General features: G+C 70.8%; 36 protein-coding genes (1 of these 36 running past the window's edge). 30 read left to right on the top strand and 6 right to left on the bottom strand.

The annotated features are described in order from the left end of the window. Positions 1-238 (bottom strand): hypothetical protein (locus tag ACSFBM_RS33115; RefSeq protein WP_435488178.1); only part of this gene is annotated, 238 nt, incomplete at its 3' end. Between the two features lie 401 nt (positions 239-639). On the opposite strand from ACSFBM_RS33115, the gene ACSFBM_RS33120 reads away from it, so the two are divergent. Genes ACSFBM_RS33120 through ACSFBM_RS33130 form a run of 3 tightly spaced genes read left to right on the top strand, consistent with a single transcriptional unit; the run spans position 640 to position 10,029 of the window. Next, positions 640-2,712, top strand: a complete 2,073-nt coding sequence (locus tag ACSFBM_RS33120) for a CHAT domain-containing protein (RefSeq protein WP_435488179.1) — start codon at positions 640-642, stop codon at positions 2,710-2,712. Between the two features lie 37 nt (positions 2,713-2,749). Next, the gene (locus ACSFBM_RS33125) at positions 2,750-4,465 is read left to right on the top strand and encodes a ShlB/FhaC/HecB family hemolysin secretion/activation protein (protein ID WP_435488180.1); all 1,716 of its coding nucleotides are present in this window, start codon (positions 2,750-2,752) and stop codon (positions 4,463-4,465) included. A gap of 2 nt (positions 4,466-4,467) precedes the next feature. Then, a complete protein-coding gene (locus tag ACSFBM_RS33130; RefSeq protein WP_435488181.1) occupies positions 4,468-10,029 on the top strand; it encodes a two-partner secretion domain-containing protein in 5,562 nt (1,853 codons plus the stop codon). A 10-nt stretch (positions 10,030-10,039) separates the two neighbouring features. Here ACSFBM_RS33130 and ACSFBM_RS33135 read toward each other — a convergent pair whose 3' ends face one another. Beyond that, the gene (locus ACSFBM_RS33135; protein WP_435488182.1) at positions 10,040-10,906 is read right to left on the bottom strand and encodes a glycosyltransferase family 25 protein; all 867 of its coding nucleotides are present in this window, start codon (positions 10,904-10,906) and stop codon (positions 10,040-10,042) included. Between the two features lie 80 nt (positions 10,907-10,986). Here ACSFBM_RS33135 and ACSFBM_RS33140 point away from each other — a divergent pair, with 80 nt between their 5' ends. Next, on the top strand, positions 10,987-12,810 hold the full coding sequence (locus tag ACSFBM_RS33140) for a glycosyltransferase family 2 protein (protein WP_435488183.1): 1,824 nt from the start codon (positions 10,987-10,989) through the stop codon (positions 12,808-12,810). Here the strand turns inward: ACSFBM_RS33140 and ACSFBM_RS33145 are convergent. From ACSFBM_RS33145 to ACSFBM_RS33160, 4 genes are all read right to left on the bottom strand, one after another. Next, positions 12,759-13,562 (bottom strand): hypothetical protein, encoded by an 804-nt coding sequence (locus ACSFBM_RS33145; RefSeq protein WP_435488184.1) that lies wholly within the window; start codon positions 13,560-13,562, stop codon positions 12,759-12,761. The genes ACSFBM_RS33140 and ACSFBM_RS33145 overlap by 52 nt on opposite strands. 33 nt (positions 13,563-13,595) lie before the next feature. After that, positions 13,596-15,560: a hybrid sensor histidine kinase/response regulator gene (locus ACSFBM_RS33150; protein WP_435488185.1), complete on the bottom strand. Its 1,965-nt coding sequence runs from the start codon at positions 15,558-15,560 to the stop codon at positions 13,596-13,598. Continuing rightward, complete coding sequence (locus ACSFBM_RS33155; RefSeq protein ID WP_435488186.1) at positions 15,557-16,624, bottom strand: ABC transporter substrate binding protein; 1,068 nt, start codon at positions 16,622-16,624, stop codon at positions 15,557-15,559. Before ACSFBM_RS33155 ends, ACSFBM_RS33150 begins: the two co-directional genes overlap by 4 nt. A 154-nt stretch (positions 16,625-16,778) precedes the next feature. Then, a complete protein-coding gene (locus tag ACSFBM_RS33160) occupies positions 16,779-18,692 on the bottom strand; it encodes an ATP-binding response regulator (protein ID WP_435488187.1) in 1,914 nt (637 codons plus the stop codon). Between the two features lie 161 nt (positions 18,693-18,853). On the opposite strand from ACSFBM_RS33160, the gene phnD (ACSFBM_RS33165) reads away from it, so the two are divergent. From phnD (ACSFBM_RS33165) to ACSFBM_RS33290, 26 genes are all read left to right on the top strand, one after another. Further along, complete coding sequence (gene phnD / locus ACSFBM_RS33165) at positions 18,854-19,903, top strand: phosphate/phosphite/phosphonate ABC transporter substrate-binding protein (protein ID WP_435488188.1); 1,050 nt, start codon at positions 18,854-18,856, stop codon at positions 19,901-19,903. Further along, on the top strand, positions 19,900-20,976 hold the full coding sequence (phnD, locus tag ACSFBM_RS33170; RefSeq protein ID WP_435488189.1) for a phosphate/phosphite/phosphonate ABC transporter substrate-binding protein: 1,077 nt from the start codon (positions 19,900-19,902) through the stop codon (positions 20,974-20,976). The genes phnD (ACSFBM_RS33165) and phnD (ACSFBM_RS33170) overlap by 4 nt, the downstream gene beginning before the upstream one ends. Positions 20,977-21,105: 129 nt before the next feature. Beyond that, positions 21,106-22,437, top strand: a complete 1,332-nt coding sequence (tssK, locus tag ACSFBM_RS33175; protein ID WP_435488190.1) for a type VI secretion system baseplate subunit TssK — start codon at positions 21,106-21,108, stop codon at positions 22,435-22,437. Positions 22,438-22,558: 121 nt separating this feature from the next. Next, positions 22,559-23,890 carry a DotU family type VI secretion system protein gene (locus tag ACSFBM_RS33180; protein ID WP_435488191.1) on the top strand — a complete coding sequence of 444 codons (1,332 nt, stop codon included), beginning with the start codon at positions 22,559-22,561 and terminating at the stop codon, positions 23,888-23,890. Then, positions 23,887-27,489, top strand: a complete 3,603-nt coding sequence (gene tssM / locus ACSFBM_RS33185; RefSeq protein WP_435488192.1) for a type VI secretion system membrane subunit TssM — start codon at positions 23,887-23,889, stop codon at positions 27,487-27,489. Before ACSFBM_RS33180 ends, tssM begins: the two co-directional genes overlap by 4 nt. Further along, positions 27,486-28,136 carry a type VI secretion system-associated protein TagF gene (gene tagF, locus ACSFBM_RS33190; RefSeq protein WP_435488193.1) on the top strand — a complete coding sequence of 217 codons (651 nt, stop codon included), beginning with the start codon at positions 27,486-27,488 and terminating at the stop codon, positions 28,134-28,136. The genes tssM and tagF overlap by 4 nt, the downstream gene beginning before the upstream one ends. Before the next feature lie 663 nt (positions 28,137-28,799). Continuing rightward, on the top strand, positions 28,800-30,737 hold the full coding sequence (locus ACSFBM_RS33195) for a protein kinase domain-containing protein (protein WP_435488194.1): 1,938 nt from the start codon (positions 28,800-28,802) through the stop codon (positions 30,735-30,737). A gap of 57 nt (positions 30,738-30,794) precedes the next feature. Beyond that, positions 30,795-32,381: a murein transglycosylase A gene (mltA, locus tag ACSFBM_RS33200; protein WP_435488195.1), complete on the top strand. Its 1,587-nt coding sequence runs from the start codon at positions 30,795-30,797 to the stop codon at positions 32,379-32,381. A gap of 23 nt (positions 32,382-32,404) precedes the next feature. Continuing rightward, the gene (locus ACSFBM_RS33205; protein ID WP_435437768.1) at positions 32,405-33,154 is read left to right on the top strand and encodes a hypothetical protein; all 750 of its coding nucleotides are present in this window, start codon (positions 32,405-32,407) and stop codon (positions 33,152-33,154) included. Between the two features lie 28 nt (positions 33,155-33,182). After that, positions 33,183-34,328: a hypothetical protein gene (locus ACSFBM_RS33210; protein WP_435488196.1), complete on the top strand. Its 1,146-nt coding sequence runs from the start codon at positions 33,183-33,185 to the stop codon at positions 34,326-34,328. A 269-nt stretch (positions 34,329-34,597) separates the two neighbouring features. After that, positions 34,598-36,571, top strand: coding sequence for a caspase family protein (locus ACSFBM_RS33215; protein WP_435488197.1), 1,974 nt, complete (start codon positions 34,598-34,600; stop codon positions 36,569-36,571). A gap of 51 nt (positions 36,572-36,622) precedes the next feature. Further along, positions 36,623-37,180, top strand: a complete 558-nt coding sequence (locus ACSFBM_RS33220) for a type VI secretion system tube protein Hcp (RefSeq protein WP_435488198.1) — start codon at positions 36,623-36,625, stop codon at positions 37,178-37,180. Between the two features lie 32 nt (positions 37,181-37,212). Beyond that, positions 37,213-38,049, top strand: coding sequence for a type VI secretion system accessory protein TagJ (locus ACSFBM_RS33225; protein WP_435437772.1), 837 nt, complete (start codon positions 37,213-37,215; stop codon positions 38,047-38,049). Continuing rightward, on the top strand, positions 38,042-38,557 hold the full coding sequence (gene tssE / locus ACSFBM_RS33230; protein WP_435437773.1) for a type VI secretion system baseplate subunit TssE: 516 nt from the start codon (positions 38,042-38,044) through the stop codon (positions 38,555-38,557). Before ACSFBM_RS33225 ends, tssE begins: the two co-directional genes overlap by 8 nt. A gap of 7 nt (positions 38,558-38,564) precedes the next feature. Then, positions 38,565-40,457: a type VI secretion system baseplate subunit TssF gene (tssF, locus tag ACSFBM_RS33235; RefSeq protein WP_435488199.1), complete on the top strand. Its 1,893-nt coding sequence runs from the start codon at positions 38,565-38,567 to the stop codon at positions 40,455-40,457. Beyond that, positions 40,454-41,572, top strand: coding sequence for a type VI secretion system baseplate subunit TssG (gene tssG / locus ACSFBM_RS33240; RefSeq protein ID WP_435488200.1), 1,119 nt, complete (start codon positions 40,454-40,456; stop codon positions 41,570-41,572). The genes tssF and tssG overlap by 4 nt, the downstream gene beginning before the upstream one ends. 72 nt (positions 41,573-41,644) lie before the next feature. Beyond that, positions 41,645-44,371, top strand: a complete 2,727-nt coding sequence (gene tssH, locus ACSFBM_RS33245; RefSeq protein WP_435488201.1) for a type VI secretion system ATPase TssH — start codon at positions 41,645-41,647, stop codon at positions 44,369-44,371. Between the two features lie 350 nt (positions 44,372-44,721). After that, complete coding sequence (locus tag ACSFBM_RS33250) at positions 44,722-47,787, top strand: type VI secretion system Vgr family protein (protein WP_435488202.1); 3,066 nt, start codon at positions 44,722-44,724, stop codon at positions 47,785-47,787. Positions 47,788-47,811: 24 nt separating this feature from the next. Continuing rightward, positions 47,812-50,406, top strand: coding sequence for a DUF2169 family type VI secretion system accessory protein (locus ACSFBM_RS33255; RefSeq protein ID WP_435488203.1), 2,595 nt, complete (start codon positions 47,812-47,814; stop codon positions 50,404-50,406). After that, entirely contained in the window at positions 50,403-51,455 is a 1,053-nt protein-coding gene (locus tag ACSFBM_RS33260) for a pentapeptide repeat-containing protein (protein WP_435488204.1), read from the top strand. Before ACSFBM_RS33255 ends, ACSFBM_RS33260 begins: the two co-directional genes overlap by 4 nt. A 38-nt stretch (positions 51,456-51,493) precedes the next feature. After that, on the top strand, positions 51,494-52,126 hold the full coding sequence (locus ACSFBM_RS33265; protein WP_435488205.1) for a DUF3540 domain-containing protein: 633 nt from the start codon (positions 51,494-51,496) through the stop codon (positions 52,124-52,126). 19 nt (positions 52,127-52,145) lie between these two features. Next, entirely contained in the window at positions 52,146-52,541 is a 396-nt protein-coding gene (locus ACSFBM_RS33270) for a DUF4150 domain-containing protein (protein ID WP_435437781.1), read from the top strand. Positions 52,542-52,605: 64 nt separating this feature from the next. Further along, positions 52,606-54,984 carry a type VI secretion system Vgr family protein gene (locus tag ACSFBM_RS33275; protein ID WP_435488206.1) on the top strand — a complete coding sequence of 793 codons (2,379 nt, stop codon included), beginning with the start codon at positions 52,606-52,608 and terminating at the stop codon, positions 54,982-54,984. Between the two features lie 19 nt (positions 54,985-55,003). Beyond that, positions 55,004-55,504: a DUF6484 domain-containing protein gene (locus ACSFBM_RS33280; RefSeq protein WP_435488207.1), complete on the top strand. Its 501-nt coding sequence runs from the start codon at positions 55,004-55,006 to the stop codon at positions 55,502-55,504. A 13-nt stretch (positions 55,505-55,517) separates the two neighbouring features. Further along, positions 55,518-56,642, top strand: a complete 1,125-nt coding sequence (locus ACSFBM_RS33285; RefSeq protein ID WP_435488208.1) for a DUF2169 family type VI secretion system accessory protein — start codon at positions 55,518-55,520, stop codon at positions 56,640-56,642. Continuing rightward, on the top strand, positions 56,639-57,671 hold the 5' portion of the coding sequence (locus tag ACSFBM_RS33290; RefSeq protein WP_435488209.1) for a hypothetical protein. Its footprint extends 26 nt past the window's final position; the window shows 1,033 of its 1,059 coding nt (coding positions 1-1,033); it begins with the start codon at positions 56,639-56,641; the stop codon falls past the right edge of the window. Before ACSFBM_RS33285 ends, ACSFBM_RS33290 begins: the two co-directional genes overlap by 4 nt.

The raw sequence follows: 57,671 nt of genomic DNA on the forward strand, positions 1-57,671 counted from the left end.
ACTGGCCCGCACCATCGAGCTGGACCGAACAGCAGATCTCGCGGCCGATGAATCCATCGAGATCGAAATCCATCGCGCCACTGGCGCCGAGGTTCAGCGCATCAGGGGTCTTGAGCAATAGCTCGTAATCGAACAATGAGTTCAAGCCCTCGCGCCCTGACAAGCGAACGGGCTCCAGCGCAGGCTGTTCAAGAAAAAGAGGGATCGCGCTGGCGCGAACAGTGAGCGTGCGGGGCATCGGCGTCTTCCGTGACAGGAGAAGAAGCCGCGCAGTTTGCGAGAACCCATCCACTCACACTGCTAACAATGGTCACCCCGCCCAGGAATCGGCCTGTCCCTGCGAATTCAACGCGCAATGTGTGACGTATTGGACATTGACAAGTCAACTCTCCGATCCGGGTCGTAGTCCTTTTGCGCTAGACCTTCTTGCGAATAGCCGCCGCAGGAACCCCCTCCTAGACTTTCCCCACGAGGCCTGAACGGCGCGCACTTCTGCGACGCCGGCGGCCCGCCTCCGGCGGGCACACATGGGCCATGTGCGGGGGTCCAATGGTTTGGTTTTCGAGATGGGGATGTGCGCGCCCGGCGCTTCGCCGTGCGCGTGTCGCTGGCGAACTGGGTCTTGCGTTCCTGCTGGCCATGGGCTTCGGCCCGTGGGCCTGGGCGCAGCAGCAGCCTTCGGCGCAGGCCGTGTCGAACGCCGAGGCCGCAGGCAACCGCATGGAGCAGGCCCGGCTCGACGACACCGACAACCTGCTGGCACTGACCAGCCAGGGCGCCGTGCTGTACGGCGAGGACGCGGTCAAGCTCTCGGGCTACCAGTACTGCAGCCAGGCGGTCGCACTGGCCGAGGCCGGCGAGTTTCGCCAGAGCGTGCGTGCCGCCAGCAAGGCGCTGCACCTGGCCGGCGCCACCAACGACCCCAACCTGCTGGCCATGGCCAACCGGGACCTGGCCATCGTCTACAGCTACTCCGGCCAGCTCGAGAAGGCCGAGGAGTTCGCGCGCGAAGCGCTGCGCCACCCGGCCCGCGACCCGAAGCTGGTGGTCGGCCCGGTGCAGAAGGTGATCGGCGACGTGCGCACGCGCCGCGGCGATTTCGCGGGCGCCGTGCTCAGCTACGACGAGGCGCTGGCCAACAGCTCGGCGCGCTACGCACCGCTGGTGCAGGCCTCGCTGGTCAACGCGTTGATCGAGTCGGGCGATCCGGTGCGCGCACGGCAGGTGCTCGGCACCATGGCGCAGCCCAAGGATGCCCCCCTCACCGCCTTGCTCGACCGCACCCGCGCACGCCTGCTGCTGGCCGAGGACAAGCCGGGCGAGGCGCGCGACATGTACCGCGCGCTCACCGCGCGCCAGGTCGGCGCCGACACCGAGTACTACCGCCTCTGGGCCTGGGACGGCGTGGCGCGCAGCGAACTCGCACTGGGCCAGAAGCAGGCCGCTGCCGAGGCCGTGGGCCGTGCGCTGGGCGACGTCGACAAGGTGCGTGCCAAGTTCCGCAGCGAAGAATTCAAGATGGGCCTGTTCTCCGACCTGCAGTCGGTGTTCGAGCGCGGCGTGGCCATCTACAGCGACGCGGGCGATGCGCGCCAGGCCTTCGAGGTGAGCGAGCACAGCCGTTCGCGCGCGCTGCTCGACGCGGTGCGCGGCCGCGCGAAGATCAGCGAGCAGGCCGCCACCACCATCGACCTTGCCGCGCTGCAGCGCACGCTGGCGCCCGACGAGCGCGTGGTGCAGTTCCACGCGCTGCCCGACCGCCTGGTGGTGTGGATCGTGAGCCCGGACGGCATCGCCGAGAAGACGGTGGCGGTGAAGCGCGACGACCTCACCGAGCTGGTCGAGACCTTCCGCAACTCCATCGTGCGCGGGCGCCGCACGGCCATCGCCAACGCCGACAAGCTGGGCGCCGCGCTGCTCGGCCCGCTCGGCCTGGTGCCGGGGCAGCGGCTGATCGTAGTGCCGCACGGCCCGCTGCACTACCTGCCGTTCCAGGCGCTGCGGCTGGACGGCCGCTACATCATCGAGACGCACCCGGTGGCCGTGGCGCCGTCGATCAGCATCGCGGTGCAGCTGGCGCAGCGCACGCCGCGCGTGAACGCCGCGCTGGTGGCTTTCGGCAATCCGCGCATCGAGGACAAGTACGACCTGCCCGGCGCCGAGACCGAGGTGAAGCAGCTCGCGCAGCTGTTCCCGCGCAACACGGTGTACATGGGCGCGGCCGCCACCAAGACCCAGTTCCGCGACGTGGCCGCGCGCTCGCCGCTGATGCACGTGGCGGCGCATGCGGAGGCCGACGCGGTCGATCCGCTGTACTCGCGCATCCTGCTGGCCAACGAGGGCGGCAAGCAGAACTTCCTCGAAGCCCACGAGATCCTCGGCCTGCCGATGGACGGCACCGCGCTGGTGACGCTGTCGGCCTGCGAGTCGGGCCTGGGGCGCATCGCGCAGGGCGACGAGGTGCTGGGTTTCACGCGCTCGTTCCTCTCGGCCGGCAGCTCCAGCCTGATCGCGTCGCTGTGGCCGGTGTCGGACGACGCAACGGCGGTGCTGATGAGCACGCTCTATGGCGAGCTGGCCAAGGGCCGCGACATCCAGAAGGCCATGCAGGCCGGGCAACTCGCCGTGTTGAAGGACCCCAAGATGTCACACCCCTTCTTCTGGGCGCCGTTCAACCTGATCGGCAACTGGCGCCTCACCGTGGGGAGCTGACCACATGTTGCCCGCCCCCCGAAAAAGAAGAACTGCCATGGTCACCGACATGCGCTTCAGCCAACGGTCCACGCCGATCGCCCTCGCAGTCACCGTTCTGGTGGGCGCCACGCTGCTGGTCGCCGCCCAGCGCACGCACGCGGGCGACACGACCGAACTGCTGACCACGCAAGACCCGTGCGGCACCTGCGGCCGGCCGCTCGCGCAGGCCACCGGTGCCGTGGCGCCGCAGAGCCTGCCCGCACCGCCGCGCCCCGCAGGCACCTCGTTCACGCTCAACGACCTGCGGCTCAACGGCGTGAAGGCGCTGAGCAACGAAGAGCTGCAGTCCATCACCGCCCCCTACATCGGCCGCGACGTCACGCTCGGCGATCTCGAAGCGCTGGCCAAGGCCATCACCGCGCGCTACAAGGAGCGCGGCTACTTTCTCGCGCAGGCCGTGCTGCCCGTGCAGACCGTGCGCGACGGCATCGTCGAGATCAGCGTCATCGAAGGCCGGCTGGGCAAGGTCGATGTCGTGGTCGCGCCCGATGCGCCGATCAGCGAGGCGCGCGTGCGCGGCTTTCTTGCACCGCTGCAACCCGGCGAGGCCGTAAACGCTCCGGCCTACGAGCGCGCCATGCTGCTGCTGTCCGACCAGCCCGGTGTCAAGGTGTCGTCAGGCCTGCAGGAAGGCGGGCAAACCGGCACCACCGACCTGTCGGTCGAGGTGGCCGCCGCACCGCGCTGGGCCTTCACCGGCGAGGCCGACAACCACGGCACCAAGGAGTCGGGCCGCTACCGCCTGGGCGGCACCGCGCGCTGGCTCAGCCCGTTCGGCATCGGCGACAACCTCGACGCGCGCGTGATGGTCTCCAACAACAACGCGCTGCAGTTCGGCCGCGTGTCCTACGAGGCGCCCATCGGCACCAGCGGGCTGCGCGCCGGCGTGGGCCTGGCGCGCGTCAGCTACGAGCTGGGCGGGCAGTTCGCCGACCTGGAGGCGCAGGGCCGCGCCAACGTGTTCGATGTGTCGCTCAACTACCCGCTGATCCGGCAACGCCAGCAGAACCTCTTCCTGCGCCTGAGCGCCGACAGCAAGGACCTGAACGACGAGATCCGCACGTTCGACTTCAACTCGAAGAAGCGCGTGCGCGGCCTCGGCCTGGGCTGGACCTGGGAGCGGCGCGACGACGTGCTCGGCGGCGGCTACTGGGCGAGCTCGGGCACGCTGTACCACGGCTCGCTGTCCATCCGCGACCCGCAGAGCCTGGCGGACGACCAGGCCTTCGGCGGGCGCCACACCGAGGGCGGCTTCAGCAAGCTGAGCTTTCAGTTGTCGCGCCTGCAGGCCATCGTGCCGCAGCATTCGCTGTACCTGTCCGTCGGCGGCCAGTGGGCCAGCAAGAACCTCGACGCGTCGGAGAAGCTCGCGCTTGGCGGCGCGCGCGCGGTGCGCGCCTACCCCTCGGGCGAACTGCTGGCCGACCAGGGCCTGATCGGCACCGTCGAATGGCGCTGGTCGGTGAACGAAGAGCTCACGCCCTTCGTCTTCTACGACGCGGCGCGCGGCAAGCTGGCGCGCCGCCCCTCGCCGTCGGACGGCGAGAACTCCCGCAGCCTGCGCGGCTACGGCATCGGCATGAGCTGGTCGCGCCCCGGCAATTTCTCGATCAATGCGACCCTGGCATGGCGCGACGGCACGCCGCGGGCGCAGACCGATGGCGGCAGCCGCGGCCCGCGGCTGTACGTCCAGCTTCAAAAGGCGTTCTGACCATGAAGCCACGCACACGCTCATCCCGCCATCCGCTGCACCAGCCGCCGCACCACCCGCTGTGCCTGACGCTGCGCCCGCTGGCCTTCTCGCTGGCCTGCATGGGCATGGCACCCGCGCTGGCGCAGGCCATCCTGCCGAGCTACCAGCCGGGCATGTTCGCCACGCAGGGCATGGTGACGGTCAACTCCGTCACCACTGCCTCGCCGCGCGGCGGCCAGGCGCTCGGCATCACGCAGGGCTCGCTGCGGGCGATCATCGACTGGAACAGCTTTTCCATCGGCGCGAAGGACGCGGTCAACATCCAGCAGGCCCTGGGCCCGTCGAGCATCCTGCTGAACCGCGTGACCGGCAACGACCTCTCGACCATCGCGGGCCAGCTCACCGCCAACGGCCGCGTGTTCCTCATCAACCCGAATGGCGTGCTGTTCAGCCAGGGGGCGAGCGTCAACGTGGGCGGCCTGCTGGCCTCGACGCTGGCAATGACCACGAGCGACGCGAACTTCCTCGAGGGCAAGACCAGCCTGGCCTTCGAGCGCGCCAACGCCGACACCACCACGGTGCGCAACCTTGGCGACATCACGGCGAGCGGCGGACCGGTGGTGCTGATGGGCGCGGGCGTGAGCAACGAAGCCACCGGCACCATCACCGCCGACGGCCAGACCGTGGCGCTGGCCTCGGGGCGCAAGATCACGCTGGACATCGGGGGCGACGGCCTCACCAGCCTCCACATCCTGGCGGACTCGATGGCCACCAAGGCCGCGGTGGCCAACAGCGGCACGCTGCAGGCCAACGGCGGGCGCGTGGTGCTGGTGGGGCAGTCGACCACGGTGGGCGACCTGGTGGTGAACCAGAGCGGCACCGTGCGCGCCAATTCGCTGGGCATGAAGAACGGCGAGATCGTGCTGAGCGCAGGCAGCGACAACGAAGTGCGCGTCGGCGGCACGCTGGAAGCCATGTCCACCGGTGCCGTGGCAGGCGGCCGCATCGCGGTGAGCGCGGGCAACGTGCGCGTGGAAAACGCCACGCTCGACGCCAGCGGCGAGGCCGGCGGCGGGACGGTGCAGCTCGCGGCCCTCACAGGCCTGTCGGTGGCGCCGAGCGCCACGCTGCGCGCCGACGGCAGCGCCGGCAATGCCGCGGGCGGCGAGATCCGCATCGAAGCCGCCAACTACGCGGCGCTGCCGGGCGTGGGCAACGAGGTGCCACCGGCCACCGTGCTGGGCCTGCACCTGTCGGGCGAGTTGTCGGCACAGGGCTCGGGCAGCGGCAAGGGCGGGACCATCCTCACCAGTGCGAATGCGGTCGAGGTCGGCAGCGACCTCTCGGTGTCCGCGGCAGGCGGCACCAACGGCGGCGCCAACGGGCAGTGGACCTTGCAATCCGAAAAGCAGATCCTCGTCACGCCCGCAGCGCCGGCGTACGACGCGGGCGCCTACCCGAGCGCAGGCGGCGCGGCCACCAGCCAGGTCAGCGACACGGCCGTCGGCGGCGCGCTCGGCCGTTCGACCGACGTGGTGCTCAGCAGCAACGCGCGCAACGCCGAAGGCGGCCAGGAAGCGCTGGGCGTGGTGTTCGACACGGCGGCCCAGGTGGTGAAGAACGAGGGCGGCAACGCCTCGCTGCGCGTCGATTCGGCCACCGGCATCGCCATGTCCGAGCGCTCGGCGATCCGGTCGAACGCCGGCGCCCTGAATGTCGATTTCAACGCCGACGCGTTCGGTGCGCCGCTGCCGGCCGGAGACATGCCGATTGCGAGCCTGTCCGGCCTGCACATCGCACCGATCGTGCTGACCGACGCGACCATCGAGACCCGCGGCGGCAACGTGCGCTTCTACGGCCAGAGCGATGCGCAGAACGGGCGCGCCATCGGCTACACCGACGACACCTACAGCGGCGTGCAGTTCGAGAGCGCAGGCGTGCAGGTGACGGGCGGGCGCATCTCGACCTGCGAAGCAGGCGCCACCAGCTGCACGCTGGGCGGCACCATCAGCATGCGCGGGCAGGGCGGGACCGTGGTGTCCAGCTCGACCTATTCCGGCAGCACCGGCGTGTTGCTTGCGGGCACCGAGGTGCTCAGCGGCAGCGGCGGCATCACGATCGACGGCGTCGGCGGGCTGGGCGGCACGGGCGTGGCCATCGCCCAGTCGTTCAACGACGGCATCCCGGGAGCGCGCAGCCGCATCGCATCGGCCAGCGCGGACGTGACCGTGCGCGGCGCCACCCGCGGATGGACCGATGCCGACGAGGTCGCACGCTGGTCGTCGCGCGCCGCGCCGGTCGGCGTCGCGGTGAGCGGCACCGACATCGCCACCGGCGGCAACGTGCGCATCGAGGGCCAGGGCGCCGACCTGGGCGCGCTGCTGGCCAACGACGCGTTCCGCAAGCTGTCGGCCTCGTCCACCATCGATGCCTCGCACGGCGTGACCGTGGGCGATTCGAGCATCGCGGCGGGGCAGGGACGGCGCATCGACATCGTCGGCACCACCGGCAGCGCCGGCGTGGTGTTCGACTTCAACGGCGATCCGCTGCCCCAGCCGGGCGGCATCGACGAAGGCCTCACGCCTGCGGCCGTGTGGATCCGCGCGAGCGGCGCCGGCCAGGGCCTGCGCGCGGAAGGCGGGCAGATCGCGGTGAACGGCGGCACCGGCGACGTGCTGCTGCAGCGCGGCACGCAGGCCGACGCCTTGCTGAGCACGGCGAGCGACAAGGTGGCGGGTGGCGCCATCACCGTCACCGGCCGCAACATCTACGCAGGCGGGCTTGCCGATGCAACCGGCACGCTCGCCGATGCGCGCGGCGTGGGCGCCGGCGGCGACGTGCGCTTCGTGGCATCGACGCGCACGAGCGACAGCACGGGCGGCATGCTGGCGGTGGCGCCGGGGCTGTCCGTGCTGGCGGACAGTGCTTCCGCCACCGGCAACGGCGGCAGCATCCGCCTGCTGGCGGACAACAGCCTGCGCGCGCACGGCACGCTGTCGGCGCGTGGCGGTGCGGCGGGCGGCAACGGCGGCTTTGTCGAGACCTCGGGCGGCAACCTGGACCTGACCGGCATCCGCGTCGACGCGGGTGCGCCGGCGGGCACCGCCGGCACCTGGCTCGTGGATCCCTTCGCGGTGGCCATCGTGAACGGCACAGGTGGCGGCACGCTGCCGACCAACCCCTTCGACGCGCTGGCGAACTCGACCATCCAGGACGGCGACATCAACGCCGCGCTCAACGGCGGCTCGAGCGTGAAGATCACCACAGGCACCGGCGGCGCCGGCGCGGGCAGCATCACGCTGGCCAACGACGTGCTCATCGACTACACCGCGGCCGCCGGCCCGCTGAGCTTCGAGCTCGACGCGGGCAACAGCATCCAGGCCAACGGCGTGGGCACGACGATCCGCTCGTCGGGCGCGGGCGGGCCGCTCAGCGTGGTGTTCAACGCGGGCGTCAACCCCGACGGCACGCCTTCTGCGTCCACCGGCAGCATCACGTACAACGGCAGCATCGACACGCGCGGGGGCAGCGTCACGATGACCGCGCGCGGCGACGGCACGCCGACCAGCGGGCAGATCGGCATGAACGGCGCGCAGGTGCAGACCGGCGGTGGCGCCGTCACCCTTTTCAGCGGTCAGGCGGGCGCGCCCACGGGCTACGTCACGCTGTTCGATTCGCAGATCGACACGCGCGTGGGCCAGAGCGACGCCGGCGCGGGCGGGGCGGTGCAGATCGCGGGCGGCAACGTCACGCTGGCGGGCGTGCAGATCGCGAGTTCCACCGGCGCCATCGACATCCGCGGCAGCTCGGCGGACTGGAACAGCGGCGTGGTCATCACCGGCGGGCGCGCGCGCTCGGCACTGTCGACGACCAGCGGCAACGTGACGGTGCAGGGCGTGGCGCGGCGCCAGCCCTCGTCAACCTTTGCCGGCTCGCACGGCGTGCTGGTGAACGGCGGCAGCACCATCACGACCGGCAGCGGCAACATTGCGCTGCGCGGCTACAACTTCAACAACGACGCCACCGCGCCCGCCGTGGGCGGCGACAGCGGCGTGCGGCTGGAGAACGGCGCGCAGCTCGTCACCACCGGTGGCGGCGGCATCGAGATCACCGGCCGTTCGCAGAACGGCGGCACGGGCGTCGCCATCGAGGCCGGCGGTTCGCCCACCGCGCCGGGCGCGCAGCCGGTGGTGCAGGGCAGCGGCAACGTGGTGCTGCGGGCAGTGAACGACGGCAGTACCGACGCCATCGTGATCGGTGCGCCGGTGAGCGCGGCCGGTGTCATCGACCTGCGCCCGGGCGGCATGGACGGCAACTTCGCGGTGTCCGACGCCACCGCCACGCCCATCGTCCTCGGCGGCGCGGGCACGGGCGGCTTCTCGGTGTCGGGCGCCGAGTTCGCCCGGCTCGGCGCGCCCACCATCGTGGCGGGCAGCAACACGCATGCGGCGGACATCACCGTGGCCGGGGCGCTGTCCACGCCGGGGGCGTTGACGCTGCAGAACGATGGGGGCGGCAACATCGCGGTCAACGGCGCGATCAATGCGTCGCAGGTGGGGCTGCTGTCGGCCGGCAACATTGCGCAATCGGCGGCGGGCGCCATCACCGCCAACCGCCTGCTCGCGCGCTCGCTCAAGGGCGATGTCGACCTGCGCAACCCGGCGAACGACGTGGCCACCGTGGCAGGCGGCGCCGCGGGCGGCTTCGGCTACGTGGACGCCAACGCGGTCACCCTCGGCGCCTTGAGCGTCACCGGCTTCGACGCGGCCACCAACCAGGCCGCGCCCAGCGGCGTGGCGTCGATGGCGGCCGGCACGGTGTTCGTGCGCACGCTGGCGGACGACCTCACGCTGGGCACGGCGGTGGTGGCCGGCACGGGCACCGACCTGGTGGCGGCGGCGCGCTTCCAGAACCCGGGCAGCTTCGCCATCGGCGGCGGCGCGTGGCGCATCTGGGCCGACACCTGGGTGGGCGAGACGCGCGGCGGCCTCGCCGGCACCGGCACGCTGCCCAACCTGTACCACTGCGCCTACCTGGGCCTGTGCACGGTGACGGTGCCGGCGGGGGGCAACCACTTCATCTACGCGCAGCAACCGACCGCCACCGTGACCATCGACAACGCCGCGCGGCCCCAGGGCACGCCGAACCCGAGCTTCACGTACAGCGTGAGCGGGCTGATATTGGGCGACAGCGCGTCCAGCTTCAGCGGCGCGCCGGGCACCAGCGCCAACATCGGCAGCCCGCCGGGCAACTACCCGATCGACGGCGCCTTCGCTTCGGCCGCAGGCTATGCGGTGAAGGTGGTGCCGGGCGACCTGCGCGTGGATGCGGGCCCTGCCGTGCCGCTGTTCCAGCGTCCCGAGCTGCCCTCGGTGGACGTGGTGCGCGAGATGCCTTCGACCTACCTCTACGACCGCAACATTGGCCAGGCGCCGATCTGCCTGGCGACAGGTCCGCTGGACGGCGACCGCGCCTCGCAAGCCGGCGACGTGCTGGCGCGCGAGTGGTCGCGCGTGCGTTCCCGGCCCAACCTGCTGAGCTGCGTCAACACCGAGCGGCGCAACGGCTGCTCGGACTTCTGAGCCGGCGGGCTCACGCCTCCGGCCGCGCCGCGATGACGAACAACTGCGCCATCAGGTCGGCCAGCAGCCGCAGTTGCGGGTCTGGCGTCAGCGGCGCATGGCGGTAGGCGGCCACGTGGGCCTCGAGCCCGTCGATCGGGCCGGCGAAGAACAGGCGCCGCAGCGCGCCGCCCAGCGCGTCGTTCTCCGCGGCGCGCGGCCGGTCGCCGATGGTGCTTTGCGCATGGCTTTCGAGCGCAGGCGTGGCCAGGAACGGCGCCAACACCGCCGCGCGGATGCGCTCGCCGTGCACCAGCGCGTTGAGCGTCATGTCGAAGGCCAGGGCCGGGCCCGCGGCCAGTGCTTCGCGCAGCAGCGCGGGCAGCGTGCGCAGGCCCTTCGGCGTCACCAGGTAGGCCACCGCGCCCCAGTTGTAGAGGCCCCGCGCGTCCAGCACCTCGATGCCGCCGATGGCGTCGCGCGGCGCCGCCGCATCGTGGGGACCGTGCTTGCGCAGGGCCTGCCAGAGCGCCAGCAGCCCGGGTGCGGCAATGCTGGGCAGGCATTCGAGGAACACCAGGTCGAAGCCTTCGAGCTGCGCCAGCGCCTCTTCCTGGCCCAGCAGGGACGGCAGCGCGCGGCTCAGCAGCGCGTCGTCCTCGAGCACCAGAAAGAAGCGCCCCGCCGGCGCGCTTTCGACGGCCCGGACGTGCGAGGCGAAGCAGGCGTGTTCGCCCGGGCTCACTCCCGCGTCGGGCAGGGCCGCCGAAGCGGGCAGGCCGCGCGTGTCGATCGCCTCGAAGCGGGCGATGCCCGTCAGGCCGAGCGTGCGCAACTGCGACTCCATGGTGGCGCGGCGCGCGGTGCTGTCTTGCAGATTGATGAAGCAACCGTTCATGATGGCGTGATGACACAGGTCCGTGGGGCATTCTCTCCCGGCAGGAGCGCCGGCAGTGGCCGTTTGCAGCGGGGCGCGGCATGACGGCGGGCGGCGGCGCGAGGCCGTGGCTGAGCGTCGTGATGCCGTTCTATCGCAAGCTGGCGGAGTTCGAGCGCGTCGTGGCGCTCAATGCGCCGAGCTGGTCGCGCGCCGGCATCGAGGTGGTCGTTGCGCTGGACGACAACGCCGAAGAGAGCGGCCTGCAGCGCGTGCTCGCGCGCTTTCCCGCGGTGTGCTGGACGCTGGTGGTCAACGACCGGCCGCACCCGTGGCGCCCGCCCAGCTGTGCGATCAACGTGGGCGTGCGGCACAGCGCGGGCCGCTTCGTGTTCGTCCATTCGCCCGAGTCGGCCTACGTGGGCGACGCGCCGGCCATCGCGCTGCATGCGGCCATGGCCGGCGAGCGCGGCGTGGCAATAGGCCGCGTGGGCTTTGCGCGCTTCGGTGCGCTGCAAGAAGCGCAGGGAGCGGGCCAGGACATGGCCGCGCCGTTGCGCACCCTGTTTGCACACGCGGTGCCCGATGCGCTGTACCTGCGCACCTTCTACGGTTCGCTGTGCTGCGCGCGCGAGGCCTTCGATGCGGTCGGCGGCTACGACGAGTCGTTGGCCGAATGGGGCGGCGACGACGACAACTTTCGCGTGCGCCTGGAAATGGCGGGGTGGCAGCTGAAGGCCTGCGCGGAACTGAAGCTGCTGCACCTGTCGTTCGACGCGCGCGACGGCGGCGAGCTGTTCGACCTGGACAACGACTGGGCGCGGTGCACGCCGCAGGCCGCGCGTGCCAATGGGGACGCCACGGGCGACTGGGGCCGCGACTTCGCGCGCATTGCCCGCAAGGACACGCCGGCGCCGCATCACCCGCACCAACCGCACCATCCGCCCGACTTCGCGCCGCAAGCGGAGCCGGGTTGGCTGCGCCCCGCGCCGGTGTTCGCGATGGGCTCGCGCCTGCAGTGCGAGATCTGCGCGCGCATGGTCCACCACGAGCCCGCGCCCCCTTTCCATTGCCCGCGTTGCAGCGCCGTGCCGCGCGAGCGCCTGACCGCGCGCCCGCGCATCGTGTGCGTGATGCAACTGCACAACGAGGCGCGGCTGCTCGAGGGATGCCTTGGGCACCTGCGCGCGCACGTCGACGGTTTCGTGCTGCTGGACGACGGCTCGACCGACGGCACCGCGCACATCGCGCAACGCGAGCCGAAGCTGCTCGAACTGCTGTCGAACCCGCGCGCCGCAATGCCGGGTGAACCGCACGTGTGGAACGAGCCCGAGAACCGCCGCCGCCTGCTCGAATGCGCCCGCGCGCACGGCGCCGGCTGGGTGCTGGCGTGCGATGCGGACGAGCGCTACGAGACGCTCTTTCTCGACAACCTGCACGCCATCGTCGATTCGCTGTCCGAGGCGCAGCTGTCCTGCCTGTCGCTCGCGATGCGCGAGCTCTGGGACGCGCCGGACCGCTTCCGGGTCGACGGCCCGTGGGGGCGCAAGTCGCGCGCCTGCCTGTTCCGTCTTCCGCAGCAGATCGGCTTCGAGCAGGCGCCCGCGCTGCACGGGCCGTGGTACCCCGACGCGGTGGCGCGCCACGGCGTGATGTACCGCAGCTACTACCGGCTCTACCACCTGAAGATGATCCGGCGCGAAGACCGCCTCGCGCGGCGAGACCTGTACCGCCGCCTCGACCCGCAAGGCCGTTTCCAGGCCGGGGGCTACGACTACCTGGCCGAGGAAGGCCCGGCGCTGCGGCTCGCCGCCGTGGCTGGCGAGCGCGGCTACGACATGGCGAGCCTGCCGCAAGACCTGGCGGCGCTGCTTCAGGCCGGCCCTGCGGCCGCCGCCAGCGAGCGCGCAAAGTCGCCGCGGTAGGTGCGCGTGCCGGTGTGCGTGAGGCGCGAGCGCGTGTCGACGAACACCTGCCCGCCGATCGACTGCCAGCGCCGGCAGAAGGCGAAGTCTTCGCTCAGGTAGCGGCCGTTGCCGGGTTCGGCCCAGACGTCGAAGAAGCGGTGGTGCGCCCGCGAGGCAGCGGCCGCGTCGTCCATGTGGTCCGGCGTGTAGCGCAGTTCGGGCATGGCCTGCGCGAGCCGGGTGAACACGCCGCGTTCGATCAGCATGAAGCCGGTGGGCGCGTCCAGCACTTCGGCAAAGCCGTCGGCATCCACACGCCGGGCCGCCTGTGCCGCACCGGGGCCTGCCAGGTTCACGGGGAACACGGCGTGGCGGGCCTCGAAGTCTTCGCGCGTGCTGCCCGCGGGCAGCGGCTGCGCGAGTCCCTCGCGCGGCCAGCCGTCACTCTTGTGCGGATACACGCCGGCCACCACCGCGCGGTTTGCCAGCAGCAGGCGCAGCGCGGCCTCCGGCTCGAAACCGATGTCGGCGTCGATCCAGAACAGGTGCGTCCAGCGCTCGTCGGCCATGAACTCCGCCACCAGCCGGTTGCGCGCGCGCGGGATCAGGCTGTCGCCGTCCAGAAAGCGCGTCTGCATCGCAAAGCCGTGTCGCCACGCGAGGTTGACCAGCCCGAGCAGGCTGCGCACGTAGTCGCTGGTGACGGTGCCGGTGTAGCTGGGCGTGGCAACGAAGGGGCGGATGTCTTTCAGGGCGGCAGGGTCGAGCATCGTGTGGTGTCCCGCAATCGGTGAGGGTGCCGCTCAGGCCACGTGCGCGTGCCGCCGCGTGGTGAGCAGTGCGCGCAGCTTGGCCGGTGCCACCGGCTTGGTCAACAGCATCACGCCGCCGTGGCGCAGGCGCTGCAGCACCTCGGGCCCGGTGGCGCCCGACACCAGCACGGCGAGCGCGTCGGGCTGCAGGCGCTTGGCAGCGTCGATCACGTCGACACCGTCGCCTTCGCCGGCCAGCTGCAGGTCGCACAGCACCGCGTCGTAGGGCATGTCGGCGGTGCCCAGGCGTGCGATGGCTTCCGCGCCGGTGGTCACGCATTCGACCTGGCAGCCCCATTGCGCCAGCAGCGTGCGGCTGCCGTCGAGGATGGCGGGGTCGTCGTCCACCACCAGGCAGCGCAGGCCCGCCAGCGGCGCCGACGCCAGCGACGGCGGTTCGGGCGGCGCCACGTCGGCGGCGCGCGCCGCGGGCAGCGTGAAGGCGAAGGTGCTGCCGGCCTGCAGCGCCGAGCGCACGGTGATGCGCGTGCCCAGCAGCGCGGCGATGCGCGCGCAGATGGCCAGCCCCAGCCCGAAGCCGCGGCGCCGGTCGCGCTCGGTGTTGGCCACCTGGTAGAACTCTTCGAAGATGCGGCCCTGGTGGATGGGCGCGATGCCCACGCCGTTGTCGCGCACCTCGATGCGCACTTCGTCCTGCGGACGCTCCGGGGGGCGCGCGGCGGCGCGCCGCGCGGCCACCAGCACCGTGCCGCCTTCGGGTGCGTGGCGCAGCGCATTGGCCACCAGGTTGCCGACGATGCGCTGCAGCATGGCCGCGTCGGTGCGCACGGCCAGGCCGCGGTCGCTCCAGCGCAGCCGCACGCGGGCTTCCGCGGCGGTGGCGGCGTGCTGCGCGTCGAGCTGGTCGAACAGCGCGGCCAGCGACACCTTGGCGATCGAGGGCGTGAGCACCTGCGCGTCGAGCCGCGAGATCTCGAGCAGGTCGTCCAGCAGCACGCCCATGAACTCGGTGCTCTCCTGCAGGCGCAGCACGGCCGGGCGCTGCGCGGGCGAGGCGCCCGGCAGCAGGCCGTCGATGAACAGGCCCATGGCATGCAGCGGCTGGCGCAGGTCGTGGCTGGCGGCGGCCAGGAAGCGTGCGCGCGACAGCGCGGCCTGCTCTGCCTCGGCCATGCGTTGCAGCGCGACGGCGGTGGCCTCGCGCACGCGCTCCTCGCTGATCCGGCGGTTGCTTTGCAGGCGCTCGGCCAGGCGGTCGATGTCGTGCGCGAGCGTCGCGACCTCGTGCGTGCCGGGCGTGCCGCCTTCCACCACACCGCAGCGCACCTCGAAGTGGCCCGACTCCAGCGCCGCCACGGTGCGCGACACGCGCCGCAGCGGCCGCGCCACCGTGCGCGCCATGTGGCGCACCGAAGCCCATGCCGCCAACAGCGCGACCAGTGCGATGCCGATGCCCGCGAACAGCGAGCGGCTGCGCTCGCGCGTGTAGGCCGTGGTGTCGCGAAAAGTCTGCACCAGGCCGATGGGCGCGTCACCCGCCGCGGTGGAGCCCGCGGGCGCGAAGGCGCTGGCGCGCGAAGCCTCGCGCAGCGTGACCGGCGAGGTGAACATGCGCAGCTGTGCGAGCGACGTGGTCCTGGGCCCGGCCGTGACGTACACGCCGGCGCTGTTGCTGATTTCCACCCGCATCACCTGCCCGCCGCGCAGCGCGGCGTTGGCCACGTTCTGCAGCGCCGGCAGGTCGCCCGCATAGAGGCTCAGGTCGGACATGGCCGCCACCTGGCGCGCCACGGCCTGGCCTTCGGCGTCGAACGCGGCTTCGAGGGTCTGCAGGCGGTTGTGCGTGAACCAGCCGGTGAGCGCCAGCGCCACCGCGGCGCACGGCACCACGCCCAGGCGGAACAGGTCGTGCTGCAGGTTGCCGCGCACCACCAGCGTGTGGGCGCCGGCGGTCCCTGCGGGCACCGGGCCTTCGGTGAGCGGGGGGGTGCTCATCGCGGGGCCGCAAGCCGCTCGGTCAGTTCCCGTTCCTCCGGCAGGCGCAGGCCGAGTCCGCGTGCCACGGTGGCATTGACGCGCACGGTGGCGGGCGTCGCCGCTTCCACCAACGGCGCGTTGTTGTTGCTGCTGCTGCCGGCCGCGCTCGCCACTTTCTGGCCCAGCAGCCGCGCCTGCTGGGCGAGCTGCGACGGCGTGGAGACCGCCGCGGCGAGTCCGCCCGAGCGCACCATTCCCTCGCTCGCGCCGAACACCGGCAGGCCCGCGCCCGCGCCCGCGCGCAGTACCGACAGCGTGGCCGCCTGGTTGTCGCCGATCAGGTCGGGCAGCACCATCAGCGCATCGCTTTGCGGCACCACCTGGCGCAAGGCGCTGGCCAGCGACTTCGCGTCCGGCGCGTACTCCACGCGCACGTCCCAGGCCGGGTTCGCGCCCTGCGCGGCGCGCTGCAGCTCGCGCACCAGCGGCTCCGACTCGGGCGTGGCCACCACGCCGATGCGGTGCTTCTGCGGCAGCACCGCGTTGATCAGCGCGAGCTGGTCGGCCATGGCCGGGTCGCGCAGCAGCACGCCCACGCGGCGGTCGCCGCGCCGCAGGGCCGGGCTGCTGGCCTTGAGGGTTTCGTAGTCGAGCCGGCTCAGCATCGCCAGCACCAGCGGTTCCTGGCCCGGCCGTTCGACGGCGGCGCGGGCGGCGGCGGGGCCCACCGCCATGGTGAGGGGCGCGTCGGCGGCGGCGCGCAGGCTGCGCGTGCGCACGCCGGCGTTGGCTGCGCGTTCGGTATCGGAGCCCGCGGTTTCCGTTGCAGGCTGCGGCTCGGCGCCGCCGGGGGACAGCCGCACCAGGTCGAACTTGCCGTCCGGTCCGTGGTCCGCGCGCAGCTGCTGCACGAACTCGGAAGACGCCGCGGCGTCGTCGCCCATCAGCACCGTGAGGCTGCTGGCCGAGGCGCAGGTGCCCAGGCAGGCCGCGCTCACGGCCAGTGCGGCCAGCACCGTGTGCACGGCGCGGCTCGGCCTTGCGGCAAAGGGCGACAGGACAGGGTTCAAGGCGACGGGCATGGACTGCTTTCGCAGCAAGGGGCGATGGTCCAATGTACGGACGGGCCCCGCATCGCGCGATAAGGCAGAGGGCTTATGTCAGGCCCCGCGAGGGCCTGCCCGCGTGATGAATTTCACAGCGCGGCAGCCGCACGGCCTATGTCCGACGGACTACCTACGCCCCTACCTTCACACCGGCAGGCAGGTCTGCACTCTGCGCGGCCGCCGCGCGCTGCGCCTGGATGGCCTGGCGCAGCACGCGCGGCGACACCGGCTTGTAGAGCACCGTGATGCCCGCGCTCGCCACTTCGCGCAGCCGGTCGGGCTTGGTCTCGCCCGTCACCAGCAGGCGCGCGGTGTCGGCGCCGATGCCGCGCGGATGGCGCTCCAGGGCCGCAATCACGTCCAGCCCGCTGTCGCCGCCCTGCAGCAGCAGGTCGCTGATGACCACCTCGGGCGGCTGCGCCCAGGCATCGGCCAGCGCCAGCGCCTCGGCGCGGGTCTGCGCGGCCAGCACCTCGGCGCCCCAGTTGGCCAGCACCACGCTCAGGCCTTCGAGGATGGTGCGCTCGTCGTCGATGATGAGGATGCGCACGTTCGCCAGGCTTTCTTCCTCCACCATGGCGGCCGCCGCCGGCGAGGCGCCCGGCGCAGGCAGCGCCGCCTGGGCCGCGCGCACCAGCACCCGCACGCAGGTGCCCTTTTGCAGGGTCGAGCTGAGTTCCACGCGCGTGTTCAGCAGTTGCGCCAGCCGCTGCACCGTGGCCAGGCCCAGGCCCATGCCGCGCGCCCCGCGCGCCGCCTGGCGGCCGGTGGGCTCCACCTGGTAGAACTCTTCGAACACCCGCGCCTGGTGCTGCCTGGCAATGCCCACCCCGGTGTCGGCCACGTCGATGCGCACGCCCTTGCCGCGGCGCCGCGCGCCGATCAGCACGCCGCCGTCGATGGTGTGGCGCAGCGAGTTCGACACCAGGTTGTTCAGGATGCGCGAGAGCATCACGTAGTCGCAGCGCACCCACACGTCGGTCTTGCGTACCACCAGCCGCAGGCCCTGCTGCTCGGCCACCGGGCGGAAGTTGCGGCTGATCTCGTCGAACAGCCGGTCCAGCGGAAAGTCGGTCCACTGCGGCTGCAGCACGCCGGCGTCGAGCTGTGACAGGTTGAGCAGCTCGGAGAACAGCCGGTCGAGCGAATCGACGCACTCGCGGATGTGGCCGATGCGCTGCAGCTTCACCGGGTCGGTCTCGCCGTTGGCCAGGCCGTCGGAGAACAGCGTGAGCGCATGCAGCGGCTGGCGCAGGTCGTGGCTGGCGGCCGCCAGCAGGCGGGTCTTGGCCTGGCTGGCCACTTCGAGCTGCGCGTTCTTGCGCGCCAGCTCGGCCGTGGCCTCGTTGATGCGGCTTTGCAGCAGGCCGCGGCTTTCCGCGAGCGCGCGTGCGGCCTGGTTGAAGCCGTGCTGCAGGTGGCGCACCTCGGACGTGCCCTCGATGGCCACGCTGGCGTCTTCGCCCGCGCCCAGGCGGTCGACCGCCTCGCCCAGCGCGCGAATGGGCTCGCTGATGCGCCGCGCCGCCCACCAGCCCGCCAGGCCCACCCCCACCAGGCTGATCGCCAGCACCAGCCCCACGTTGAGCCAGACCGAGCGCCGCGCGCCCTGCACGGCGGCCAGGCTCATCTCGACCATCACCTTGCCGTTGTGCAGGCCGTCTTCGCTCACGATGGGCACCACCACCTGCAGGCCCTCGCCGCGCGCGCGGTCCACCGTTTCGGAGTTGGCCACGATCTCGCCGTCTTCCGTCCAGATCTGCACCTGCTGCACATGCGGCTGGTAGGTGCCCGACTGGGCGGTGCGCTGCAGCGCGCGGCGGTCCATGCGCGCCAGCGGGGCCTGCGCCACCGTGGCCACCTGCATCGCCACCGTCTGCGCGTTGGCGCGCATCAGTTCGGTGAGGTTGCCCAGGTGCTGGCGCGTCAGCACGGCAATGGCCGCCAGCGTGGCCAGCGTGGCCGGCACCAGCGCCAGCAGGATCAGCTGCTGCGCGAAGGTGAGGCGGGCCAGGCCGCGCAGGACGCGGAAGTTCCAGTTCATGAGGGCAGTGCAGGCATGGGTGCCGAGCTTAGGGGGGTTCACCGTCACAGGGAAGACATGAAAACATCACCGAAGAAGTTTGCATTTGTTATCTAATTGCACCCGCATTGACTTTGCCCGGTCCCGGCAGCCGCCGGGCTTTTCTGTCTTCCGGTTCAAAAATGCAGCCTTTCGCGCGCCGCTTCACCGATGCCTTCCGTGCCCTGCGCACCTCGCGCAAGGCCGTGCTCGCGCTGGCGCTGTGGCTGGCTGTTCCGCTGTGGGCCGGCGCGCAGGCGGGTGCCGCCGACACCGCCGTGCGCTTCGGCATCCTCCCGCTCGGCGGCGCGTTCGAGTCGCGCAGCGACTGGGACCCGCTGCTGGCCGAGCTCAGCCGCGCCATCCGCCGCCCGGTGAGCGTGCTGTCGGTCAACTCGTACGAGGCGCTGGAGCAGGCCATCCAGCGCGACGAGGTCGACATGGCCTTCCTGTCGGGAAAGATGGCGCTCGACGCCGTGACCCAGCGCCGCATGAAAGTGGTGGCGCAGGTGGTGCGCCACGACGGCCTGCCCGGCTACCGCGCGCTGCTGCTGGCGCGCAAGACGCCGCCGCTGAACTCGCTCCAGGCCCTGCTGGCGCAGCCCGAGCGCTGGCGGCTGGCGCGCGGCGAGAAGCAGTCGGTGTCGGGCTTCATCGTGCCGCAGCTGCAGCTCTTTCTGCCGAACCACATCGCGATGGAGACGCGCTTCCAGAGCGAGATCGTCGGCACCCACCAGGCCACCGCGCTGGCCGTGGCCAACAACGAGGCCGACGTGGCCACCAACAACACCGCCGACTTCGAGCGCTTCAAGCTGCGCTTTCCGGCCGAGGCCGAGCGGCTGCAGGTGCTGTGGGAGTCGGAGCTGATTCCGCATGCGCAGATCGTGGTGCGGCGCGAGTACCCGCCCGAGCTGCGCCAGCGCCTGCAGGCCTTCCTGACCGGCTACGGCCGCGCCAAGGGCCCGCGCGGCGACGCCGAGCGCGTGGTGCTCAAGTCGCTGCACGACCTGGCCGGCTTCGTGGCGGCCGACAACAGCTCGCTGCAGCCCGCGGCCAAGCTGGCCTACCAGCTGGCCCGGCAGAACGCCATGACCGCGCAATGGGTGAACGACGCCGCGCGGGAGGCGCGCCTGCAGCGCATCGACAGCGGGTATGCGCAGCAGGTTGGCGTGCTGCAGGACGTGTCGCCTTGACGAAGCCCGCATGGCGCCGTTGCGCGGGGCTGCTGGTGCTTGCGGCCCTGTGGTGGGCCGTCATGTCGCCTGCCATGGCGCAGGGCGCGGCCCAGAAGCCCGAGAAGAGCGACACCCCTGGCAAGCCCGCCCCGGCCTCCACCCGGCTGATCCGCTTCGGCGTGCTGCCACTGGGCGGCACCGTCGAGTCGCGCGCGCTGTGGACGCCGCTCATGGCCGACATGAGCCGCGCCCTGGGCATTCCGGTGAACGCCTATTCGGTGCCGTCGTACGAGGAGCTCGACCGCGCCATCGGCCGCGACGAGATCGACATGGCCTTCCTGTCGGCCAAGATGGCGCTCGACGCCGTGATGCAGCGGCGCATGAAGGTGGTGGCGCAGATTGCGCGGCACCCCAGCGTGCCCGAGCACCGCGCCGTGCTGCTGGCGCGCAAGGCGGGCCCGCTGAACTCGCTCGAAGGCATGCTCGCGCAGCCCGAGAAATGGCGGCTCGCGCGCGGCGACAGCCGCTCGGTCACCGGCTTCATCGTGCCGCAGAGCCAGCTCTTCTTGCCGAACCACATCGAGATGGAGACGCGTTTTCGCAGCGAGTTCGTCGGCACGCACCAGGCCACCGCGCTGGCCGTGGCCAACGGCGACGCCGACGTGGCCACCAACAACACCACCGACCTGGAGCGCTTCCGCCAGCAGTTCCCGGTGGAGGCCGAGCGGCTGCAGGTGATCTGGCAGTCGGAGCCGCCGCCCGGCGCGCCGATGGTGGTGCGGCGCAACTACCCGCCCGAGTTTCAGGCGAAGCTGCAGAACTTCCTGACCGGGTACGGCAAGGCCAAGGGCGCGCGCGGCGACGCCGAGCGCGAGGTGCTGAAGAACCTGCGCGCGGCCTACGGCTACGTGGCGGCCGACGACAGCGCCCTGCTGCCGGAAGCGCGGCTGGAGCACCAGCTCGGCAAGCAGCGCGCCATGGCCGCGTCGTGGGTCAACGACGCGGCGCGCGAGCAGCGGCTGCAGCGCATCGAGAAGGTCTATGCGCAGCAGGTCGAGACCTTGCAGGCTTCGTCGGGCGCCGAGCGCTGAGCGTTTCCTATTCCCTTCGCCGTACCTCCAAACCCCCCCGCCTAGACCTTTAGGCGGATTTGCCTCCCGCCCCCCGCGCCGGAAACTTCGTGTTTCTTTTCAGGCACCCTTGCCGTTGACGGAGTGCGGATGAGTTGGCGAACCAAAGTGGTCTGGAGCGAGGGGATGCTGCTGCAGCCTCAGCACCTGCAGCAAAGCGAGCGTCATGGCGACCATGCGCGGCATGTGCTGTTGCGCTCGACCACCCCGTACGCCTGGGGCTTTGCCGAGCTCGAGATCGACACCGCCGCGCTCACGCTGGGCAAGCTCGCGCTGGTGCGCGCGGTCGGCATCTTCGGTGACGGCACGGTGTTCGACATGCCGGCGGTCGATCCGCTGCCCGAGCCCATCGACATTCCCCCTTCCATGCGCGACGAGGCCGTGGTGCTTGCGCTGCCGCTGCGCCGCGCCGGCGCGCGCGAGGCCGATGCGGAGGACTACGAAGAGCTGGTGCGCCACCGCGTGCTCGAGTCGGAGGTGCCCGACTCCAACACCGCCGGCGAGCGCACCGCGATGCTGCAGCTCGGCCAGCTCCACACGCGCCTGATGCGCGCCGGCGAAGCCACCGACGCCTGGACCACGCTGGGCGTGGTGCGCGTGGTCGAGCGCCGCGTCGACAACCAGGTGCAGCTGGAGCGAGGCATGCTGCCGCCGCTGCTCGACGTGGCGGGCCACGCGGTCATCCGCGCCTGGCTTGATGAACTGCTGGGCCTGCTGCGCCAGCGCGGCGAGGCGCTGGCCGGGCGCATGACGCAGGGCGGCACCGGCGGCGTGGCCGAGATCGCCGACTTCATGCTGCTGCAGGCCGTGAACCGCAACGAAGCCGTGTTCGCGCACCTGGCAAAGAGCGCGATGTTGCACCCGGAGCGCTTCTTCGCGCAGGCGTTGGCGCTGGCCGGCGACCTGTCGAGCTTTCGCGACTCGCGACGCGTGGCGCGCTTCGGCCCGTACATCCACGACGACCTTGCGCTGAGCTTTCGCCCGGTCATGGACGACCTGCGCCGCAGCCTGTCGATGGTGCTGGAGCAGTCGGCCATCCGTATCGAACTGCACGACCGCAAGCACGGCGTGCGCGTGGCGATGGTGACGGACGTGGAACTGCAGCGCAAGGCGACCTTCGTGCTCGCGGTGAACGCGAACATGCCCAGCGAGGCCCTGCGCGCGCGCTTTCCCACGCAGGTCAAGATCGGCCCGGTGGAGCGGATACGCGACCTTGTGAACCTGGCGCTGCCGGGCGTCACGCTCACGCCGATGCCGGTCGCGCCGCGCCAGATTCCGTTCCACACGGGTGCCAACTACTTCGAGCTCGAAACACGCAACAGCGACCTGTGGCGCCAGCTGGAGCAGTCGGGCGGCATCGCGATGCACATCGCGGGCGACTTCCCCGGCCTCGACCTCGCATTCTGGGCGATAAGAGCATGACCCCCAGTCTTCGCGCACTTCGTGTCGCTACGCCAACCCCCTTCCAGGGGGCAACACCAGCGGCCCGGCAAAGCCGGTTCCGCGGTGTTTCACGAACTGGTGCCCTCAGCGTGGAGCCATCATGAGCACACCTCCCGATCCCTTTGCGGCCTTCGAGTCCGAGCGCACGGTCATCAAGCCCAAGCCGCGCACGCCGGGCGGCATGCCGAGCGCACCGGCGAGCGCGCCGTTCTTCGGCGGTGCCGACCCGACGCCCGCCGCCGAGGTCGGCGAGCTCGGCCTGCTCAATCCGCTGGTCTCCGCCGCCGGCAAATTGCTGGTGCTGACGGCCAAGCTGCGCAACCTTGCGCAGCCGCCCAATGTGCCGGCGCTGCGAGCCTCCACCGCCGAAGCGGTCAACCAGTTCGACGCCGGCGCGCGCCGCGCCGGCGTGAGCAACGAATCGGTGCTGGCCGCGCGCTACGTGCTGTGCACCGCGCTCGACGAGGCGGTCGCCAACACCCCGTGGGGCGTGCAGGCCGGCTGGAACAAGCAGAGCCTGCTGGTGCAGTTCCACAACGAGACCTGGGGCGGCGAAAAGGTGTTCCAGCTGCTCGCCAAGCTCGCGCAGGACGTGCCCACGCACCGCCAGTTGCTGGAGCTGATCTACAGCGTGCTCGCGCTCGGCTTCGAAGGCCGCTACCGCGTGGTCGACAACGGCCGCGCGCAGCTCGACTCGGTGCGCCAGCGCCTGGCCGACCTGATCGCCAAAGACCGTCCCGCCGTGGAGCCCGAGCTCTCGCCGCACTGGCGCGGGCAGGGCGCGGGCACGGTGCGGCTGCGCGAGTCGCTGCCGCTGTGGGTTTTCGCGGCCGGCTTCGCGCTGCTGCTGGCGCTCGCATGGTTCGGCCTGCGGCTCACGCTGAACTACCGCTCCGACACGACCTATGCGGCGGTGTCCAGCCTGCGCGCGCCCAACCTGCAGATCGCGCCGCCCGCCCTGCCGGCGAAGACGCCGCGGCTGGCGCGTTTTCTCGAACCCGAGATCAAGCAGGGCCTGGTCACGGTGACCGACGAGGCCGACCGCAGCGTGGTGCGCCTGCGCGGCGACTCGTTCTTCGGCTCCGGCAGCGCCGAGCCCATGGCGCAGTCGCTGCCGGTGCTGCGCCGCATCGGCCAGGCGCTGGCCGAGGTGAAGGGCGAGGTGCTGATCACCGGGCACTCCGACAACCAGCCGATCCGCTCGCTGCGCTATCCCTCGAACTGGCACCTGTCGGCCGCGCGCGCCGACGCGGTGAAGGGCGCGCTCACCACCCTGGTCGACCCCGCGCGCATGCGTTCCGACGGCAAGGCCGACGCCGAGCCGGTGGCCGCCAACGACACGCCCGCCAACCGCGCGAAGAACCGCCGCGTCGACATCGTGCTGCTGAGCGAGCCCGACCGCGTTGCTGCCACCACCGGAGCGACGAAATGATCAAGAAAATCTTCGGCTTCCTGTTCAGCCCGTTGCTGCTGACACTGCTCGCGTTGCTCGTCGTCGCGGTGCTGGTGTGGTGGATCGGCCCGCTGGTGAAGATCGGCTCGCTCGCGCCGCTGGAGAGCGAAACCGTGCGCGCCGTCGTCATCGGCGTCATCGTGCTCATCGTGGTGCTGCGCGCGCTGTACCGCCGCTGGCGCGCGCGCCGTGCAAGCCAGCACCTGACAGACGGGCTCATGAAGGCGCCCGCCGCCAAGACCGGCGCTCCGGTCAACGGCGAGCAGCAGATCCTCGACACCCGCTTCAGCGAGGCCGTCGCCACGCTCAAGCAGATGCGCCTGCACGCCGCCGGCAAGAAGCCGGGCTGGCGCGACTGGATGTCGATCTCCGGCGGCAGCTACCTGTACGACCTGCCGTGGTACGTCTTCATCGGCGCGCCCGGCGCGGGCAAGACCACCGCGCTCGTCAACTCGGGCCTTTCGTTTCCGCTGGCCGAGAAGTTCGGCCCCGGCGCCATCCGCGGCGTGGGCGGCACGCGCAACTGCGACTGGTGGTTCACCGACGAGGCCGTGCTCATCGACACCGCGGGCCGCTACACCACGCAGGACAGCCACCAGTCGGAAGACAAGAGCGCGTGGGAAGGCTTCCTGGGCCTGCTGAAGAAGGCGCGCCCGCGCCGGCCGCTGAACGGCGTGTTCCTGACCGTGAGCGTGGCCGACCTGCTGAGTCAGGGCCCGGAGGCGCGCACCCAGCTCGCGGCCTCGATCCGCGCGCGCCTGCTCGAGCTCGACAGCAAGCTCACCACGCGCCTGCCGGTGTACGTGCTGGTCACCAAGAGCGATCTGCTCTACGGCTTCACCGACTACTTCGACGACCTCGGCAAGGAGCAGCGCGCGCAGGTCTTCGGCTTCACGCTGCCGGCCGACGAGAACGTGCAGCTGGAAGAAAAGGGCCTGTCCGAGGCCTTCCACCGCGAGTTCGCGCTGCTGCACAACCGCGTGAACGACGGTCTCATCGCGCGCATGCAGCGCGAGACCGACGGCACGCGGCGCGCGGCGATCTTCGGCTTTCCGGCCCAGTTCGGCTCCATCGGCTCGCTGCTGTCCGACCTGCTCGACCAGGTGTTCACCGGCTCGCGCTTCGCGCAGCCGCCGTGGGTGCGTGGCGTGTACTTCACCAGCGGCACGCAGGAGGGCAGCCCGATCGACCGCGTGATGGGCAGCCTGGCGCGCAGCTTCGGCATCGAGCGCGCGATGCTCGCACCGCAGAAGAGCAGCGGGCGCAGCTACTTTCTCACGTCGCTGCTGCGCGAGGTGGTGTTCCCCGAGCAGCGCCTGGCCGGCGCCGACGTGAAGCTGGAGCGCCGCCGCCACACGCTGCGCGTGGCCGGCGTCACCGCGATGACGCTGCTCACCGTCGGCCTGCTCGCGGCCTGGGGCTACAGCACGCTGCAGAACCTCAACTACCTGAAGTCGGTCGAGGCCCGCGTCGAGCCCGCGAAGCAGAACCTGGCCGCGCTGCCCGCGCGCGTGCAGAACCTGGTCGAGGTCGCACCCGTGCTGCAGAGCCTGCGCGACATCTGGAAGACGCCCGACAACCGCCAGGGCGACGAGCCGCTGTCGATGACGCTGGGCCTCTACCAGGGCGACAAGCTCGACGCCGCCGCCATGCTCACGCACCAGCGCGCGCTCAACGACGCCTTCCTGCCGCAGATCGCCAAGCGCATCGAGGACCAGTTGCGCACCGCGCAGAAGGACAACCTCGAGTTCACCTACGAGGCGCTCAAGAGTTACCTGATGCTCTACCAGCCCGAGCACTTCGACCCCGAGGCGCTCAAGGCCTGGATCACGCTGGACTGGTCGCGCAACCTCGACCGCGGCATTCCCGAGGACCAGCGCAAGGCGCTGGAAGACCAGCTCGACGTGCTCATCGCGCAGGGCCCGCCGCGCTCGCCGCTCAAGATGGACGAGAACCTGGTGCGCAGCGTGCGCGCCGTGCTCGCGAGCTACCCGCTGGAGCAGCGCGTGTTCAGCCGCTTGAAGCGCCAGCGCGCCACCAAGGACATTCCGGCCTTCAGCGTGGCCACGGCCACCGGTCCCTCGGGCCCGCTGGTGTTCGAGCGCATCAGCGGCAAGTCGCTGACCGAGGGCGTGCCGGGCATGTTCACCTACGACGGCTACCACAAGCGCTTCCAGAACGAGGTGACGGTGCTCACCGGCCTGCTGGCCAACGAAGACCCGTGGGTGCTGGGGCAAGACCGCAACGCGGCCGACCGCCTGCGCGACGTGGCCGCGCTCGGTGCGCTGACCGACCGCGTGCGCCGCCTGTACCTGGAGGAATACGTCAAGCAGTGGGAAGCGCTGCTGGCCGACGTGCGCCTGATCCGCGCCACCGGCCTGGAGAAGAACATCGAGACCGCGCGCATTCTTTCGGGCGTCGATTCCCCGCTCGCGAACTTCCTGCGCGCGGTGGTCAAGCAGACCACGCTGATCCCTGCGGCCGACGCCAACAAGGACGTGGTCAGCAAGGCGACCGAGACGGTGCGCAACACGCGCAAGGGCCTGGAAGACCTGTTCGGCAGCGACCCCGGCCGCCAGGTGGCACCGGGCAAGCGCATCGAGAGCATCGTGGACGACCGCTTCGAATCGCTGCGCCGCCTCGTCACCGCCGGCGGCCCCAACCAGCCGGCACCCATCGACGATGCGCTCAAGCTCTTCAACGAGGTGTACGTGTACCTCAACGCGGTCGACACGGCCGTGAAGGGCCGCACCTCGCCGCCGCCCGGCGACGTGGCCGGCAAGCTCAAGTCCGACGCGGGCCGGCTGCCCGAGCCCGTGCGCTCGATGGTCGAGAACCTCAGCCAGTCGGGTGCCGCGCAGGCGCAGACCGCCGAGCGCGGTAACCTGAGCCAGGACCTGCGCCCCGTGGCCGAGTTCTGCGCACGCGCCATCGCGGGCCGCTACCCCTTCGTGGGCACCAGCAAGCGCGACGTGCTGCCCGAAGACTTCGGCCAGATGTTCGGCCCCGGCGGCCTGATGGACGACTTCTTCCAGAAGCGCCTGGCCGCGCTGGTCGACACCAGCACCAAGCCCTGGCGCTACAAGCCCGTGGCCGAGCGCGGCGCCGTCACCACGCAGGCGCTGGCGCAGTTCGAGCGCGCCGCGCGCATCAAGGACATCTTCTTCCGCGGCGGCGGGCGCGGCCCGTCGATGCGGCTGGACTTCAAGCCCGTGGAGATGGACGCGGGCATCACGCAGTTCATCCTCGACGTCGACGGCCAGCTCGTGAAGTACGCGCACGGGCCGGTGGTGCCGATGGCCGTGCAGTGGCCGGGGCCCAAAGGCAGCAACCAGGTGCGCATCCAGGTGAGCCCGCCTTCGACCACCGGCAGTTCGGGTGCGGCGGTGGACGGGCCGTGGGCGTTGTTCCGTGCGCTGGACGACGGGCAGCTCGAGGCGGGCGATGCACCGGAGAAGTTCTTCATCACCTTCCAGGTGGGTGCGCGCAAGACACGCTTCGAGGTGACGACGAACAGCGTGCAGCATCCGATCCGCTTGCGCGAACTGCGGGAGTTTTCCTGTCCGGAGGGGCTGTGAACCTGGCCTCTTCTTCCCTTTTCATTTCGGCGGAGCTTCCCGGGTGGTACGGCAAGTTGCCGGGCATGGGGGACTTTGCGCACCGGCGCTTGCCCGAGTCGTTTCGCGCAGTGTGGGACGCGTGGCTGCAGCGCGGGTTGGCGCGGCTTCGGGAGCGGCATGCGGACTGGACCGAGCGGTATCTCGAGGCGCCGATCTGGTGCTTTGCACTGGGCCCCCGGGTGGTCGGCGAGCGTGCGTGGATCGGGGTGTTGATGCCTTCGGTCGATGGGGTGGGGCGGTACTTTCCTTTCACGCTGGCTGTGGAGCTGGATGCGTCGGCGGGGACATCGCTGCGGGGCGAGGCGCTGGGTGTGGCGCTGCGGTGGTGGGGGCTTGCGACGCTGGCTGCGTTGGAAGGGCTCGAAGGGGATCTGGATGCGCTGCGGTTCGATGCGGTGCTGCAGCGGTTGTTTGTTGCTGCCGAGGCTTCCGAGGCCTCCGAGGCCTTGAGGAGCACCGTCGAGGTTGTTGCTCTGCCTGCGGCGGGGGCTTCTGTGTGGCTGGGGGATCCTTCGGTGGTCGAAGGGGTTCGGATGCTGAGTGCCGGGCTGCCTCTGGACGCGCAGTTCGAGGGCTTGTTTCTTGGCTTTGCGGAGGAGGGGTGAGATGAACGCTGCTCTTTCTCTTGTCTTCCGAGGCCGGGTCTCGCCCCGGCAGGCGACTTACTTTCTTTTGCTTCGCCAAAAGAAAGTAAGCAAAGAAAAGGCGACCCTGCTGGCTGCGTCCCTCCGCTTCGCTACGGGCAACCTGCGGTGCTCACGTTTCGCGGGGTCTCGCAGAACTCGCTTCGCTCAAACAGCTGCGAGCCCTGACCCGCGAAACGCTGCGCTCCTCGGCGCATCCAGAAGGGTGGGGGCCCAACGGGCCATCGCTGCGCTCGGCGCCGGAATATCCAAAAGCGTCCAGCGTCAGCACTGCCGCCGGCATCCTCGATGCCAACCGTTGCAGGCGCGAAGCGCTTGCAACGGCTTGGTGGCCGAGCGAAGCGATGGCCTGTGTGGTTTGCACTTCCCCTCTGGCTGCGCCGAGGAGCGGAGCGTTTCGCGGATCAGGGCTCGCCCTTGTTTGAGCGAAGCGAGTTTGGGCGAGACCCCGCGAAACGTGAGCACCGCAGGTTGCCCGGAGCGAAGCGCAGGGTCGCAGACAGTGGGGTCGCCTTTTCTTTGGCTACTTTCTTTTGGCGAAGCAAAAGAAAGTAGCTCGCCTGCCGGGGCGAGACCCGGCCTCGGGAAGCAACCCCTCATGCCAGTTCAAAAAGGAGCCAGTCGATGACCGACTCCAACAAGCAAGACGACCGCACCCGAGTAATGCCCAGGTCGCCAACCCCAACGACCACAGGCGACACCTCCGCCACAGTCATCACAGCCGGCGCAGCCACCAGCCTCCCAGGCAACCCGCAAGCCACAGCAAGCCACGACGCAGGCCTGCTCCCCGTAGGCAGCCGCCTCGCAGAATTCGAAGTCACCAAAGTCATAGGCCAGGGCGGCTTCGGCGTCGTCTACGAAGCCTGGGACCACACCCTCGAACGTGTCGTGGCCATCAAGGAATACCTGCCGACCTCGCTGTCGACCAGGCAGCAGGACGGCACCGTCGTCCCCCTGTCGGAAAGACACAGGGAAACCTTCGACCTCGGCATGCGCAGCTTCATCAACGAAGCCCGCCTGCTCGCTCAGTTCGACCACCCGTCGCTCCTGAAGGTCTACCGCTTCTGGCAAGAAAAAGGCACCACCTACATGGTCATGCCTTTCTACAGGGGCGACACGCTCAGGGAGGCCCTGGTAGCCATCCCCGCAGGCGTCGACGAGGCCTGGCTCATCCGCATCATGGACGGCGTCACGCAGGCGCTGGCGGTGATGCACAACGCCAACTGCTACCACCGCGACATCGCGCCCGACAACATCATCCTGCTCGAAGGCTCGGGCCGCCCGGTGGTGCTCGACTTCGGCGCCGCGCGCCGCGTGATCACCGACAAGACGCAGGCCATCACCGTCATCCTCAAGCCCGGCTACGCACCCATCGAGCAGTACGCCGAGATGCCCGACATGTCGCAGGGTGCGTGGACCGACGTGTACGCGCTCGCGGCCGTGATGCACGTGGCCGTGTGCGGCCGCGCGCCGCCGCCTTCGGTGGCGCGCCTGCTGTCCGACAGCTACGTGCCGCTCGCGAGCAACGAGATCCTGCGCCAGCGCTACAGCCTGCGCCTGCTCGAGGCGATCGACGCGGGCCTGGGCGTGCGGCCCGAGCAGCGGCCGCAGTCGATGGCCGAGCTGCGCGAAGCGCTCGACCTCGACACCGGCCACAGCATCGCGCCGACGCCGCGCACGCAGCCGCCGCGCCGCGCCGCAGAGACGACGAACGCCGACGCGGCGACCGTCATCGCCAGCGGCAACAAGGCCACCAGCAAGGCGGGCGGAAAGACGCCGTCGCCGGCCCCTGCGTCCGCAGGCAGCAACAGCAACGCAGGCAAGGGCAACAAGACGGTGGCCGCACTCGCATCGGTCGCCGTCCTCGCGGCGGCAGCCGGCGGCGGCTGGTGGTGGCTGCAGGGGCGCGCGGGCAGTGGCGCGGAAGGCAACGGCGGCAAGCCGCCCGTCGCCGTCACGCAGCAGCAGCCGCCGCAGCAGCAGCAGCAACCCGACACCCAGGTCGCGCAAGCCCCTGCACCGCCGCCGCCACCACCGCCCCCGCCGGCACCGCGCACGCCCACCGAATCGCTGCAGTCCCTCTCGGCCGGCGCCGCCGCGGGCTTCGACGTGACGGCCGCACCGAAGAAGCCCGAAGTGACCATCGGCAAGGACCGCCTGGCCTTCGAGGTGCGCAGCAAGCGCGAGGGCTTCGTCTACGTGTTCCTGCTGTCCAGCGGCGGCGAGATGTTCCTGCTGTTTCCCAACCTGCTGGACAAGTACAACAAGATCACCGCCGGCGGCGCGCTCTCGCTGCCGCGCGCCTCGTGGCCGATGGACGCCGGCGGCCCGGCCGGCACCGACCAGTTCGCGGTGCTGGTGAGCGAGCACGAGCGCGACTTCACCGCCGCGGGCGTGCAGAACGACGGCGTGTTTCCGGTGTTTCCGCTGCCGGTGCTCGCCGCGCTGGAGGCCACGCGCGGCACCGGTCCCTCGCCGCTGCTGGGCAAGCCCGTGTGCGGGCCTGGCGCGCCATGCAACGACGTGTACGGCGTCGCGAATTTCAAAATCGTCGAGAAGTAATCGTCTGCACAGCGTCGGCCTTTCCCGGGCCGCCGTTCTTCGGACAAGGAGGCTTTCATGAACACCCCGCAGCAGCAACGCGTCGTTTTCGCCGTTCCCGCGCTTCGATGGGCCGCGGCCGCCGCCATGGCCTGCCTGGCCGGCTGTGCCGTGCCGCCACCGGCGGCCAACACCGCCACCACGGCCACCACGCCCGACGCCGCCGCCCCGCGCCCGTCGGCGCCCGCCGGCGCCAGCGTGGCGGGCCAGGCGCGCACCTTCTCCACGCAGCTCGCCACCTACACCTCGGTCGGCTTCGACGCGGTGCCGGGCTGGTCGCGCGACGATTTCTCCGAGAGCTGGCCCGCCTTCCTCGGCAGCTGCAAGGTGCTCACCGGGCGCGGCGCCGAATGGAAGGACGTGTGCGCCCGCGCGCTCAAGGTCGACGGCAAGAGCACCAACGCCATCCGGGGCTTCTTCGAAAGCGAGTTCTCGGCCTACCAGATCCGCGACGACGACCGTCGCCCCGACGGCGTGGTCACCGGCTACTTCGAGCCCGAGATTGCGGGCGCCCGCCAGTACGGCGCGCCGTTCATCTACCCCGTGTACGGCCAGCCGGAAGACATGCTGTTCGCCGATGCGCGCAAGCTGCCCGCGGGCAACGGCACGGTGGCCGCGCGCGTGGAAGGCCGCAACGTGGTCGTGCAGACCGGCCTGAGCACGCGCGACATGGGCGCGCCGGGCCTGTATGCGCTCGACCTCTCGGGCATTGCGCGCGACACGCTCGACCGCAAGGTGCGCCTGCGGGTCGAGGGCAAGCAGCTGCTGCCGTACTACACGCGCGAAGAGATCGAGACCAAGGGCGCGCCCAACGCCAAGGTGCTGGCCTTCGTGAGCAGCGCCACCGCGCTGTACGAGATGCAGATCCAGGGCTCGGGGCGCATCAAGATGGTCAACGGCGACATCGTGCGCGTGGCCTATGCCGAGCAGAACGGCCAGCCCTTCCGCCCGACGATCGCGCAGGCCGCCAACGGCAAGCCGCGCAGCGCGGTGAAGGTGCGCGGCTCGTCCATCGAGCTGCAGCTCGACGACGGCGATGACGACGACGTGGGCGCGGTCGACAGCGGCGTGATCCGCACGCGCGGCTTCACGCTCGCGCGGCCGGTGGCCAGCGGCCCGGTGGTGGTGCCGGGGCGGCGCACGGCCGGCGGGGTGGCGGGCTCGGGCATCAAGGACCCGAGCTACGTGTTCTTCAAGGAGGCCACCTCGCCCGTGGGCGGGCCGGTGGGGGCCTTCGGCGTGCCGCTGTCGGCGGGGCGCTCGATTGCGGTGGACCCGCGCAGCACGCCGCTGGGCTACCCGGTCTTCGTGTCCACGCGCACCCCCGGCAGCGGCGCGCCGATGCAGCGCCTGACGATTGCGCAGGACACCGGCGGCGCCATCCGCGGCGCGGTGCGGGCCGACTATTTCTTCGGCAACGGCCAGCAGGCCGCGACCAACGCGCGCCGCATGAAGGAGCGCGGCCAGCTGTGGATTCTTCTGCCGCGCGGCCTGGCGGTGGCGCAGGCCGCGGTGTCGTCCACCATCCGCACGCGCGGCGCCGCGGTGGGGGCGGACCTGCCGCAGTGCCTGGTGCCTTCGGAAGGCAGCTGCGTCGACGACTGACCGACCGGGCGCCTCGAACCGCCATGCAGGAAACCCTTTCGTCCGCCGAGAGTTCTGAACTCGTCCGCCTGTGGCGGCGCAGGCAGACGCTGTCGCCGCACGACATGGGCGCCATGTACCGCATCGTGGGCGAGGCGCTGGGGGCCTGCAACCCGCCCGAGCTGCAGGTGCTGGGCGAGGGCCGGCAGGAGCTGGTGGCGCAGTTCATCTACGTGAAGGTGCTGCGGCTCGATGCCGACCCCGACGAGGCCGACGAACGCGCGGGCCACAGCGCGCCGTCCACCGCCTTCGCGCTGTGCGCGTACTTCCGCCGCTACCTCATCGACTGCACGCGCGCGAGTTCCTTTCGCCGCAAGCTGTCCATCGGCGAGCAGATCACCGAGGCGCAGCTCGAAGACGAAGTCGGCGCGGGCGAGGACATCGAGGGCTGCCTGGCCGAGCACGGCCTGAGCGCGCAGCGCGTGCAGCTGGCCGCGCGGGCCTTCATCGCCGAACTGCCCGAGCCCGAGCGCCTGCTGCTGTGCGAGGGCTTCGGCAAGGAGGCCGAGGGCGGGTTGTCGGGTATCGCGTCGCGCCACGCCATTGCGTCGTACCACTACCGCGCGGGCCGCCTGGGCCTGGTGCACAAGCGCGAGGGGCTGACGGCCGACTACGCGAAGACCCGGCTCGGCGGCTGGATCCAGCAGACGCTGGGCATCGCGCTGGAGCCCGACAACATGGGCGCGATCCTGCAGGTTTTCAAAATCCTGGGTGCTGAAGCGTCTTATGCCTGAAGACATAGCCATTCAGGAACAGACGCCCATGACCCACGACCTCTGGCCCCCGCTCAGCGTGATCCGCAACGCGCTCGAAACCGGCGCGGCCGTGCCCGACGCCGAAGCGGACGATGTGCCCGGTGCGGTCGTCGTGGCCCTGCCGGGCGCGGTCCGCGGAACGAGGGCCGAACCCGTACCGAAGGCCCACGCCTCCGACCTGCTGCTGCCGCTGGACGAACTGGCAAGGCGCCGCGAGGCGGTCACGCGGCGCGCCTTCCCGGCGCGCTGGGCGCCGGGCCGGCTGGTCAGCGTGGTGCATGAAGGGCGGCTGCTCGGCGTGCTGCTCGACCGCTGCATCCACGGCGAGCTCTGGCAGGGCTGGATGGCCGCCGCCGAGGCCGACTGGGCCGGCGCCTTCGACGTGCTGCTGGAGCCCGGCGACGAGCCCTTCGAGCCGATGTTCGGCGTCGTGCAGACCTGGAACGTGCTCACGCTCGAACCCCGGGCGCAGCTGTGCGCGCGCGTGCTGGGCGAGCTGTCGGCCACGCGGCTGGCGGCGATCCGCGCGGTGCACGACGAATGGGCCGCGCACGCCGCGCCGGACATCGCGCCCGAGCCGGGGCGCATCGCGCTGCGCACCGTGGGTGGTGTGTTCTCCGTGCTGTCGGGCACGCCGCTCGGGCCGCAGGACCCGCGGGCCGACTACCAGGGGCTGTACCGCAATGCGGGGTTGGCGTTGAGCGGGGCGCTGGTGCAGCCGCGGGAAGAGGGCACCGAGCCGTCCACGCGCGCACGGCCGCAGCCGCGGCCCGAAGGCGGCTGGTGGGGCAGCATCCGCCGCTGGTTCGGTGCGGAAGGCTGGGCGCGCCCGGCGTTCGTGGTGCTGGCGGTGTGCGTGCTGGTGCAGAACATCGGGCTGCTCGGCGGGCGCGATGCTGGCGAAGAAGACGAGGTGCGCTTTCGCGCCGTGCCGACCGCGCCCGCAAGGGCCGACCTGGTGGTGCGCTGGAAGGAAGGCGTGCGCATGGACGAGGCCGACCGGCTGCTGCAGTCGATCTCGGCGGACGTGGTGGGCGGGCCCGGTGGGGGCGGTGCATGGCTCCTGCGTGTGCCGGAGCCGGTGGACGCGCTGGCGGTGCTGGCGGATTCGCCGCTGGTCGAGTCGGCCGGGCCGGTGTCGCAACGGCCATGACACGCGCCGCAGTGCCTTCGCGTTTCTCCCTCCCCCGCTGGGGGAGGGCAGGGGTGGGGGCGAGCGGCGCATCCATCGAGCGCTCTGCCTGCCCCCATCCCAGCCTTCCCCCAGAGGGGGAAGGAGCCATGCCTTCCTCCCTCCCCCGTTGGCGGAGGGTCGGGGTGGGGGCAAGCGGCGTATCCATCGAGCGCTCTGCCTGCCCCCATCCAAGCCTTCCCCCAGAGGGGGAAGGAGCAAGGCAACTGCGCTGGCTGCAGGCGCTGCTCGTGCTGTGGTTGCTTGCCTGCGGCAGCCTTGCCTTCGCCACGCCGCGCGCGCTGCTCGTCGGCGTCTCCGAACTCGTCAACCAGCCGCAGGTCCTGTGGCTGCAGGCACCGCGCAACGACGTGATGCTGATGCGCGACGCGCTGCTCAGGCAAGGCTTCACCGCTCCCGACATCACCGTGCTGGCCGACGGCGTCGGCGGCGCCGCGTTGCCCGAATCGCAAGCCATCCACGAAGCCCTCGCGCGCCTGCTGGCCCAGTCGAAAAGCGGCGACTTCGTGCTGCTGTATTTCTCCGGCCACGGCACCCGCCTGCGCGACACCGCCAAGCGCTACCAGGAGCCCGACGGCCTGTCCGAGAACTTTCTGGCGCGCGACGTGCGCGGCACGCTCGGCGCCGACACGGTGCTCACCGGCGACCTGCGCGATGTGGACTTCGACGCGTGGATCCAGTCCTTCCTTGCGAAGAACGTGTTCATCGCCTCCGTGTTCGACACCTGCTCCGCCAACTCCATGACGCGCGGCGCGGTCGATGTGCCCGCCACCGCCGAAGGCCCGCCCGACGACGAGGTGCGCTGGCGCGGCCTGCGCGCGACGCAGCTCGTGGGCGGCGATGCACCCGCGCGCGCAACGCCGGTGCCCCTGCCCGCCGACGCCGTTCCCCGCGCCCGCTACGTCGCCTTCTTCGCCTCCGAGAGTCACCAGATCACGCCCGAGCTGCGCCTGCCCCGCAAGGCGCGCAATGCCCGCCCGCAGGGCCTGCTGACCTGGGCCGTGGTCGAGGCGCTGTCGCGCAGGCCCGCCACCTGGCGCGACCTGTTCGACGGCGTGCTCGCGCTGTACCCGCCGGTCATCGACGAACTGGCGCAGCGCTTTCCCACGCGCGAGCTGCCGTCGCCCGTGGCCGAAGGCAACCTCGACGCGCCGCTGTTCGCCAACAGCGCCGCGCCCGCGTCCACGCGCCCGGTGTGGCGCGCGCAGCGCAGCGGCGACAGCCTGTCGGTCAAGGCCGGCCTGCTCGACGGACTGGCGCAGCAACAGGAGGTGCGCGTGCTCGCCACGCTCGACGACGGCGCGGTGCGCAGCGCCGCGGCCACTGTCGCGCAGATCAAGCTGGGCGGTGCGTGGCTTGCGCTGCCCGCGGCATTGAAGGAGGTGCCGGGCAGCGCCTTCTGGAGCGTCACGCCCTTGGGCGAACCCGCCGCCACCGCCTTGCGCGTGCGCGCCGACAGGCCCTTGCCCGCCGGCCTGAGCCTGGACTACCCGGCCGCGATCCGCACGGCCGACGAGGCATCGGGCGCCGACGTGCGCTGGACCGACCTCGGCCCCGCGGGCCATCGCATCGAACTGCTTGCGCCGCTGTTCGGCACCGCGGTGTCCACCGTGGTCGTGCCCGACACCGCTGCGCTGCGCCGCCGCCTGCAGGCCCTGGCGCAGCTCAAGTGGCTTGGCCAGCTGCAGGCCTACGGCAGCGGCGGCCAGCTCGACGGCTTCGACGCCGCGCTCGAAGTCTGGAACGCCGGCAACCTGCTGCGCAGCGTGAGCGTCGCGCAGGCCGCCAGCGTGCTGCCTTTGCTGCGCACGGGCGAGCGCATGCGCCTGAGCGTGCGCAACACCAGCGGCCGCTCGCTCGACCTCGTCATCGCCGGCATCGACGCGCGCGGCACGCTGCAGTCGGTGTACCCCGACGCGCTCGGCGAAACCAACCGCTTCAAGCGCGGCACGCCCGAGCAGCCGGCGGTCCAGCGTTTCGAGCTGCCCTGGCTCGACGCGGCCGGCGACGCGCGCCTGCTGGTCATGGCCGCGCCCGTCACGCCTTACAGCGCGCCGCGCCTGTTCGGCGTGAGCTTCACGCAGGCCGATGTGTCGCAGGTGCGCGTGCGTGGCGGGCAGCCGCCGCCCGAGCGCGGCGAGCGCGAGGTCTTTGCCGCGCTGCTGCGGCGCGGCGGCACCACGGACAGCGGGGCGCGGCCATGAGGCCCGGACCCCGCAGCCCGGTTCAGTCTTTTTCCGAACAACGGAGGTGATATGGCATTTATCGACGACGGCTCCTGGAGCCCTGAAGATGCGCGGCAGTTCTACGAGTTGGTGGGCGCCGGCTCGGCCGACACCGACCTGGTCATGATGATCGAGAGCAAGGGCGCGCCGGTCGAAGGCGAGCTCGAGCGCTCGTTCGAGGACGGCAAGGCGCGCCTGAACATCGGCGGCTACTACTGGTCGGTGCAGGTGCCGGAGTCTTCCGCGCAGAACCAGGTGGTGCCCAACAACCTGATCGTGGCGCGGCGCAGCGACGCGGCCACCGCCACGCTCGCGAGCCTGCTGCGCGCGCAGGAGAAAGACCTGAAGGTGGTCATCAGCGCCTTCAAGTCGGGCGGCGACCAGCGCGCGCCCGACGCGCAGTCGACCTTCGAGATGGTGCTGGAGAACGCGCGCATCTGCCGCCTGGTGCTCAACTCCGGCGGCAACTGGGGCGTGCCCTCGGAGCTGATCTCCATCAGCTACCGCACGGTGAAGATCAGGTCGGCCCCGCAGAAGACGACCGGCGCGCGCGGCGCGGTGCGCGAATGCCAGTTCACCCGCGCCTGAACACACCCCGCACATCGCAAGGAACACACGCCATGACGACCGCCGCCGAATTCCTCAAGGCCGCCGACCCGGTGGCCGCCCTCCAGGCCCTGAGCGACGATGTGCGCGCCAAGCCGGCCGACAGCAAGCACCGCGTGTTCATGGCGCAGCTGCTGTGCGTGCTCGGGCGGTGGGAGCGCGCGCTCAACCAGCTCACCGTCGCGGCCGAGCTGGACGCGCTGGCCGTGCCCATGAAGCAGGTGTACGGCGAAGCCGTGCGCTGCGAAGGCCTGCGCGCCGAGGTGTTCGCCGGCACGCGCACGCCGATGATCTTCGGCCAGCCCGACGAGTGGCTGGCGCTGCTCATCGAGTCGCTGCTGCGCGAGGGCCGCGGCGAAAGCGCACTGGCCGAAGACCTGCGCCAGCGCGCCTTCGACGGCGCCCCCGCCATGGCCGGAACCATCGACGGCACGCCCTTCGAATGGCTCGCCGATGCGGACATGCGCCTCGGTCCGGTGCTCGAGGCCTTCGTCAACGGCAAGTACTACTGGATTCCCTACGCGCGGCTCGCGCACATCAAGATCGAGCCGCCCGAAGACCTGCGCGACTGCGTGTGGATGCCTGCGCACCTGCAGTTCGAGAACGGCGGCGAAACCCTGGCGCTGATTCCCACGCGCTACGAAGGCACCGAGAAGAGCGAAGACGGCGAGCTGCTTCTCGCGCGCAAGACCGAGTGGCGCGAGCTGCGCCCCGAGGTATGGGCCGGCCACGGCCAGCGCGTGCTCGGCAGCGATGCGGGCGAGTACGCGCTGATGGACGTGCGCGAGATCCTGTTCACGCCGGCCGCCGCGTCTGGGGTCGAGGGCGCCGAGGGCGTTGTCGATGGCTGAGCTCACCGCGCAGGAGCGCCTGCAGCCTTCGCTGCTCGACCGCCTCGTCGACCACGCGCCCACCGAGCAACGCGAGGGCGACGACAAGCGCACGCTGACCCGGCAGGCGCTGCGGCAGGCTGTGCTGCGCGACCTGGGCTGGCTCTTCAATGCCACGGGCTACGGCCTTGCGATGGACGACAAGCAGTACCCGAACGTGGCGCGCTCGGTCCTGAACTACGGATTGCCTATGCTGTCTGGCCAGTTCACCTCGTCGGTGCAGCGTGTCAGCATGGAACAGGCTCTGAAGAACGCAATCCTGCAGTTCGAGCCGCGCATTTTGTCCCGCACCCTCGAAGTGGAACTCGTCATGGAAGGCGCCGCACTGGACTCCCACAACAGCATCGGCCTGCAGATCCGCGGCATGCTGTGGGCGCAGCCCGTGCCGCTCGAGTTCCTGATGCGAAGCCGAGTTGACTTGGAAGAAGGCCGCATAGAGATCGTGGACATGGCGCAAAACCCAAGGTGAGTCCGACATGGACCCTCGGCTGCTGAGCCTGTACGAGCAGGAACTGCGCTACTTCCGCGAAAGCTCCGCCGAGTTCGCGCGCGCGTTCCCGAAGATCGCGCACCGCCTGGGCATCGAGGGCCAGGAAGTGGCCGACCCGTATGTGGAGCGGCTCATCGAGGCCACCGCGTTCCTGTCGGCGCGCGTGGGCCTGAAGCTGGACGCCGAGTACCCGCGCTTCACGGGCCACCTGCTGGACATCGTCTATCCGCACTTTCTCGCGCCCACGCCGGCGATGGTGATCGCGTCGTTCGTGGCCGACCCCGACGACGCCAACCTCGCGACCGGTCCCACGCTGCCGCGCGGCAGCGGCCTGCGCGCGCGGCAGGCGGTGGGGCAGAACACGCACTGCGAGTTCCGCACCGCGAGCGCGCTGCGCATCTGGCCCGTCGAGATCCAGCGCGCGCAGTACTTCACCTACGCGCCCGACCTGCCGCTGAACACGCACCCGCAGTCGCGCGCCATTCGCGGCGGCCTGCGCATCGCGCTGCGCGCCACGGCGGGCCTGAACTTCAGCCAGATCGCGCTCGACGACCTGGTGCTGCACTTCAGCGGCGCCGAAGACGTGGCCTGGCAGCTGCACGAATGCGCGCTGGGCCAGCCCGTCGGCGTGCTGGTGCGGCCGCTCGCGCCCGGCGGTGCACTGCAAGGCACGGCCCGGAGCCTGCCGGCCAGCGCCATCGGCGCGGTCGGCTTCGAGGAAGACGAGGCCCTGCTGCCCACCACCGCCACCGGCTTCTCGGGCTTTCGGCTGCTGCAGGAGTACTTCGCCTTTCCGCAGCGCTTCCAGTTCGTGCGCATCGGCGGCCTGAAGGCGCTGCTCGCGGCCATGCCGGTGACCGAGGTCGAAGCCGTGCTGCTGTTCTCGCGCGGCGACGCGGCGCTCGAGAAGCTGGTGAGCGCCGACAACGTGCAGCTGCACTGCGTGCCGGCCATCAACCTGTTCACCAAGCGGCTCGACCGCGTGCCCCTGACCGAGGGCGTGAGCCAGTTCCACATGGTGCCCGACCGCACGCGCCCGCAGGACTTCGAGGTGCACACCGTCACCGAGGTCATCGGCCACGGCGCGCCCGGTGCCGACGCCACCGCGGCGGAGCAGGCGTTCCGGCCCTTCTATTCGGCCTTCCACGGCAGCCGCACCAGCCACCCCGCCTACTTCACCACCACGCGCGAGCCGCGCATGCTGTCGGTCCGCCAGCGCACCGAGGGCCATCGCAGCAGCCACATCGGCTCCGAGGTCTACATGCAGATCGTCGATCCGCAGCAGGCGCCGTATGCGGCGACGCTGCGCCAGCTGGCGGTGACCGCGCTGTGCACCAACCGCGACCTGCCACTGTTGATGCCGCTGGGCCGCGAGAACGACTTCGACTGCGTCGACTCCTTCCCCGTGCAGCGTGTGCGCATGGTGCGCGGGCCGTCGCGGCCGGTGTCGCCGGTGGTGAGCCAGGGCCTCGGATGGCGCGTGGTCGACCACCTCGCGCTCAACTACCTGTCGCTGTCCGACAGCACGCCCGAGCAGGGCGCCGCTGCGCTGCGCGAGACGCTGATGCTCTACGCGGTGCACGCGGACGAGATGCGCCAGAGCCAGGTGCGCGGCCTGCTGTCGGTCAAGAGCAAGCCGGTGGCGCGCCGGCTGCCGCTGAAAGGGCCGATCGCCTTCGGCCGCGGGCTCGAAGTGACGCTCGAGGTCGACAAGGACGCCTTCCACGGCCACAGCGCGTTCCTGTTCGGCGCCGTGCTCGCGCGCTTTCTGTCGCGCCATGTCGAGGTGAACCATTTCGTCGAGACCGTGCTGCGCGTGGCGGGCCGGGGCGAGACCATGCGCTGGAGGCCGTTGTGCGGGACGCGGCAGATTCTGTGAGCGCCGCCCGGCCGCCCGAAGGCGCTCGCCCCCTGGCCCGCGAGGGCGGAGGCGAGGTCCGCGAAGCGGCGAGCCCGGGGGAGTCGGTACGCACCCGGGTCGACGCGGCGCTGCGCGCCTGGTCGGCCGAGCCGTGGGCCTACGACTACTTCGCGGTGATGCGCCGGCTGGAATCGCTGGCCGGCACCACGCCGCGCTGGGGCCGCGCGCTGCTGCCCGGCGCCGAGCCGGTGCGCGTGGGGCAGGAGCCGTCGCTGTCGTTCGCGCCCGCCAGCTTCAGCCGCTTCGAGCCCGCCACCGCGCATTCGCCGCCGCGCCTGCGCCAGCAGTTCTTCGGCTACATCGGCCCCAACGGACCGCTGCCGGTGCACCTGAGCGACTTCATCCGCGAGCGCAGCCTGAACCACGGCGACCCGACATGGCTGGCTTTTCTGGACAGCTTCTCGCACCGCTTCTCGCTGCACTTCTACCGCGCCTGGGCGCAGTCTCGTCCGGCCGTGGCGCTGGACCGGCCGGGCGAAGACCGCTTTCGGCTGCAGGTGGGCGCGCTGGTGGGCATCGGCACGCCGGGGCGCACGCAGCGCGACGAGATCCATGACGACGCGCGCCTGCATTTTTCAGGCTGGCTCGCGCGCCGCGTGCACAACGTGGAGAGCGTGGAGCGTGTGCTGTGCAGCTACTTCGGCGTGCCCGTGACGCTGGAGCGCTGGGTCGGCCACTGGATGCGCCTGCCCACCGAAGAGTTCACGCGGCTCGGCCAGGGCGAGAGCTCCCGGTCGATGGGCATGGGCGCGATGCTGGGCACGCGCGCATGGGACCGCCAGCACCGCGTGCGGCTGCACCTGGGCCCGCTCACGATCGACCAGTACCGCATGTTCCTGCCGACAGGCGATGCGCGGCCCGTGCTGCAGCGCTGGATGCAGCAGCTGCTGGGCGACGAGCTCGAATGGGACGCCGAGCTCGCGCTCGAAAAGGCCCAGGTGCCGCCCACGCGCCTGGGCAGTGCCAAAGGCAACGCACCGCGCCTGGGCTGGGTCTCGTGGCTCGGCGAGCGGGCGCGCAGCCGCGATGCGGCCGACGTGCGCATCGGCAGTCAACAGGTGGGCGCGCGTTGATGCGGCCCGGCCTTTCAGTGCGTCTTTCAAACCACCCAGCTTCATTCGTCCAGAAGAGATACGGAGTCCTCCATGAGTGAAATCAGCCGCACCGCCCTGTTCGGAAAACTCAATTCGCTGGCCTACAAGGCCATCGAAGGCGCCACGGTGTTCTGCAAGATGCGGGGCAATCCCTATGTGGAGCTGGAGCACTGGTTCGCCCAGCTGCTGCAGGCGCAGGACTCCGACCTGCACCGCGTGATCCAGCACTACGGCCTGGACGTGTCGGTCGTCGCGAAAGACCTGACCGCCGCGCTCGACCGCCTGCCGCGCGGCGCCACCGCCATCAGCGACTTCTCGCCGCACATCGAGAACGCCATCGAGCGCGCCTGGACCTACGCCACCCTGCAGTTCGGCGAGGCGCAGGTGCGCACCGGCTACATCCTGGTGGGCATGCTGAAGACGCAGAGCCTGCGCAACCCGCTGTTCAATCTGTCGAAGCAGTTCGAGAAGGTCAAGGCCGAAGACCTGGCCGACAACTTCGCCAGGATCTGCGATGCGTCGCCTGAATCGCAGATGCGCGCGCAGGACGGCACCGGCTTGGGGCAAGGCGCCCCCGGCGAAGACTCGGGCGCGATGGCGCCGGCCGCCATGGGCAAGGGTGACGCGCTGAAGAAATTTGCCGTCGACCTCACGGAAAAAGCCAAGAAGGGCGAGATGGACCCGGTGACCGGGCGCGACGAAGAGATCCGCCAGATCGTCGACATCCTCATGCGTCGCCGCCAGAACAACCCGCTGCTGACCGGCGAGGCCGGCGTCGGCAAGACGGCGGTGGTGGAAGGCTTTGCGCAGCGCCTGGCGCGCGGCGACGTGCCGCCGCAGCTGAAGGACGTGAAGCTGCTCACGCTGGACATCGGCCTGCTGCAGGCCGGCGCGAGCATGAAGGGCGAGTTCGAGCAGCGCCTGCGCCAGGTGATCGACGAGGTGCAGAGCTCGCCCACGCCCATCATCCTGTTCATCGACGAGATCCACACGCTGGTGGGCGCGGGCGGCGCGGCCGGCACCGGCGATGCGGCCAACCTGCTCAAGCCCGCCCTGGCGCGCGGCAACCTGCGCACCATCGGCGCGACGACCTGGGCCGAGTACAAGAAGTACATCGAGAAAGACCCGGCGCTCACCCGCCGCTTCCAGGTGGTGCAGGTGCCCGAGCCCGACGAGGTGAAGGCGATATTGATGCTGCGCGGCGTGGCCAGCGTGCTGGAGAAGCACCACCGCGTGCAGCTGCTCGACGAGGCCATCGAGGCCGCGGTGAAGCTCAGCCACCGCTACATTCCCGCGCGGCAGTTGCCCGACAAGGCGGTGAGCCTGCTCGACACGGCGTGCGCGCGCGTGGCCGTGAGCCAGCACGCCACGCCGCCTGAAGTGGAAGACTGCATGCGCCGCATCGAGGGGCTCACGGTCGAGCAGGAGATCATCGGCCGCGAGGAGGCCATCGGCATCGACGTGACCAAGCGCGCGGCCCAGGTGAGCGCGCTGCTGGCGGAATCGAAGGTGCAGCTCGATGCGCTGAATGTGCGGTGGAAGGAAGAGAAGGGGCTGGTGGATCGGCTGCTTGAACTGCGTGCGCTGTTGCGCAAGGGGAGCCAGCCGGTGGATGCGAAAGGCGAGGGCGATGCCGGCGCCGCCGTGCCCCCACCTCAGCCATCCCCCAACGGGGGAGGGAGCGAAGACCGGGCCGCGCTGCTGGCCGAACTGCACGAGCTGCAGGCCAAGATCCAGGCGGTGCAGGGCGAGAGCCCGCTGATTCTTCCCTCGGTCGACGAGCAGGCCGTGGCCTCCGTCGTCGCCGACTGGACCGGAATTCCCGTCGGCCGCATGGTGAAGAACGAAGTGGAGGCGGTGCTGAAGCTCGCCGACACGCTCAACCAGCGCGTCATCGGCCAGAAGCACGGTCTGGAGATGATTGCGCGCCGCATCCAGACCTCGCGCGCGCGGCTGGACAACCCGCAAAAGCCCATCGGCGTGTTCATGCTGTGCGGCACCTCGGGCGTGGGCAAGACCGAGACGGCGCTGGCGCTGGCCGAGGCGCTGTACGGCGGCGAGCAGAACATCATCACGATCAACATGAGCGAGTTCCAGGAGGCGCACACCGTCTCCACGCTCAAGGGCGCGCCCCCGGGCTATGTGGGCTACGGCGAGGGCGGCATCCTGACCGAGGCGGTGCGCCGCCGGCCATACAGCGTGGTGCTGCTCGACGAGGTCGAGAAGGCCCACCCGGACGTGCACGAGATCTTCTTCCAGGTGTTCGACAAGGGCTGGATGGAAGACGGCGAGGGCCGCATGATCGATTTCAAGAACACGATCATCCTGCTCACCACCAACGCGGGCAGCGAGCTGGTGATGAGCATGTGCCGCGACCCCGAGCTGCTGCCCGATTCGAACGCGCTGGCCGATGCGCTGAAGGCGCCGTTGATGAAGGTGTTCCCGCCCGCGCTGCTGGGCCGCATCGTCACCATTCCCTATTACCCGTTGTCGCCGGACATGATGAAGAAGATCGTGCGGCTGCAGCTGGGCCGCATCAAGAAGCGCGTGGAAGCCAACCATGGCGTGCCCTTCGACTACAGCGAGGCGGTGGTGGACCAGGTGGTGGCGCGGTGCCAGGACCCGGAGTCGGGCGGGCGCGTGATCGACGCGATCCTTACCAACACGGTGTTGCCGACGATCTCGGTCGAGTACCTGCAGCGGCTGGCTTCCGGTGGGGAAATTCGCCGTGTTGCGCTCGATGTGAAGGACGCGGACTTCACTTACGCCTTCGACTGAAATGAACAGCTGCTTTTCGTTGTGTCGCTGCAGGGTTCATTCGGGGCGCACTCACGCCGACGGGGTGCCTTGCTCCGCGAATGTCCCCCGGGGCTGCGCCCCTCCTCCTTTATTTCGCTGCGCAAGGCACCCCATCGGCGTGAGAGTTGTCAGCAGCGGTGGTCGATCAGCGGTTCACCCGCTGCGTGTCCAGGTGCACAGGGCGTCGGGTGCTCCCCGCAGCGAAATAAAGGAGGAGGGCGAAGCCCGGGGGACATTCGCGGAGGGGAGTACCCGGCGGCCTGTGCACACGCCCTGAACAGCAGCGCCAGAAAACGACAGCGCAAAAAAGCACAGCAGAAGAGAAAACAATGGCCGACAACGAGTTCCGCATAGACAGCGATTCCCCCGCCAAGGACGACCTCATGTTCTGGCGCATCGTGGGCCACGAGGCGCTGGCGCGTCCGTCGGCCTACGAGCTCACGGTGCTGTCGAAGAACAAGGCGCTCGACGCCAAGGACATCCTCGGCCATGCCTTCGACGTCGTCATCGTGTTCAAGGACGAAGACGGCGGTACGCACGAGCGGCACTGCCAGGGCCACGCCGTGCGCTTCGTGCGAGCCGGCCACATGGGCCGGCACTGCGAATACCGAATCACCCTGCGCTCCTGGTTCTGGCTGCTCACCAAGCGCGCCAACTCCCGCATCCTGCAGGACAAGAAGATTCTCGAAGTGCTCGACGCCGTGTTCGAAGACAGCCCCATCAAGCGCTTCAAGAAAACCAAGGCCGACAACGTCATCGGCACCCACAACCCGCGGCGGTACTGCGTGCAGCACCAGGAAAGCGACTACCAGTTCCTGTCGCGCCTGCTCGAGGACGAGGGCATCTACTACTGGTTCGACGCGCATGACGCGCCCGGCACCATGCACCTGTCGGACGCCAGCGACCTCGCGCACGACAAGCTGCCCGTGGCCGACACCCTGCGCCACATGGCCGCCAACGCGGCCGAGCCGCGCTTCAACGAAATCTCGCGCTGGGTGAGCGCGCGCCAGTTCGACACCGGCAAGCATGCCTCGCGCGACAGCGACTTCAAGGCCATCAAGAAAAAGCTCGGCGCCGACATCGATTCCTCCGACGACCACGAGCTGGCCAACCTCGAGGTGTTCGAGTTTCCCGGCGGCTACTTCACGGGCGACGACGCCGAAACCCGCGCCAAGCTGCGCGGCGACGAACTCAATGCGCGGCGCGACCGCCACTGGGCCGTGACGCCGTGGCCCGACGTGGCCGCCGGGCGCGGCTTCAAGTTCGAGGGCGACCCCGACGGCACGCGCAACGGCGACTACGTCATTGCGGCATGCACCTTCGTGGCCAGCCACCGCGGCTACGAAGGCGTGAGCGCCGCCAAGGCCGCGGCGCGGTCCGTGCACGACGCGCTGGCCGACGTGCTGCGCGACGACGCCGTCAACGCCGACACGTTGCCCGTGCTCCAGGAGCTGATGGCCGCCACGCCCGCGCTGGCCGCCGCACAGACGGGCGCCAGCATCTTCCTGCTCACCGTGATGCCGGCGGAGCGCCTGTTCCGCGCGCCGCGCCTCACGCCGCGCGTGACCATGCCGGGCCCGCAGACCGCCATCGTGGTAGGGCCCAAGGGCGACGAGCTGCACGTGGACGACCACGGCCGCGTGAAGGTGCACTTTCACTGGGACCGCTACGACGAGAGCAACGAGAAGTCGACCTGCTGGGTGCGCGTGTCGCAACCCTGGAGCGGCAAGGGCTGGGGCGGGTACTTCATTCCGCGCATCGGGCAGGAGGTGATCGTCGACTTTCTCAACGGCGACCCCGACCGCCCCATCATCGTGGGCCGCGTCTACAACGACGACCAGCCCATTCCCTACAAGTCGCCCACGCAGAGCGGCTTCAAGACCCGCTCCACGCCCGGCGGCGGCCCCGCGAACTACAACGAGATCATGTTCGAGGACAAGAAGGGCGAGGAGAACATCAACATCCACGCCGAGCTCGACATGAGCCGCAGCGTGGAGCGCGACGACGGCACCACGGTGGACCGCGACCAGAGCATCACCGTCAAGCGCGACCAGACCAACCATGTGGACCGCGACCGCAAGAGCACCGTGACGCGCAACGACACCAACATGGTGGTTGTCGACCAGAAGAACACCGTCAAGGGCAAGCAGAACAACCAGGTGGTGGGCAACCGCGACACCTTCATCGACAGCAACGACACGCTCACGGTGACCGGCACGCACACCACCGACGTGACCGGTGCGCGCAAGGACACCTCGCGCGCCGGCGAAACCCGCAGCGTGATCGGCAACCAGACCGTCACCGTGAGCGGCAACCTGACCTACAAGGCCGCGAAGATGAGCTTCGAGGCCGGCCACATCGACTGGCTGGTGACGGGCGCCAGCTCCAAGTACATCACCGTGCCCACCGGGCCGCTGGGCCTGATGGCCAACAAGATCAAGATGATGAGCAACACCGGCATCGAGATGATGGCCGTGGGCAGCATCGACGCCACCTCGGTCGGGGCGAACACCACCATCCTCGGCCCCAACACCAGCGGCTACATCGGCATGAACAGCGAGGCCAACCTGGGCATCGCGCGCTCCACCTTCATGGGCATGAGCATCGAGAGCGCGCTGGCGATCTCCATCTCCAACTTCGTCGGCGTGGCCATCGAGAACTCGCTGGGCGTGAAGCTGCTGAACGGCGCGGCGCCCGAGATCAAGTCCTTCGCCATCGACCTGCAGCAGGCCGGCCTGCACACCTTCACGCCGGGCGTGGGTGCGGGCGCCGGCGATGCGGCCGCGGTGGCGGGCATTCTGGGCGCGGTGGTGGGCGCGGCGGGTGCCGACGCCGACATTGCCGCCACGCTGAAGCAGTACGCCGACGCGGCCAAGGCGCTGGACGAGGCCGCGCAGGAAGCGGCCGACCAGGGCCTGCCGGGGCTCGCGGGCCGGCTGTCGAGCCTGGCCGGCGCGACGCGGGGTCGGCAGGCGGCCGGCCAGTTCGGCTCGGACTCGCTGTTCGGCACCGTCGGCATGATCGTGGGCGAGGGCGCCATGGCCACCTTCGGCATCGACACGCCGGCGGAGACCCTGGGCAAGGAGCCGTCCATCAACTCGGACGGCTCGGCCATACCGCCACCACCGCCGACCGCGCCCGCGGGGGGCGGTGCCAGCGCCGGCGCCGGCGCCAGCGGCAGCAGCGACGGCGCAGGTGCGGGCGGTGCCGGGGGCGCCGGTGGCGCCAGCGGAGGAGCGGGCGCAGGTGGTTCCGGGGGGGCCGGTGGGGGTGGCGGTGCCGGTGGCAGCAGCGCCGGCAGCGCGGGGGGCGCGGGCGGTGGCGGTGGCGGTGATGGCTCGGGCGGCGCGGGTGGCGCAGGCGGTGCCAGCGGCGGCAGCGGCAGTTCGTCGTAGCAGGCGATCCACAGGCACGCAGCCATGCAGATCCTCAAACCCCAGGCACTCGGCCTCTCCACGCGGCCCATCGAGTTCCGCAAGCGCTACGGGCTCAGCATCAGTGCGTACCTGCACCTGCCGTTCGCGCAGGGCGAGCGCGGTTGCCTGTGGGCCGAGCAGTCGATGTGGTCCTTCCTTGCGAAGGAAATGGCGCAGCCGCTGATCGACGAAGGCGTGGTCAAGCTCACGCCCGAGTTCCTGGTGCACGGCCAGGCCTTTCCGCCTGCGGACCGGCCGAACGCCTGCGCCGTGCGCGCGCGCTTCGGCACGCAGGAAAAAACCCTGCTGGTGTTCGGCGACCGCTACTGGGACGGCGCGCAGCCCAGCACGCCGCAGCCCTTCACCGCCATGCCGCTGGGCTGGCCGGCGGCCTACGGCGGCCCCGGCTTCGCGCCCAACCCGCAGGGCAAGGGCCGCGAGGCGCGCGACGGCCTCACGTGGCTGCCCAACATCGAGTTGCCCGGCGACCGGCTGCTGCGGCCCGACCAGGCCGTGGCGCCGGCCGGCTTCGGTGCGCTCGACCTCATGCACCCGCAGCGCGCGCAGCACCGCGGCACCTACGACGCCGGCTACCTGAAGCAGCACGCCCCGGGCTTCGCACCCGACACCGACTGGCGCTTCTTCAACCTCGCGCCCGCCGACCAGTGGATGGGCGGCGCGCTGGCCGGCGACGAGACCTTCGCCTTCGACCACATGCACCCCGACATGCCGCGCATCGAGGGGCGCCTGCCCGGCCTGCGCGCGCGCGTGTTCGTCGGCTACAAGGTCGAAGGCGCCGAGCCGAAGGTGCGCGAGGTGCCGCTGCGCATGACCACCGTGTGGTTCTTTCCGCATGCGCTGCGCTGCATCGCCATCTTCCAGGGACTGGCCGAGGTCGGCACCGACGACGGCAGCGACGTGCTCAGCCTGATGGGCGCGGTCGAGCGCAACGGCCAGGTGCGCTCCGACCGGCACTACCTCGACGCCGCGGCCAAGCGCGCCGACCCGAAGACCGGGCCGCTGTACGCCATCGTCGACAGCGACCTGCTGCCCGAGGGCGTGAGCACCGCCGACCCCGACGTCGAGGCCGCCAAGGCGCCCTTCGCCATGGCCGGCCTGCAGGGCGAGGCGCAACGCCGCCGCGCGCAGGTCGATGTCGAGCTCGCGCGCCAGAAAGCCCGCGACATGGGACAGGACCCCGACGCCCTGGGCATTCGCATGCCGCCGCGCGAAGAGGTGCCACAGGGTGACGCCCTGCCGGCCTACCTCGACAAGGTGGCCAGGGAGATGCAGGCGCAGCAGTGGGCCGCCGTGGAAGACGCCGTCGCCACGCTGGAGAAGGCCTACGCCATGTCGGCGCAGCAAAAGATCGACCTGGGCGCACTCAAGCACCGCGGCCCGCCGCTGTACAAGGCCGACAAACACCTGGCCGAGCTGCGGGCGCAAGCCGCGGTGGGCTCGCGCCCGCCCGACCTGGCGCCGCTGCTGCCCAAGCTGCAGCAACTGGAAGACACGCACCGCCAGGGCTACCTGGAAACCGCGCACATGCAGCCGCCCGCCTTCGCCATGGCCGCCGCGGAGGCCACCGCGCTGCGCCAGGAGATGCCGCGCGCCATCGCGGCGGGCATCCGCTTCTTCGCGGGCATCGACTTCACCGGCGCCGACTTCTCGGGCCTCGACCTGCGCGAGGTCAACTTCCAAGGCGCCTGGCTGGAGAGCGTGGACTTTCGCAACGCCAACCTCTCGGGCGCCGACTTCACCGGTGCGGTGCTGGCGCACGCCAGGCTCGAAGGCGTCATCGCCATCGGCGCGAAGTTCTGCAAGGCCAACCTCGGCAAGGCCGCGCTCGCACGCGGCGTGTTCGACGACGCCGACTTCTCCGGGGCCGTGCTCATGCGCTGTGCACTGGCCGGCACGCAGATGCGGCGCGCGCAATTCGCCGGCGCCAACCTGCTCGAAACCACCTGGGGCCAGGCCGACTGGGAAGGCGCGCTGCTCGCGGGCCAGACCTTCCACAAGCTCGACCTGCGCGGCATGCGCTGGCCGGCGGCCGACCTGTCGGTGTGCAACTTCATCGAGTCGGACCTGTCGGGCGTGGACCTGCAGGGCGCGAAGCTGGAAGGCGCGACCTTCGTCACCTGCACGCTGACCGGCGCCAACCTGCGGATGGCGCAGTGCGCCGGCGCGGTGACCGTGAAGAACACCAGCCTGGCCGGCGCGGACCTGGGCGACGCCGACCTGCGGCGCTTCAACTTCGGCGGCGCAGACCTGCGCGGCGCGACGCTGGTGCGCGCGGTGCTCGACGGCGCCAACCTGTGCGAGGCGCGGCTGGACGGCGCCGACCTGCGCCTGGCCAGCGCCAAGGGCGCGCTGCTGCGCATGAGCCGCTGCGCCGGCGCGCTGCTGTCGGGCGTGAACTTCAACGACGCGGTGCTGCAGAAGGCCGACCTGCGCGGCGCCGACCTGCGGCGCAGCAACCTCTTCGGCGCCGACCTGAGCCGCGTGCGGCTCGACGGCGACACCCAGTTCGACGGCGCGCTGCTGACGCGCGCACGCACCTGGCCGCGCCTGACCCCCGAACAACAGGCGGGCGCATGACCCCGACGCTGCTGGCCCTGGCGGTGCGCGTCGGCGAGACGCTGGAGGGCCTCGACCTGGGGCAGGGCCACTTCGCCGGGCTGGCGCTGGGCGGCAGCGTGTTCTCGCGCGTGCGCTTCGCCGAAGCCGACCTGCGCGGGGCCGACCTGCGCGAGGCGGTGTTCGACCAGTGCGACCTGCGCGGTGCGCTCGCCGCCGGCGCCAACCTGCGCCGCGCGGTGTTCAACCGCTGCCTGCTCGACCATGCCGACCTGCGCCAGGCCAACCTGCACGGCGCGGTGTTCACCGAATGCGACCTGCAGCATGCGCAGCTGGCGCAGGCCGTGCTCACCATGGCCACGCTGGCCAAATGCACGCTGGCGCACGCCAACCTGCGCGGCGCGCAGCTCGGCTCGGCGGTGTTCACGCAGTCGGTGCTGCTGGACGTGTGCGCGGACGACACCGACTGGCCCTACACCACCGTCAACGAATGCGACCTGTCCCACCTCACGTGGGCCGGTGCGCGCATGCAGCGCAACGTGTTCTTCAAGACCTCGTTGAAGGGCATGTCGTTCGCGGGCCTGGCGCTCGACGGCTGCCAGTTCTCGTCCACCGACCTGAGCGGGGCCGACTTCAGCGGTGTGGTGCTGCAGCAGTGCAACTTCCAGGGCGCGACGCTCGCGGGCGCGAAGTTTGTGAAGGCGGTGGCGCCCTCGGCCATCTTCTGCGAGGCCACCGGCCGGAGCGCGGACTTTGCCGGCGCGCGGCTGCGGCAGGCGCTGTTCACCGGTGCCGCGCTGCCGCAGGCCAACTTCGCGGCCTGCGACCTCTACCAGACGCACTTTGCGGGCGCGAAGCTGCAGGGCGCCAACCTGGCGGGGGCCGACCTGACCTACGCCGACTTCCGGCATGCCGACCTTGGCCGCGCCGACCTGCGGCGCGCCACGCTGCAGCGCACCGTGCTGCACGGCGCGAACACCGAAGAAGCGCAGATGACCGACCGCGCGCGCGCCATCGAGAACGACCCCGAGCTGGCGGCGGCCGAACGCTGGCAGCCGCTGGTCGCATGACACCCGCGCGCATCCAGACACAACGAAGGGAACTGGCCATGAACGACACCACAGCGACATCTGCAGCGGCACGGGCCCCGGCGCGTTCGCGCGGGCGCAGGCGGCAGCCCGCCGAAGCCATCGGCGGCACCTGGTGCGTCGGCATCCTGGCCTTCGATGCGGCGGGCCGCAGCGTCGTCACCAGCGGCGCGCTGCGCCTGCAGGCCGTGCGCGCGGCCAGCTGCCTGCTCGAACCGGCCGCGGGCGACAGCGTGGCCTGCCTGCGCATCGCGCCCGACGAGGTCTGGATCATGGCCGTGCTGCAGCGCGAGGAAGGCACGGCCAACGTGGTGGGCTGCCCCGGCAACCTGCGCATCGCCGTGGAAGGCGGGGCGCTCGACATCGATGCCCGGCAGCTGCGCGTGAGCGCCGACACCGCCGAGCTCGTCGGCCGGCAGCTGAGCGTGGTCGGCAACGGCATCAAGCTCGTGGGCTCGGTGCTGTCCTCGGTGATGGACCGGGTGCAGCACTTCAGCCGGCACTACCTGCGCACCACCGAGGGCATCGACCGCGTGGCCGCCACGCACGTCGAGGTCGAGGCGAAGCAGCTGCTGCGCCTGGAGGGCGAGCACACGCTGGTGAACGGCCGCGAGCTCATCAAGGCGCGCGGCGCGCAGATCCACTTCGGTTGAAGCGGCAAGGGAGAGAAAAATGTTCGCCAACTGCCAGCTGATGGGCACCGACATGGGCTTTCCCGATGTCTGCATCACGCCCGCCGCGCCGTCACCCATTCCGGTGCCGTACCCCAACATCGCGATGGGGCCCATGGCCATTCCCAACTGCCCCACCATCCTGGTCATGGGCGCACCGGCCCACAACCTGGGCACCAGCATTCCGATGACCAACGGCGACAACCCCGGCGTGCTGCTGGGCGTGGCCTCGGGCACCGTGATGGGACCGAGCCGCCATCTCACGGGCGCCTTCACCGTGCTGTGGAACGGCATGCCCGCCACGCGGCTCACCAGCGTGTCGCTGCAGAACAGCACCAACTGCCCGGGCGTGCGAACGGTGCCGAGCCAGCCGCTGGTGGTGCTGCTGGCGCCCTGACGAACGCCCCCGTTCACAGCAGGCACAGCAGGCAAAGAAGGCAGAACATAGGGAGACGCCATTCATGGCCGACCAGGAGTTCCGCATCGAAAGCGATTCGCCCGCCAGCGACGACCTGATGTTCTGGCGCATCGTGGGGCACGAGGCCCTGGCGCGCGCGTCGACCTACGAGCTCACCGTGCTGTCGAAGAACCGGGCGATCGACGCCAAGGACATCCTGGGCCGGGCCTTCGACGTGGTCATCGGTTTCGAGGACGCCGACGGCGCCCGGCACGAGCGGCACTGCCAGGGCCATGCGGTGCGCTTCGTGCGCGCGGGCCACGTGGGGCGCTACGTCGAATACCGCTTCACGCTGCGTTCGTGGTTCTGGCTGCTCGGCAAGCGCATCAACTCGCGCATCCTGCAGGACAAGCCGGTGCTCGACGTGCTCGACGCGGTGTTCGAGGACAGCCCGATCACCCGCTTCAAGAAAACCCGGACCGACAACGTCATCGGCACCCACGCGCCGCGCCGCTACTGCGTGCAACACCAGGAAAGCGACTACCGGTTCCTTTCGCGGCTTCTGGAAGACGAGGGCATCTACTACTGGTTCGATGCGCACGACGCCCCCGGCACCATGCACCTGTCCGACGCGAGCGACATGGCGCACGAGAAGCTGCCGGCGGCCGGCACGCTGCGCTACGTGTCGGGCGATGCGGCCGAGGCGCGCTTCAACGAGGTGTCGCGCTGGGTGAGCGAGCGCCAGCTGGACACCGGCACCTACGCCTCGGCCGACAGCGACTTCAAGGCCATCAAGAAGAAGCTCGAGGCCGCCGGCGGCACGCCCGACACGCACGAGCTGGCCGAGTTCGAGGCCTTCGAGTTCGCGGGCGGTTACTTCACCGGCAGCGACGCCGACGACAAGGGCAAGCTGCGCGGCGAGGAAATCGGCGCGCGCCGCCAGCGCCACTGGGCGCTCACGCCGTGGCCCGACGTGGCGGCGGGGCGCAGCTTCAAGTTCGAGGGCGACCCCGACGGCACCCGCGACAGCGACTACGTGATCGCGGCCTGCACCTTCGTCGCCAGCCATCCCGGCTACGAAGGGGCCGACCTGGAGGCCGCGCGCACCCCGGTGACCGAACTGCTGCGCGAGGCGCTCGCCGACGATGCCGTGCTGGCCGACACGCGGGGCGCGTTCGAGGCGGTGGCCGCCGGCATGCCCTCTCTGCAGGCCGGCCCGCCGGGCGCCAGCGCCTTCCTGCTCACCGTGTTTCCGGTCGCCATGCCGTTTCGCCCGCCGCGCCTCACGCCGCGCGTGGTCATGCCGGGGCCGCAGTCGGCCATCGTGGTGGGGCCGTCGGGCGAGGAGATCCACGCGGACGACTTCGGCCGCGTGAAGGTGCACTTCCACTGGGACCGCTACGACAAGAGCAACGAGAAGTCGACCTGCTGGGTGCGCGTGTCGCAGCCCTGGGCCGGCAAGGGCTGGGGCGGGTACTTCTGCCCGCGCATCGGGCAGGAGGTGATCGTCGACTTTCTGAACGGCGACCCGGACCGGCCGTTGATCATGGGCCGCGTCTACAACGACGACCAGCCCATTCCCTTCGGCAGCCACACGCAGAGCGGCTTTCGCACGCGCTCCACGCCCAAGGGCAGCGCGGCCAACTGCAACGAGTTCCGCCTCGAGGACAAGAAGGGCGCCGAGCAGGTGTACCTGCACGCCGAGAAGAACCAGGACATCGAGGTCGAGAACGACGAGACGCACTGGGTCGGCCACGACCGCACCAAGACCGTCGACCATGACGAGACCGTGCACGTGAAGCACGACCGCACCGAGACGGTCGACAACAACGAGACCATCACCGTGCACGGTCAGCGCACCGAAACGGTGGACAAGAACGAGACCATCACGGTCCACATGAACCGCACGGAAACGGTGGACCTGAACGAGACCATCTCCATCGGCCAGAACCGCGCCATCACGGTGGGTGCGAGCGAGACGGCCACGGTGGCGCTGCAGCGCACGCACACGGTGGGCGTCAACGAGACCATCACCGTGGGCGCGGCGCAGGAGATCACGGTGGGCGCGATGCAGGCGGTGACCGTGGGCGCGAGCCAGACGATCAGCGTGGGCGCCAGCCAGTCGAGCAGCATCGGCGCGAACCGCTCGGTGGACGTGGGCGCGAACCTGTCGACCAACGTGGGCGCGGACGAGTCGCGCAGCGTGAGCGAGGGGCGCACGGCCAGCGTGGGGAAGGACGACTCGCTCTCGGTGGGCAAGAACCTCGTCATCACGGCGGGCGACTCCATCTCCATCACCACGGGCAGCGCGAGCATCACGATGAAGAAGGACGGAACCATCGTCATCAAGGGCAAGGACATCACGATCGACGCCTCCGGAAAGATCAACGCGAAGGCGAGCAGCGACATCGTGATGAAGGGTTCGAAGATTCTGCAGAACTGATTCACCACGGAGATCGACCATGAGCGGCAGAGACCTGATCGAAGCGCAGCTGGCGGCCAACGCCACGCAGGAGCCCCCGGCGGGGCCATGGCAGGGCGCCGCCGTCGGTGAACTGGTGGCCATCGCCGATGAGGGCGGCACGCCCCTGGTCGTGTTCGCGGGGCAGCCCGGCACGGCGGCGCTGCGCGCGCGCAGCGTGGTCGACCTGCACGGCGTGCACATCGGGCGCGCGGTGGTGCTGATGTTCGAGCAGGCCGATCCGGCGAGGCCGATCGTGATGGGTGTGCTGCGCGCAGAGCCCGGTTGGCCCGAAGCCGAAGTGGCCGCGCCCGCGCAGGTGGAAGTCGATGCCGACGGCGAGCGTCTCCTCGTCAGCGCGCGCACGCAGATGGTGCTGCGCTGCGGCAAGGCCAGCATCACGCTGACGCGCGCGGGAAAGGTGCTGATCCAGGGCAGCTATGTGCTGAGCCGCTCGACGGGCGTCAACCGCCTCAGGGGCGGCGCCGTGCAGATCAACTGACCGGGCTCGGGCCATGGAAGTCGTCAACGCAACGGGCATGACGGTGGGCTACACGCAGGGCGTGGAGCCTTCGGGGCGCGAACTGCTGGTCGTGGTGGTGAAAGGCACCTTCGCCATTCCGCAGCCCTCCGACGGCGTCGATGCGGTGGCGCAGCCGCACGCGGTGCAGCGCCCGCTGATCGTGGCGGACACCTTCACGGGCGAGCCCGGCCACTCGGCGCCGGCCGAGGAGGTGGACTTCGCGCCGCGCAAGCACCGCTGCGACGTGCTGGTCTCCGGCGTTGCGCACGCGCCGCACGGCGAGCCCGCGGCGCGCGTGCTGGTGGGCGTGCGCATCGGCAACTGGCGCAAGGCCTTCGCGGTGGTGGGCGACCGGCAGTGGCTGTGCGGCCTGTCGAGCACGCGGGCCTCGGCGCCGGAGCCCTTCGCGACGCGGCGCATCTCGTACGACGTGGCTTTCGGCGGCGTCGACGCGCGCCACGAAGACCCGGCGCAGCACGGCGCCTACATGCGCAATCCCGTGGGGCGCGGCTGGCATCGCCACCTGCAGGCCCGCTACGTGGACGGTGCGCCGCTGCCGCATACCGAGGAGATCGATCGTCCCGTGGACGCGCCCGACGGCACGTTCGCGCCCATGGCGCTCGGCCCGCTCGGGCGCCACTGGGCCGGGCGGCTGCCGCATGCGGGCACCTACGACCAGGCGTGGATCGACCATACCTTTCCGTTCCTGCCGGCCGACTTCGACGAGGCCTACTACCAGGCCGCGCCGGCCGACCAGCAGATCGGGTTTCCGCTCGGCGGTGAAGAAGTCGTGCTGATGAACCTGCGACCCGAAGGGCAGACGCGCTTTCGCCTGCCGCGCAACGAAGTGCCGGTGACCTTCTTTCGCCGCAAGGGCGGCCGCGACGAGATCATGGCCACGCTGGACACGGTCGCGATCGATGCGCAGCAGGGCTTTCTCACGCTCGCGTGGCGCGCCACGCTGCCGCTGAAGAAGAGCCTCTTCGAGGTGTCGAGCATCCTCGCCGGGCGCATGTCGAGCGGCTGGTGGCGCGCGCGAGAGCTGGGCAAGGAGTGGCATCCGTCGCTCGCCGACCTCGTGCGCAGCCGGCGCGAGGCGCTGGAGGACGAGGCATGAGCGCCGGCAGCGCGATGAGTGCCGCGCCCATCGCCATCGCTCGCACGGGCCTCGTCACCGGCGTGGGACTCGACACGGCGGCCACCTGCGCCGCCATTCGCGGGGCCATCGACAACTTCCAGCAGACCGGCTTCAGGGACACGGCCGGCGAGTGGCTCATGGGCTGCGAGGTTGCGCTGCCGCAGGCCTGGCGCGGGGAGGCCAAGCTGGTGAAGATGGCCGCGCGGGCCGTCACGCAATGCCTGGCAGGGCTCGACCGTGCGGCCTGCGAGGCGATGCCGCTGCTGCTGTGCCTGCCCGAGGCCGCACGCCCCGGCCGGCTGGTGCCGGACGATGCGCGCTTCTTCGAGGCGCTGGAGGCCGAGCTCGGCCTGCGCTTTCATGAGCGCTCGGCGCTCGTGGCGCAGGGCCACGTGTCGGTGGCGGTCGCGCTGCTGCAGGCCCGGCAGCTGATGGCTCTGCTGCCTGTGCCGCGTGTGCTGGTGGTGGCCGCCGACAGCATGTTGTCCGGCGCCACGCTGGCCGACTGCGAGGCGCGCGACCGGCTGCTGACGAGCGAGAACTCCGACGGCTTCATTCCCGGCGAGGGCGCCGCGGCGATGCTGGTGCAGCCGCTGCACGCGCAGGCGGGGCCGCAGCTGGTGTGCCGGGGGCTGGGCTTCGCGCTGGAGCATGCGCACATCGATTCGGAAGAGCCGCTGCGCGCGGACGGCCTCACCGAAGCCATCCGGCAGTCGCTGCGCGAGGCGGAATGCGGCGAGGGCATTCTCGATTTCAAGATCATCGACGCCTCGGGCGGGCAGTACGCGTTCAAGGAGGCCACGCTCGCGTTCGGCCGGCTGGACCGCACCAAGCGCAGCGAGTTCGACGTGTGGCACCCGGCGGACTGCATCGGCGAGGTCGGCGCGCCCATCGGCGCGGTGATGATCGCGGTGCTGAAGGCGGCCTGCGAGAAGGCCTATGCGCGAGGCGACAACGCGCTGCTGCACCTGGGCAACGACGACGGCCGGCGCGCGGCCATGGTGTTCT

Origin of the sequence: Variovorax pasteuri (assembly GCF_051216435.1) — a bacterium.
GTDB lineage: Bacteria > Pseudomonadota > Gammaproteobacteria > Burkholderiales > Burkholderiaceae_C > Variovorax.

Coding starts and splice junctions, on each gene's coding strand:
- ACSFBM_RS33225 (WP_435437772.1), top strand. CDS start 37,213: ATGACGACCGCCGCCGAATTCCTCAAGGCCGCCGACCCGGTGGCCGCC.
- tssH (WP_435488201.1), top strand. CDS start 41,645: ATGAGTGAAATCAGCCGCACCGCCCTGTTCGGAAAACTCAATTCGCTG.
- ACSFBM_RS33130 (WP_435488181.1), top strand. CDS start 4,468: ATGAAGCCACGCACACGCTCATCCCGCCATCCGCTGCACCAGCCGCCG.
- ACSFBM_RS33150 (WP_435488185.1), bottom strand. CDS start 15,560: ATGAGCACCCCCCCGCTCACCGAAGGCCCGGTGCCCGCAGGGACCGCC.
- tssM (WP_435488192.1), top strand. CDS start 23,887: ATGATCAAGAAAATCTTCGGCTTCCTGTTCAGCCCGTTGCTGCTGACA.
- ACSFBM_RS33155 (WP_435488186.1), bottom strand. CDS start 16,624: ATGCCCGTCGCCTTGAACCCTGTCCTGTCGCCCTTTGCCGCAAGGCCG.
- ACSFBM_RS33125 (WP_435488180.1), top strand. CDS start 2,750: ATGGTCACCGACATGCGCTTCAGCCAACGGTCCACGCCGATCGCCCTC.
- tssF (WP_435488199.1), top strand. CDS start 38,565: ATGGACCCTCGGCTGCTGAGCCTGTACGAGCAGGAACTGCGCTACTTC.
- ACSFBM_RS33270 (WP_435437781.1), top strand. CDS start 52,146: ATGTTCGCCAACTGCCAGCTGATGGGCACCGACATGGGCTTTCCCGAT.
- ACSFBM_RS33145 (WP_435488184.1), bottom strand. CDS start 13,562: ATGCTCGACCCTGCCGCCCTGAAAGACATCCGCCCCTTCGTTGCCACG.
- ACSFBM_RS33180 (WP_435488191.1), top strand. CDS start 22,559: ATGAGCACACCTCCCGATCCCTTTGCGGCCTTCGAGTCCGAGCGCACG.
- ACSFBM_RS33120 (WP_435488179.1), top strand. CDS start 640: ATGGGCTTCGGCCCGTGGGCCTGGGCGCAGCAGCAGCCTTCGGCGCAG.
- tssE (WP_435437773.1), top strand. CDS start 38,042: ATGGCTGAGCTCACCGCGCAGGAGCGCCTGCAGCCTTCGCTGCTCGAC.
- ACSFBM_RS33265 (WP_435488205.1), top strand. CDS start 51,494: ATGAACGACACCACAGCGACATCTGCAGCGGCACGGGCCCCGGCGCGT.
- ACSFBM_RS33195 (WP_435488194.1), top strand. CDS start 28,800: ATGACCGACTCCAACAAGCAAGACGACCGCACCCGAGTAATGCCCAGG.
- ACSFBM_RS33275 (WP_435488206.1), top strand. CDS start 52,606: ATGGCCGACCAGGAGTTCCGCATCGAAAGCGATTCGCCCGCCAGCGAC.
- ACSFBM_RS33250 (WP_435488202.1), top strand. CDS start 44,722: ATGGCCGACAACGAGTTCCGCATAGACAGCGATTCCCCCGCCAAGGAC.
- ACSFBM_RS33160 (WP_435488187.1), bottom strand. CDS start 18,692: ATGAACTGGAACTTCCGCGTCCTGCGCGGCCTGGCCCGCCTCACCTTC.
- mltA (WP_435488195.1), top strand. CDS start 30,795: ATGAACACCCCGCAGCAGCAACGCGTCGTTTTCGCCGTTCCCGCGCTT.
- ACSFBM_RS33260 (WP_435488204.1), top strand. CDS start 50,403: ATGACCCCGACGCTGCTGGCCCTGGCGGTGCGCGTCGGCGAGACGCTG.
- tssK (WP_435488190.1), top strand. CDS start 21,106: ATGAGTTGGCGAACCAAAGTGGTCTGGAGCGAGGGGATGCTGCTGCAG.
- ACSFBM_RS33205 (WP_435437768.1), top strand. CDS start 32,405: ATGCAGGAAACCCTTTCGTCCGCCGAGAGTTCTGAACTCGTCCGCCTG.
- ACSFBM_RS33255 (WP_435488203.1), top strand. CDS start 47,812: ATGCAGATCCTCAAACCCCAGGCACTCGGCCTCTCCACGCGGCCCATC.
- ACSFBM_RS33140 (WP_435488183.1), top strand. CDS start 10,987: ATGACGGCGGGCGGCGGCGCGAGGCCGTGGCTGAGCGTCGTGATGCCG.
- ACSFBM_RS33210 (WP_435488196.1), top strand. CDS start 33,183: ATGACCCACGACCTCTGGCCCCCGCTCAGCGTGATCCGCAACGCGCTC.
- ACSFBM_RS33220 (WP_435488198.1), top strand. CDS start 36,623: ATGGCATTTATCGACGACGGCTCCTGGAGCCCTGAAGATGCGCGGCAG.
- phnD (WP_435488188.1), top strand. CDS start 18,854: ATGCAGCCTTTCGCGCGCCGCTTCACCGATGCCTTCCGTGCCCTGCGC.
- ACSFBM_RS33285 (WP_435488208.1), top strand. CDS start 55,518: ATGGAAGTCGTCAACGCAACGGGCATGACGGTGGGCTACACGCAGGGC.
- ACSFBM_RS33135 (WP_435488182.1), bottom strand. CDS start 10,906: ATGAACGGTTGCTTCATCAATCTGCAAGACAGCACCGCGCGCCGCGCC.
- ACSFBM_RS33280 (WP_435488207.1), top strand. CDS start 55,004: ATGAGCGGCAGAGACCTGATCGAAGCGCAGCTGGCGGCCAACGCCACG.